Source organism: Marivita sp. S2033 (genome assembly GCF_046592965.1).
Lineage (GTDB): Bacteria > Pseudomonadota > Alphaproteobacteria > Rhodobacterales > Rhodobacteraceae > Marivita.
Genome location: NZ_JBISBV010000004.1, coordinates 223,020 through 273,458, shown reverse-complemented (window position 1 = coordinate 273,458; position 50,439 = coordinate 223,020). Strand labels below are relative to the sequence as shown.

Here is a 50,439-nt window from a genome sequence, read left to right as displayed (position 1 = left end):
CCAATGGTACTGCGTCTCAAGACGTGGGAGAGTAGGTCACCGCCAAACCTAGTAAGATGCAGATTTGATCTGGACACACCCAGCTTTCCACGGTGCCACCGCGCCAATGGTACTGCGTCTCAAGACGTGGGACAGTAGGTCACCGCCAAACCGAGCAAACATCTTGAATAACGTGTCTCTCTAATACGATGGTTACTGTCGCGGGGTGGAGCAGCCCGGTAGCTCGTCAGGCTCATAACCTGAAGGTCGTAGGTTCAAATCCTACCCCCGCAACCAACTTATGCTATGATGCCTCCGCTGGTGCGACCGCGGAGGTTTTTTGCTTTTGTGCCCTCCGTGTGCCGAGTTTATCTGCTGCGCCCTCCCGCGGCCAGCCCCGCCGATGGCGGCGCGATGTCCAAAGCCTCAGCACTAGCCGCCATTGCGCTGGTTGATGTCAAAGATGTACCCGGAGAGCCAGTCAGGCCAGTCACGTTCGAAGAACGAACGGGCGCGTTCGTCGAAGGCCCGGTTTTTCCGTACTCTGATTGTGAAACCGTCTTCGGACCTGCTGACCACGATCTGTTCGACTTTCTGGTCGACACTTTCCGTGCGGAAGCGGTAGTCGGGCAAGGGACCGTCGATTGTCCATGGTAATCCCTGTCCTTGCGCATCGCAAATCGCGCGGGCACCGCGGCTGCCGCCGCCGGATCTGATGAAATGATCGAGCGCCGTCAACACCGCCTCGGACGCGAGGGCCATGTGGCGCCATTGCAGGACGCGGGAAATTTCGGAAGGCCGGTCATAGGTTATGCCCTCAGACCGGATCGCGGCATTGAGAGCGCGCGCTTCAACTAGGGCTGTCGCGACATCTTCCGCGTTGCAGATGATCCCGGCCTTTTCACTCATGCGGGCCTGCACGCTGGCGCGGATGTTCTTGGCACTCAGTGAACTCCCCGGTCGCAGAATGTTAAGCGCGGTTTCAGCGCTCTTACGCGCTTGTGCGCTCACATCCGTCGCTTGCGGTTCATGCGCCCGGCGACTCGCGGCGATATGTTCGCCGACGCGCGTTCCGAACACCTGGCCTGCGTTCAATGCGGCGCCTCCGGGGCGGGTGACGCCATGCGTTCCGGCGGCCTCTCCCACAGCGTAACACCCGCGCACATTGCTTCGCCCCCAGGTATCGACCGAGATGCCGCCGTTCATATGTTGGTTGTTGACGGCAAATTCGAGGGGCGCTTCGGCGATGTCGATCTTGTAGCGTCGGTAGAGTTCGATCGCGAGTGGGTTCATATGGCGCAAGCGCTGGATCGGCAGGTCGTGACCGGCCCCGGCGGCGTCGAGATAGGCGCGCACGTCATCGTCGAGCCGGTCCAGGCTGAACGGCAGGTCGCCGGGAACGGGCAGCGGGTTGCGATTGAAATCGAGATGGACACTGCGCCCGCCTTCGCTCTCGCGGAACACCGCCAGGTCAAGCAGGCTCGACCCGAAATCCAGCATCCGTGTCGCGTGGAACGGCCATTGATACCCCTTGCGGAAGATATTCGACGCCATCTCCTGCGTGGTGCGGTAATAGCGGGCGAGGAAATGATGCTCCTCGCCCGATGCATCGACGGAATAGACATGCGGAATGCACTGGACATAGGTGCCGGACAGGTTCCAGGGGAAGCCCTCGCGCCTCGTGCCGATCCCGAACTGGCTTTCGGTGAGGTTGACGAGGTCCAGCCCGGCGTCAATCGCCAGGCCGAGCGACCCGAAACAGCCGTTGGGAAAGACGCTGTCGCGGTAGAGTTCTCCCGGTCCACCCGCGGCCAGGACGACGACCGGTGACTGAAACACGGCAAGACCCAGCGGATTGTCGTCGGTGCGATCCCGGGCGCGGACCGTCAGCAGTCCGCAGACCTGACGGTCGTCTCCCTCTTCCTGCAAGAGGATGTCGATGGCGGTGGTCTGATTGAAGAACGGGACACCGAGGCGAAACGCTTCCTCAGCCAGAACCTTGACCATCAGGCGGGAGGTGCGCGGGCCGCAGCTCGTGGCGCGGCCAACCTCGTCATGGTCGGTCTGATAACGCAGCGTCGCGCCATGCGCGTTCTGCGGCAAAGGCAATCCCATGAATTGCAGCGACGCCATCGCGCGGGAGGAGCCGACAGCTTCCACATAGGCGGTGTCTTCGTCCATGGCGCCGCCGGAGCGGATGTCGCGAGCCATCTCGGTGTAATCATCGCCCTGGTCAGCTGTGTTCGCGATGTGAAGGGTCTGCTTGTCAGAGCCAGAACAGGCCGAGGTGCCCCCCCAGGCGCTCTGGCTGACGATGCAAACCTCGCCGCCGCGCCGCTTCAGTTCGACGGCGGCGCGCAGACCTGCGGCACCGCTTCCAACCACGACGCACCCACTTCGGTAAAGCGGGACGTCATAACCTGCGATGTCGAGCGCGTCGGTCGCCGTTTCTTCGGCGGGAAGCCGTGGCATCTCGACATCGGTCAGTGCGTCGAGGATATTCTGCGGCACATCTATGGTCACCGGATCAACCCCTTTCCGAGAGTCCCTGTTCCGACATGACAGCCGATCGGGAAGGCACAATTGCGAATGCAGTTCATGGTCTAATCACCGGTTTACCTGTGCTCGATTGCCGGGCGACCAGTTGGACCGGGGATCGCTTTTCCTCGGGTGGCCGGATACCATCGACAATCCACGCGAGCATCGTTTCCGCCGCCTGCTCCCCGAATTCAGCGATATTGCATCGGACGGAACTGAGGGCGGGGTAGACGAGCGATGCCTCTTCGATGTCGTCGAACCCGACAAGGCGAAAATCCCTACCGAGCGTGACACCGGCTTCGGCAAAACCCGCGTGCATTCCGAGCGCCACGAGGTCGCTGAAACACACCGCCGCGTCGATGTCCGGGTGTCTGTCCGCGAACGCGAGGGCCATCTCCCGCCCGAACGCACGAGACGGACGGCCCGGAAAATGCAACGCCTGCCTGCTTGCATTGGCCAAGACGGCTTCGTAGCCTGTCATCCGCTCGAGCGTGATCTTGCGGTCCGCGAGCCCACCGACGAAGGCGATGTTTCGGGCCGAGAGGTCAATAAGATGCCGTGTCGCAAGAGTGCCGCCGGTTTCATAATCGAGCGAGGCAAAGGGAAAGAGGTCAGTCCGGAAATCGACTTTTCGCAAGACCTGAAGCGCCGGCACCCCGGCGCGCTCGATCTGGTGCAACGCGTCGCGTTCTCCGTAAGCCGGTGAAACCAGAATTGCCGACACGCCATGTTCGATCATGGATTCGATGACCTTGGCCTGAACCCCGCTATCTTCATCCGTGTTGGCGATGACGGTCGCAAAGCCCTTGCGGGCGAACGCCATCTGCGCGCTTGCTGCGAATTCCGTGAAAAACGGGTTTCTCAGGTCATTGATCACCAGGCCGACCAGTTCCGTGCCCGCGCTGCGCAACTTGGCGGCGGAGCGGTTGTAGACATAGTTCAGGGCCGCCATGGAGGCTTCGACATGGCGTTTCGTCGATGTCTTCACCAAGGGCGAGTTCTGCAAGACCAGAGACACCGTCGATTTCGAAACGCCGGCGTGCCGTGCGACATCTATGATGGTCGGTCTTTTCGTCAGCATCTCGCGGCGCTCTCGGTAACGGTCGAAATCGCGCGGGTTGTCTCCGCACGTTCGGGCGCGGCACGGAAACGGAGTGGGGCGCATCGGCAGATCACGAGGAAGCTCCTGACAGACCGTTATCGGCCTTGATCATGTCGGCCGCCTTTTCACCGATCATGATCGCCGCGGCATTGGTGTTGGACGAAATGACAGTCGGCATGATCGAATTGTCGACGATGCGCAGCCCGTCTATGCCGTTCAACCGCAACCTTACGTCGACGACCGCCTCCTCGCCCGGGCCCATGCGGCAGGTGCCCGTGCAATGGTGAGATGTCTTGGAATGTTCGCAAACGAAATCGAAATACTCCGCGTCCGTTCTTACACCGGGGCCGGGTAGCTGTTCGCGCCGGATGAAAGGTGCAAGCGCCTTTTCACCGAGGATTTCCTGCGTCAGCTTCAGACCCCGGATCGACATTTCCCGATCCCTGGGGTCTGAAAGGTAGTTCGGATCGATCAGCGGAGCCTCTCCCGGATCGCGGCTCCTCAGGCGCACGGTGCCACGGGATCGGGGCCGCAGATAGCAGGAATTCAGCGTGACACCGCCATCGGGCATCGTCTTCACGCCTTTCTCGATGCCGGTCCCGAGACCGAGGTGAAACTGAAGATCGGGTGATCGCGCGTCGGGATCCGCGTACCAGAATCCCCCGGTCTCGAAAAGACTCGATGCGACAGGGCCGCGGCGCGTCAGAAGGTACTGCAGACCGGCGAGTGCAGACAGATGCAGCTTGGCGAACCGGTCATATGTGTGCGGGCCCGACACCTCGCAGATGCAATAGAGATCGAGATGATCCTGGAGGTTTGCGCCGACCTGCGGCTGATCAAGAACGACCGGAACGCCAAGGCTGTGCAGGTGATCGGCGGGACCGATCCCGGACAACTGTAACACGCGCGGCGAGCCGATCGCGCCGGATGACAAGATGACCTCCCGTTCGGCGGTCAGGATCGTGCCATCGACCAGTTCCACGCCGGTCGCGCGGCCATTGCCGACCACGATACGTTTCACCTGCGCTCGCGTGCGCACCGACAGGTTCTTGCGGTGCCGGTTCGGAGCCAGATAGGCCATCGCGGCGGAAGACCGCCGCGCGTTTCGCTGCGTCAACTGGTAATAACAGACGCCGTCCTGGGTTTCGCCGTTGATGTCAGGATTTTTCGGGATGCCGAGGGCGGCGGCGGCCTCGAAATAGGCCTCGCAGATCGGCAGCGGCGCACGCGGTTGCGACACGCCCAAGGGCCCTCCCTTGCCGTGGAAGCGGTTTTCGAACGTGTCGTTGTCCTCGGACTTGCGGAAATACGGCAAGACATCGTCATAGCCCCAGCCAACACAACCGCGCTGGCGCCAATCGTCATAGTCGAGCGGGTTGCCGCGTGTATAGATCTGCGCATTTATCGCCGAGCCGCCGCCGATAACCTTGCCCTGGGTATAGTTGAAAACCCGGTCCTTCATGTGGCGCTGCGGAACCGTTTCCCATCCCCAGCTCGCCATCCCCTTGGTCATCTTCGCAAAGCCCGCCGGCACATGGAAGAACGGGTTCCAGTCACCGCCCCCTGCCTCGAGCAGAAGAACATTCGTGTCCGGATCTTCGGACAGGCGGGCGGCCACCACGCATCCGGCACTGCCACCGCCGATAATGATGAAATCAGGGCCTCGGGTCATTGGAACGGCCCCTGTCCCTCTTGCAGCGTCATGTTGCGACCTCGCGCTCGATGATCTTTGCGGTCCGCAGAGCCAGCGCCGCGACGGTCAGCGCGGGGTTTACCGCCGCAGAGGTGGCCAGGACGCCCGCATCGGCAATGAAGAGGTTCGGATGGTCCCAAGACCGGCAGTCCGGGTCCACGACAGAGAGTGCGGGATCGTCGCCAAGGCGCAGTGTGCCGCATTGATGGGAAGGCACGCGCCCGTCGAAAAGGCGCGATAATGTCAGCGGAAAGCCTGCGGAGCGGAGGGTCTCTTTCGTTTTGGCGACCAGTTTCCGGTGCGCTGTCATGTTGCTGCGCCGCCAGAGAAGCTGGACGCTGTTTCCGTCCAGGCAAACGCGGCTTTCGGGGTCGGGCAAATCCTCGGATATCACGTAGAGATCGACCGCGTGGTTCGACATCCAGCGTGCCGCCGGTCGCGGCAGGGTGGGCACCTGAATCTTGAGAATCTCAGGCGTTACCCGACCCAGCAATTGTATGTTTCCCAATGGTTTTCCGTCTTCGGAGGCGAGATACCAATCGTTGATGCCGAAGGTCTTTTGATAGACGGACGTGTTGCGGAAGCGCGGATCGATTGCAATCACCGCACTGGCATTGTGGTTCATGAAACAGCGCCCGACCTGGTCGTTGCTGTTGGCAACGCCGGAGCGCAGCAGCAGCGCCGCCGACTGCACCGCGCCCGCGCAGACGGCAACGATCTTCGGCGTCAGGCGCAGCTCTTCGCCGTTCTTGAGGTACACGACTTCGCCGATGCGGCGATTGTCCGGACCCACCTTCAGCGCCGTAACCTCCGCGCCCGTGACAAGGGTAACGTTGTCATGGGCCAGTGCTTCGGCCAATCCGCAGGTTTCTGCGTCCATCTTGCCGTGGCGTAGATCGGGATAGCCGTCCCAGCCGGTCGCGCCGTGGGACAGCCAACGGTCGATATCGACACCGAGGGGCAGGCTGAACGGCCGCACGCCCGCCTTCTCCAGTCTTGCCCGTACACTGGCGATCGACGGTTCGTCAGGGATTGGAGGGAACGGGTAGGGTGACGCGTGCGGCGGCTCGGTCGGGTCGGAGGTCGCATCACCGCGCACGTTGTAAAGGACCTCGGCCCGCTCATACCACGGGGCAAGCTCTTCATAGGGGAAAGGCCACGCGGGCGAGACGCCGTCGAAATGTTCCAGGGCGGCGAAATCTTCGGCGCGGTAACGCAACAGCACGGCGCCGTAGAGCTTAGAGTTTCCGCCGACATTGTAATAATTGCCCGGGGTGAACGGCTGGCCGGTCTCGTTCAGCCAGGTCTCGTCCGAGCGGAACGCGCTGTTGGCATAGACCCGGTATGGATCGCGTGACGGTGCATCGTCGGGAATCTGGTGCCCCCGTTCAAGAATGACGATGCGCGCGCCGGTCGGAGCGAGGCCCGCGGCAAGCGTGGCGCCACCCATCCCGCTGCCGATGATGACGATGTCGGGCGACGTGGTCATGGTGTCAGGCGATGCGTTCTTCGGTCTTCGGATCGAACACGACGGCCTTGTCCATGTTCAGTGCGAAGGGAAACCTGTCTCCGGCGGTCACCGAGACGTCGGCCCGGAAGCGGCCCGTCACGTCCTTGCCGCCCATGTTCGTGACGACAAAGGTGTCCGACCCGGCAGGTTCGGTGATCTCGACCGGAGCCTCGATCACATGGATCGCGTCCGAATTGCGATCCGCACCATCGCGGTCGGTGATCGCTTCGGGGCGGATACCCAGAACGATATCACGCCCGTCGCCCTGCGGCGCACGGCCAGGCGCGAAAGGCACCTGCACCGTGGTTCCGTCCGAAAGAGCGATATCGGCTGCGGGCACGCCGTTCGAGGTGGCCAGGCGGGCGGGAAAGAGGTTCATCGACGGCGATCCCATGAAACCCGCGACAAACATGTTCGCCGGGTTGTCATAGATTTCCTTGGGCGTCCCGAGTTGCTGGACGTAACCGCCATACATGACGGCGATCCGCGTCGACAGGGTCAGCGCTTCGATCTGGTCATGGGTGACGTAGACGATGGTCGTGCCGAGTTTCCGGTGCAGTTTCTTGATCTCGGTGCGCATGTCGACGCGCAGCTTGGCGTCGAGGTTCGAAAGGGGCTCATCAAACAGGAACACGTCCGGGTCGCGCGTCAGCGCCCGGCCCATGGCGACACGCTGGCGCTGACCACCGGACAACTGGCCGGGCTTGCGGTCGAGCAGCGGACGGATTTGCAGCAGGTCGGCGACAGCGTCGATCTTGCGCTCGCGTTCGGGTTTGGCGATGCCGTGCATCTCCATCCCGAAGCTGATGTTGCCGCGCACGGTCATGTTCGGGTAAAGCGCGTAGCTCTGGAACACCATCGCGATGTTGCGGTCTGCGGGCTTCACGCCGATCATGCTGCGGCCCTTGATCGCGATATCCCCCGAGGTGATGCCCTCCAGCCCCGCGATCATGTTCAGCAATGTCGACTTGCCGCAGCCGGACGGGCCGACGAGCACGAGGAACTCTCCCTCTTCAATCGAGATGTTGGTCTCGTGGAGAACCCTCACGGAGCCGTAGGACTTGGTCACGTTCTTGATTTCGAGAAAGCCCATTCGATCAACCTTTCACGGAGCCGGCCATCAGGCCGCGGACAAAGTAGCGCCCGGCGACGATGTAGACGAAGAGAGTGGGGAGCGCCGCCATGATGGCGCCAGCAAAGTGAACGTTGTATTCTTTTACACCGGTCGATGACTGCACGAGGTTGTTGAGCGCAACCGTCATCGGCTGGCTGTCGAAGTCCGAGAACGAGGCTCCGAACAGGAAATCGTTCCAGATGTTGGTGAACAGCCAGATGATGCAGACCACCGCGATTGGCCCAGACGACGGTACGAGGATGCGCCAGAAGATGGTGAAGAAGCCCGCACCGTCGATCTGCGCGGCCCGGACGAGTTCGGTTGGAAACGCGGCATAGTAATTGCGGAAATAGAGCGTCGAGAATCCGATGCCGTAGACCATGTGGACGAAGATCAGCCCCGGCACCGACCCCGCGAGACCCATCAGTCCAAGCATCCGCGCCATCGGGATGAGCACAATCTGGAACGGGATGAAACAGCCAAACAGCAGCAGGCCGAAGATGAGGGTCGAGCCGCGAAAGCTCCATTTGGTGAGGACATAGCCGTTCAGTGCGCCAAGAATTGTCGTGATCGCCACGGCGGGCACCACCATGATCAGCGAGTTCAGGAAATAGGGGCGCAGACCGGTTGCCTGGACGCCCACCTGCGCGGAGGACCAAGCACTCCGCCACGGCGCCGTCGTCCAATCGCCCGGCATTGCCATCATACCGCCCGAGGTGATCTCGGACAGGGGCTTCAGCGAGTTGATGACCATCACGTAGAGCGGCAGCAGGTAGTAGATGCAGAACAGTGCCAGAAGCAGGTAGAGGATGATGCGCGGCAGCTTTGTCAGCACCGAGGTACGCCCGGTCGGCACGGGCGACCCGGTATCGGCGGTGACCACATTGGATGTGGGTGCTGTCGCCATCACTTTTTCTCCCGCAGTTCGGACCAGAGATAGGGCACGATGATGGCGGCAATCGTCATCAGCATGATGACGGCCGAAGAGGCACCGATCCCCATCTGGTTGCGGGTGAACGTGTAGGAATACATGAAGGTCGCAGGCACCTCGGTCGCCGTGCCGGGGCCGCCGCCCGTCAAAGCGATGACGAGGTCATAGGACTTGATCGCCATATGGGCGAGGACGACGAAGGCGGACATGAAGGCCGGGCGCAGTTGCGGGATCACGATCCGGCGATAAAGCGCGACAGTGGACGCGCCGTCGATCTGGGCGGCTTTCAGCATCTCGCCATCTATGCCCCGCAATCCGGCGAGGAACATGGCCATGACGAACCCGCTCGTCTGCCAGACGGCGGCGATGACGATGGTGTAGATCGCCATGTCGCTGTCCTTGATCCAGTTGAATTCGAAGCTCGTCCAGCCCCAGCCGCGCATCACCGCCTCGAGGCCGATGCCGGGGTCCAGGAACCATTTCCAGGCGACGCCGGTGACGATGAACGACAACGCCATCGGGTAGAGATAGATGGTACGGATGAACCCTTCCGCCCGGATGCGCTGATCCAGCAGGATCGCCAGCAGCAGACCGAGGATGCAGCAGATCGAGATATAGAGCCCGCTGAAGATCACCAGGTTGGTTATCGCCGTATCCCAGGCGCGGATGCGGAACAGGTTTGTGTAGTTCTGCCAGCCGACCCACCCGAAAGAGGGCAGGATGCGGCTGTCCGTGAAGGACAGGTAGATCGTGAATGCAATGAAGCCGTAAACGAAGATCGCGACCAGCAGGATTGACGGCGCGAGCACCAGTTTCGGCAGTGTGTCGCGTAACCGGTCGAGCGGTCCGGAGTGCTGTGTCGTCACGGTATCGGGCATGTCTGATCTCCCGCAAAGTGTGCCGGGAGGCGGCTGAAATCACCGCCTCCCGGGGGAGTGCAGATTACTTGTTGATCTGCACGGCGGTGACAAGTTCCTGCACCGCGGTTTCGCTGTCGTATTCACCGTTGAAATGCGCGGTGACGACGTCATACATCGCGTTCTTCACGGATGCGGGGTTGGCGTGGCCATGCGCGAAAGACCCGATCAGGTTGCCGCTGCCAGCTGCCTCGATGAAGTCGGCATAAGCTTGCTGTCCGCAGGCATCGAGTTCGGAGGCATCCAGATCGGTCCGTGCAGGGACCGAGCCCTTTACCTTGTTGAAGGCGATCTGGAACGACGGGCTCAGGATCGCCGTGGCGAGCGCCGCCTGTTCAGACGACACCGCGTCGCCCTGGCGGAACATGGCGAACTGGTCAGTGTTGTAGATCACCTGGTCCTCGGTTCCGGGGAAACGGAAGCAGACGAAATCTTCGTTCGGGGTTTCTCCGGCGTTCAGGAATTCGCCCTTGGCCCAGTCACCCATCACCTGAAAGGCAGCTTCGTCGTTGATCACCATCGCCGATGCGAGGTTCCAATCACGGCCCGAGAAATTGTCATCGACGAAGCCGCGCAGAACAGCCATCCGGTCGAAGGCTTCCTTCATCGTGTCCGAGCCGAGCGCCTCTTCGTCGAGGTCGATGAACGCGGAACGGTAGAAGTCGATACCGCCGGTCGCCATCACGACCGAGTCAAAGATCGTCGCGTCCTGCCAAGGCTGGCCGCCATGTGCGAGGGCGACGTAACCGGCATCCTTTGCAGCCTGCAATGCGGCGACGAACTCGTCCCAGTTCGTGGGCCGTTCAATCCCCAGCTCGTCCAGGATCGATTTGTCGCCCCAGAGCCAGTTGGTCGAGTGGACGTTGACGGGCACGGCGACCCATTCGCCGTCATAGACCGAGAAGTCCTGGATTGCGGCGGGGACCACTTCGTTCCAGCCCTCGTCCTCGGCAAGGCTGTTGAGGTTGGCGAGCGCCCCTTCCTTTGCCCAGTCGGTGATGTCAAAGCCAAGCATCTGCACGGCAGTGGGCGCGTTGCCCGAGGTGACGCGGGCACGCAGCACGGTCATCGCCTGGGTGCCGCCTCCACCAGCCACGGGCATGTCCTCCCAGCCGATGCCGCCGGCGCCGAGGTCTTCCTTGAGAACGTTGAGCGCCGCCGCCTCGCCACCGGATGTCCACCAGTGCAGGACCTCGACGTCCTCGGCATATGCAGTTCCAGCGATGGCCAATACGCCCACCGCAGTCAGGGTTCCGGCTAAATAACGCATGGTATCCTCCCGTTTGCGTTTCTGGTTCGGTTTGCGGCCGCCTATCAGGGCGACCGCTTTTTGACCCAAGGTTCCCGCGTCCGCCCAATCCGCATGACGAGCGATTTCACCTCGAGGAATTCTTCAAATCCGTAGCTGCCGATTTCACGGCCCTGGCCGGATTGCTTGACGCCGCCGAATGCAAGCTCCGGGAAACCATCCATCCAGGTGTTGGTCCAGACGGTGCCCGCCTGCGCGCGCCGAGCGAATTCGAGACAAGTGTGAACATTATCGCTCCAAACGCCAGCAGATAGTCCGTAGCTCGCATCATTGGTAAGCGCGATTGCCTCCTCGAGCGTGCGGAACGTCAGCACCGAAAGGACCGGGCCGAACACTTCCTCACGGGCGATCGCCATGTCCGGCGTGACGCCGCGTATGATCGTGGGCTGGTAGAACTGGTCGCCCAGGCCCGGCACCGTCAGTGACGCGCCGCCAAGGCAGACCTCGGCTCCGGCCGCGACGGCAGCGCGCACGTGGGAGTCGATCTTGTCGTTGTGCTCCGGTGTCACGATGGCGCCGACCTGGGTGTCGGGGTTCAGCGGGTTGCCGAACGCGACATTCCGCGACAGTTCGACCACGCGGGAGACAAAGTCATCGGCAATGTCCTGATGTACGATGATCCGGCTGGACGAGTTGCAGCACTGGCCGACGTTGAAATGGACGCCAAAGGTCACCGCATCGGCCGCACCCTCGAGATCGGCATCGGGAAAGATGACCTGCGGGTTCTTGCCGCCCAGTTCCAGCGCGACTTTCTTGAGGCTGTCGCCTGCCGCCTTGGTGATCGTCTTTCCCACCGCCGTCGAACCGGTAAATGTGACCATATCGACATCCTCTTGGGTCGACATGAGGCTTCCCACCGGATCGCCATGTCCCAGCACGATGTTGCAGACCCCCGGCGGCAGCCCGGCCTCGGCCAGGAGTTCGGCCAGCATCGCGGTGGTCGAAGGTGTCATCTCGGACGGCTTGACCACCGCCGTGCAACCGGCGGCGAGTGCGAAGGGCAGTTTCTGGCTGAGGATCCAGAACGGGAAGTTCCACGGCGTGATGATCGACACCACACCGATCGGCTCCTTCAGCACGATGCCGAGAATATCCTCCCCCAGCGTGTTGTGGCTTTCGCCATGAACGCTGCGCGCCAAGGATGCGGCATAGCGCCATAGATCGCCCGCGCCGCCGCATTCACCGCGCGACTGACTGATCGGTTTGCCGCTCTCCAACGTTTCGATTATCGCAAGACGTTCCTCGTTCGCCTCGATCAGGTCGGCGACCCGGTTGAGAACCTTCGCGCGGTCCTTGCCCGACAGACGGCTCCAGCGGCCGTCGTCGAAGGCACGGCGCGCGGCTTTGATGGCGCGGATCGTTTCGGCTTCGCCGCCTCTGGCGGCGCGGCTGACAACGATGCCGTGGGAGGGCGATACACGCTCAGTAGTTGCACCGTCGGCACTGTCCACCAGCTTGCCATCGATGAAATGGCGTGCATGGTAGGGCTCGGCAGGGAGCGGCGTATTGGTGTCGGAGATAACATGCATGTCGAGCATTATTCAGACTCCCGTGAAATTCGGTGTGCGCTTGTCGCGAAAAGCCGCGACGCCCTCGGTGCGGTCGTCGGTGGCACCGGCCATACCGGCGCCGAGAGCCTCGATCATCGCCGCACTGTCCTCTCCAGCGGCGGCATGGATCATATACTTGGCGATTTCGGTGGCGCGCGGAGAGGTGCCGGCCAGGCGTTCCGCCAGGGCAAGCGCGGCGGCGCGGGGATCGTCGCTGATCTCGGCCGCAAAGCCCAGAGCCAGCGCCCGCTCAGCCGCGATCCGGCGACCGAAAAGGGCCATTTCCTTGACCGCAGGCTCACCAATGAGACGGATCAGCCGCTGCGTTCCGGACCATCCGGGCACGATGCCGACCCCCGCTTCGGGCAGCGAAAGCGTGGCCCCCGGCGCCATGACCCGAATATCGGCGCAGGCGGCAAGTTCCAGCCCGCCGCCGACGGCATGGGCGCCAAGTGCCGCCACAGTGGGCTTGGACAAGCGGGCCAAGCGATCGAAAATGCGGTGCCCATCGCGCACCCAGTGGCGCGCGAAATCGCCGGGCGAAAGCTGTGACCAGGCCAGGATGTCAGCCCCGGCGCAGAACGCCTTGGCGTCTTCGGCGGTGATGATAACGGCGCGCACATCGCGGTCGCCTTCCAGCGTTGCGCAATGGGTTTCCAGCGCTTTAAGCATGTCGACGGTTAGCGCGTTCAGCTTGGCCGGGTTGTCCAGCCGCAGTTCGGCCACCGGTCCGTGCGATATGAGGTGCAGCGCGCTCACAGGTCCAGTTCCATCGGCCCGGCCTTCAGAAGTGCAGTCGGCATCGCGGTGGCGTTTTCGGCCACGCGCACGCGCCCATTGGAGGCCTCAACGATATCGCGAACAGGGTCGATACCGGGCATGATCTCGGTCGCGACCAGTCCGTCGCCGGTCAGACGGATGACACATCGCTCGGTCACGTAGATGACGCTCTGTCCGGTGTCGCGCGCCCGTTTGCCCGAAAACGTAATGTGTTCGACCTTGTCCACCATCTTGGTGAATTTTCCGGGCTTGCGGACGGTCAAACCATCGTCGGTCAGCTGAATATCGGCGCCCGCCTCGAACAGGCCGGAGAACACGATCTTTTTCGCATGCGCCGTAATATCGACAAAACCGCCACAGCCGGCCGTCAGGTAGGGTTTCTTGCCTAGCTTCGAGACGTTGACGTTGCCCGCCGTGTCGACTTCAAGGAAGGACAGGAACGACACATCGAACCCGCCGCCCTGGAAATACATGAACTGTTGCGGCGACGGGATGAAGGCATCCGCATTCGAGGCGCAGCCGAAGGCGAAGTCCAGAAGCGGCATGCCGCCCGTCGCACCCTGTTCGATGGCCCAGGTCACAGCCCGCGGATGGCCCGCCTCCAGCAGTACGCGTGGCACCATCGCCGAAATGCCGAAGCCGAGGTTGGCGGTCATTCCGCGCTTCAACTCCATCGCCGCTCGGCGGGCAAGAACCTTCTCGATACCGTGTTCGGGCAGGGTAAAACTCGACCAGGGCCGCATGATTTCGCCCGAGATGGCGGGGTCGTAGTCGGTTTCCGTGGTTTGGCGCTGGTCGGGGTCCACGACGATCATATCCACAAGATGGCTCGGCACACGCACATCATGGGGGCGCAGCGATCCATCGGCGGTGACGCGCTTGACCTGCGCAATGACGATTCCGCCGTAGCTGCGCACTGCAATCGCCTGTTCCAGACCACCGAGATAGGCGCCCTCGTGTTCATATGTCAGATTGCCGCGCTCGTCGGCCGTTGTGGCCCGGATGATCGCCACGTCCGGCACGATATTGGGGAAATGAAGCCAGGTTTCACCGGACATCTCGATCCGGTTCACGATTGGCCGGGCTGCGGCCAATTTGTTCATCGCGCACCCCTGATGGTGCGGATCGACAAAAGTGTCGAGCCCGACCTTCGTCATCACGCCCGGACGCCGCGCGGCGACATCGGCATGCATGTCGAAGAGAATGCCCGAGGGCACGTTATAGGCAGCGATCCGGTTTTCGGTCAGCATCTTCCAGATTTCGGGCATGGGCAGCGATGACGGACCCGAGGGGTAGGAGCCTGCCACAATGGTGGAAAGCAAGCCGTCCTTCGCGATATGGTCGATGCCCTTGATCCCGTACATATCGCCAGCAGCAATGGGATGCAGCGTGGTCAGATCACGCGGATGGCCTTCTTCGTCGAAGCGCCGCCCGATGGCCTCGAGCACCTTGTCGGGGCAGCCTAGACCGGAGGAGGAGGACACGGTGACGACGGCACCGTCTTCGATCCGGCTGGCAGCATGCGCCGCAGAGACGATTTTCGACCTCATTTTGAAGGCTCGCCGTAGTTGACGCGTTGACAGGTGCCGGATCGGGCTGACTCGCGGACGGCCAAGGCAACGGCGAGTGACTTGACACCGTCGATCCCATCCGCCGACGGGCGACCGCTGCCGGCGGCCGCCTTGGAGAACAGACGGACGGCACGGTGATAGAGGTTATGCGTCTCGAAACCGATTTCGTGCCGCCCCTGCGCATCGACCAGGTGGATCGTGCCGACAGGCTCTTGCGACATGACGCCGTCCGCGTGGATCGACCCTTTAGTGCCGTGAATCTCGATCCCGGTGCGGGCGAACGGGTGGGTAAAGCTTTCATGGCTCTGGACCATCGCGCCGGACGGCATGGACCAGACCGACATGGCGCTGTCCTCGACCCCTTCGCCAAGGCCGGAGGTTGCGGATTTGGCGATCACGTCCACCGGATCCTCGCCGAGCAGGAAACGGACCGTATCTGCGTCGTGCACCGTGATGTCGGGAATGACACCGCCCCCGGCCGAGGCGTCGTTGATCCGCCAGCCGCGCAGTTGTTGCGGCAGGCTCACGGCGTGAAACACCCGGACGCTTTGGACGTCACCGATTCGGCCTTCGTCGATCAGGTCGCGGATCGCGAGATGCGATCCCGCATTGCGCAAATGATGGTTCGTTCCAAACGTGACGCCCTCCTCATCCGCCGCGGACACCATTTCGATGGCGTCCGCAAGAGATGTGGCCAGCGGCTTCTCGCACAGGACATGCTTACCCGCAGCAATCGCCATCAAGGCCTGTGCATGGTGCTTTTCGTTCGTCGTCGAAATATAGACGGCATCGATGGGTGGCCCGTCGAGAAGGGCGTCAAGATCGGTGAAGCTGTGCGGGATGGCGTGATCTTCGGCGTAGCGCGCGCCGCGCGTGGCATCGGAACTGAGGACCGAGACGATTTCGCTTTCGGGTTGCACCCGCAGCGCGTCGATCATGTAGCCGGACGCAATCCTGCTCGCGCCGATAAGAGCCCATCGCATATCAAAACCTATTCGATCTGAAATTTCCCCAAGCTTGTCAGTGTCAGTAATGGAACGTTCCAAAAAAGTCAAGGCGATTGCTTTGATGACGCGTTTGGGGGCTCTCGAACGCGCGGACAAATCGCGCCCATAAATCGCCGTGCGACCTAAAGCCATCCAATTTTCAGCGAAGCGGTTTCCATGTGCGAACTTCGGGTGATATGGGAGTGCCGAAACCTGAGCGAACCAATCGGGATTGACTCGACATGAGTATCAAAGAGAACCAATGACGGACATTGCGCATCACCTCAATAAGCGCGTGCGTTCGGTTTGGGGAGCCGTTCCTTGGATCTTGGCCGGCTTCGTCGCGGCAATTTGCATCCTGCCGCATTTCAGTGTCCTGATCGCGGCATTCCTCGGCTCGACAGATACGTTGGAGTCGTTGGCTGAAACCGTTCTTGGTCGCTATACGTGGACGACCATTGCCTTGCTTGTCCTCGTTGTTGTTCCGAGCACGATCATTGGAACGGCGACTGCGTGGCTTATCACGACAACGGAATTTCGCGGGCGTCGCGTCTTGGAAATTGCGCTGGTTCTGCCTTTGGCGTTTCCTGCGTATGTTCTGGCATACGCATACACACACGTTCTCGATCATCCCGGCATCGTGCAGTCGACGTTGCGCTCTGTCATGGGGTGGGGTCCGCGCGATTACTGGTTTCCCGAAATCAGATCCCTTGGCGGCGCCGCGGCGATGCTCACTCTGGTGCTTTACCCTTATGTTTATCTTCTGGCACGTGCCGCATTCGCGTCGCAAAGTGCGACGACGTTCTATGCCGCGCAATCGCTCGGACAGTCGCGAACGGGCGCGTTTTGGAGGGTGTCATTGCCGATGGCTCGTCCAGCGATCGCGTCGGGCGCAATGCTGATCGGCATGGAGACAATCGCGGATTTCGGCACGGTTTCCTATTTCGGCGTCCAGACGTTCGCTGTGGGCATTTATTCCAGTTGGTTCACCTTTGCTGACCGAGCCGCGGCTGCACAACTGTCGCTTGGATTGCTGGCATTTGCCCTATGCCTCGCGATCCTGGAGCGGATCAATCGCGGTGAGGCGCGCTATGCCTTCGGACGCAAGTTCGAGCGGATGCCGCGTGCAAGATTGGTGAAAGGAAAAGCACGACTGGCGTTTTTGGCCTGTTTCATACCCGCTTTCCTTGGAGGGTTGCTGCCCGTAGTCATGTTGGCCGAAATGGCGATGGGATCGGAGCAGAGCCTGTTCAGCCCACGCTATCTAAAATTCGCGCAGAACTCGGTAACACTGGGATTGGTGGCGGCGGTGGTAACCGTCGCGGTTGCATTGTTGTTCGGAAGCCTTGCGCGCACGCGCACGTCCTGGTTCGCAACTGTCGCGCTCTATATCGGGCGCCTTGGCTACGCTGTGCCAGGAGGGGTTATCGCCGTCGGTTTGCTGGTTCCATTTGCCTTCTTCGACAACGCGCTTGATGCCTACATGCGCGATACCTTTGGTATTTCAACCGGATTGCTGTTCACCGGCTCGATCTGGCTGCTGGTTTGCGCCTACATGATCCGCTTTCTCGCGGCGGCGATTGGGGCCTACGAAGGTGGAGTCGCAGTGATCAACCCGAATATGGACGCCGCCGCGCGGGTGTTGGGGCAAAGTGAATGGGGCTTGTTGCGCCGAATCCATTTCCCGCTGCTCAGGCCAAGCCTGTTCACCGCGTTGCTGATCGTGTTCGTCGACGTGATGAAAGAGTTGCCAGCCACGTTGATCATGCGCCCCTTCAACTTCGACACCTTGGCGGTGCAGGCACATCGGCTGGCTTCCGATGAAAGGCTGTCCGGTGCAGCGGTGCCGAGCCTCGTGATTGTCGCGATCGGAACGTTGCCGGTGATCCTCTTGTGCCGGCGGATTCTGAACGAGCAGGACAAGATGAAAAAGGGCGCCTAAGCGCCCTTTTCCGTCTGCGAAGTCGATCAGTTCACTTCCAACCGACTTCGTTGAAAATTTTCTGCGCAGTTGGGACGTTCTTGGCGACATCGGAAAGGTCGACATCGTCTGGCCGGAACAGACCAAGCTCGGCAACCGAGGGTGACAGGCCAACCCCGGGAACTGCCGGATACTCGTCATTGCCGCCCGAGAAATACTTCTGTGCCTGATCGGACGCGAGATATTCAAGGAACTTGATCGCGTTGTCCTTGTTCGGCGCATTGGCTGCAACGCCACCGCCAGACAGGTTCATATGGGCGCCCTCGGCATTCTGCGCCGGAAAAATCCATCCGATGTTCTCGCGTACATCTTCCGACAAGCCTTCGACTTCGGTGCGAATGGATCGTGCAAAGTAATACGTGTTGGCAACGGAAATGTCGCATTCACCCGATGCAATCGCGCGAAGCTGATCGGTGTCGCCGCCCTGCGGATCGCGCGCGAAATTGTCCACCATGCCTTGCGCCCATTCACGCGCGGCGTCTTCGCCGTGATTTTCGATGATCGCGCTCAGGAGGGTTTGCGCATAGACGTTGGTCGAGGAGCGGTGGCAGACCTGACCTTTGTACTGCGGATCGGCCAGCGAGATGTAGTCCATAGGGGGATTTGTCACATCGGCTTTATCGTAAAAGATGATCCGCGCGCGTTGGCTGAATCCGAACCACTGGTTGTCTTTGTCTTGCAGGGATTCAGGGATGCGCCGCTCCAGAATTTCGCTGTCGATTGACTGCAACACGCCTGCTGATTTCGCGCGTTCGAGACGCGACGTGTCGACCGTCAACAAGACATCCGCGGGGGAATTTGCGCCTTCCGCTTCCATACGCGCAATCATTTCATCACCGTTGCCTTCGATCCGGTTGATCGTGATGCCGGTGGCCTCGGTAAAGTCGGAATACAAGCGTTCGTCCGTGTCATAATGGCGCGAAGAGTAAAGGTTCACCTCTCCCTCGGCCAAAGCAACGGTGCCAAGTGCGGTGGTCGCGATCAGGGCGAGCGTCGATGTTTTTGTCAAAAAGGGCATGGCTTTCTCCGTGCTGCTAAATCTTACGGAAAAAGTCAGTTACATGATTCACGGGGCAGCACAAGTCTTTCTGACTAAAACACTAAGAATACTGAAATGCCCGGTTCGAGAAAGATTAAGGCCAGCCGACACGGCGTCGGCTGGCCTCTTCTGTCATGGTCTGCGTCTCGATGGGACGGACGGAAAAATCAGATCGTGAACGGATCGTCCAGAACGCCGACCAGCGGCATCAGGAAGTCCCCGTTGACCGGGTCCATCGCGGCAGTGTGCAGTGTTTCGATCGCTTCCACCGCGGTGGCAAGACTGTCGGCGCTGCCATCGAACAAGGCCAGGACCTGCGCCGCATCTTCGACATTCGACATTCCTTTATGCACTGCGAAGAACGCGCCAAGATCGGTTTTCTGTTCCAGGTAAAGCTGGTCGGCCGCCTGGCGATCGAGAAACGCTTGCGACGCCCCTTCGGGTGCCTCCGCGTCAACGCCACGCAGGACTTGCAGGATGAATTCACCACGGGTGACCTCGCCGCTGTCCAATGCTCCGGTCCAGAACCGCAATCCTTCGATGTCGGGCGAGCGGCCCAGCACGTTTTCGTAAACCTGTGCGGTAAACTTGATGTTGCTGGTGTCGTCCGGATACGTTGCCGCCGTTTCGTCCTGAAGCGCGAACTGCTCCGCGATTTCTTCCAGCGACGTACCGTTGGCATACGCGGTCCCCCAGAAGGACAAGCCGACGGCGTCGGGCGCACGGTTGAAGTAGGCGATATACATCTCGATGAAGTTCTCGAATGCCTCTTCTCCGAGGTCGGTGTGACCGCCGAACCGCTGTAGATCGACCGGGCCGTCAAAAGCGCCGATCTCGGTGCCAAAGTCGATCAGTTCGACCCCATCGAGACCAATTGTGCCCAAACCACCGTCGCTCCGGTCGGTGACCGTCACGCCATCGGGGCTGAGGCGCAGAACGTAATTGGATTGATCGCCGGCAAAGACCGCGGTGTCTTCACCGTCGAGCCCGTTGATCTGTTCAACGCCTGCCGTTGCAACCAAAGTGTCGGCGTCAGACGTGCCTTCGAGCACTCCATCGGTAACGCTGTCGTCAGACGTTTCGGAATCGTCTTCGACCAGAGGGCCCTCGCCATCGGGGAAGGGCACTGCGGGTTCTTCAGCGCTCAAGACGGTTTCGACGGTTCCGGCGCCGTCGGTAAAGGTAAGCTGAACGCTGAGCGCCGCGCCGCGATCGTCGGCGGTGATGGTGTACAGTTTCCCGGTTGCGCCGCTGATCGGCTCCCCATCGCGCAGCCATTGGAAACTGGATCCAGCCTCATCATAGCCATCGCGGTCGAAGACCGCGTCGGTTCTCGCAAGCAGATCGGCACCTTCGACCGGGAAGCCCAGGATCACCAGTTTGCCAATCGGAACCGAGTTCACATGTCCGGCGGGCGGTTCGGGAACCTCCGGCTCGGTCGGCCCCGTCGGCTCGGTCGGAGTGCCACCGTCTCCGCCGCCAGTGGTCGGTGGCGGTGTGGTCGTGCCGCCCGGCACCGTTGGCTCCGGCTTGCTGGTCACGGTTTCGCGAGTGCCGTTGCCATCAAGATAGGAGTACTGAACGCTGATTTGAGTTCCGCGATCTGCCAGGCCGACATCATAAGTCTGCGCGGTCGCGCCGGAAATCGGCTCACCGTCGCGCAGCCACTGAAATGTAGCCGAACCGTAATTTATGCCGTCAGGATCAGTAATACTGTTCGGGCGCGCGGTGAGCGTGTTGCCGACGAGAGCTTCGCCAAGAATGTTAAGCGGTCCGTTGGGGCTGTCGTTATCCGGATTATTCGTGCCTGGGTTTTGCGTACCACCGGTGCTGCCGCCGCCAGAGGGAGGTGCCACGCCCGAGGGTACCGCAGGCTCGGGCTTGCTGGTCACGGTTTCTCGGGTGCCACCGTTGTCCATGTAGATGTACTGCACGCTTATCTGCGTGCCGATATCGGTTGTAGTGACGTCATATGTTCCGCCAGTGGCGCCGTAAATCGGGCTACCGTCTCGGAGCCATTGAAAGCTCTCAGATCCCCAATTGATGCCATCGGGATCGCTGACACCGCCTTTGCGCGCTGTCAGTGTATTTCCGACAAGCGCTTCGCCGAGGATTATCATGGGTCCGACGGGTTCGTTGTTGTTGCCGTTGGCTCGCACCGTGGCAGTCGGGAAGTTTTGTGTGGTCACGTTTGTGCCTCCAATCTTAACTGTCGTGCCGTCGGAGAATGTGAGAACCACACCCCCGTCGGCTTGTGCGTTTTCCAACGCGTTTTCTACCTGGGATTGTTCAAAATCCAACAGGTCTAGGATGTCTTGAGAAAGGTCGAAATCTGTGATCGTGACCTTTTGATCGCCTGGATTTATGTCGAAAACATCGGCTCCGCTGCCTCCGGACAGAGTGTCATCGCCTCCACCTCCGGACAGGGTATCATCGCCGTCGTTCCCTGATATCTGCTCGTTGTTTTTGCCCCCTTGAAGCCGGTTCGGCCCGGCATTGCCGTTTATTATGCTTTTATCACCTGATGCGACCGCATCGATCAACTCGAAATTGTCTTCTCTGAGCGGAGTTCCGCTTTGAAAATCGTGAAAAACGTCAACATTTGTGCCGTCTTCCAGTGTCAGCCGTGACACATTGCCAGCAATCTTGGTGATCGCTGAAACGACCTCTGCCCTGGAGTTGAACCCGCTGTCGATCAGGCGAATGATTTCGGACCCGACGTCAAAATCCGAGATCGTGTTTTTTCCGTCGCCCTTGCCAATGACAAAAGTGTCGGTGCCGCCTTGTCCATAAAAAGTATCGTTGCCGCCCCCGCCACGCAGCTCGTCGTTGCCCGTCCCGCCGCCGAGATAATCGTCACCTGCGCCGCCCATGAGCGTGTCGTTCCCGGTTTGGCCAAACAGAACATCGTTGCCCATGTTGCCGAGCAACAGGTCGTTCCCATCCCCGCCCTGAAGGGAATCGTTGCCACCGAGGCCGTCGATTGTGTCAGCTACATCGCGGCCAAAAATTCGCTCGCCTGCCAATGTGGCAATTGCCGGTTTGATACCTTGTTTGGAGAAACCTGCGATGTCGTAGCCGATATCTGCGAGGATCGCTTTGTCGTATTGGCTGAGCAGAACGCGCGTTCCGTCGATCAAGGACGGATCAAGAGACACGCTGTCGCCTGCGAAACCGTTCTGCACATGGCCGCCATCCGGGGTGATGGGAATCGCCTGGCCGTTGTTGACGGATTTGGCGTTCGGACCGGTGAACGACGTATTTGACACCCATCTATCGAAAGCGCCCGAGGTTCCGACGCCGAGAATATGGCCAATCTCGTGTACCGCGACAGACAGGAAATCGCTTTGTCCTGCCGCCGGATTGCCGAGGCTGAACGACCAGTTGGCCGTCGTGTCAAAGGTGATCGACCCCGCCCAAGGCTCGAAATCGGTGACGGTGCCGGTGCCGCGGAAATCAGAGCTTACGCGTGCGGCATAGACATCACCCGCGGCATCTGTGCCGTCAGGGCCGGCGAGCGCCAGGGTCGATCCGGGAAGCGCGGTCGCGCCGACAAAGACGATGACGTCATCAACGGCGTTGGTCAGTGTTACGGTTTCGGTTGCATAGGACGTCGGATTGCGGATTTCGAACCGCGTCCCGACCGGAACCTCTTCAAAGTCATCGCGAATGATGCCTTCCCACTGCGCGGCGGCCAGTTCGAGCGCCGCGCGACGCGCCGGGCTGTCGAAAAAGCCCGTGCTATCGAAGCGGTAGTCGAATGTGATCGTGAATGCCACGTCGCAATTTCCTTGCTGGCGTTGCCAATGCCAGAAGGTGATTCCTCAAGGCTACAGCTACGTTTGCGTTAATTTAACAGCAAAGAAGTAAACAAGGAGTTCGGCAGCATCGTGATGCTATTGGGGCAAGACTTTAGCGAAATAGGATCAAATCTTGTTCTGTGACGCCCAACGCGCGGAAATCAGTCGCGCAAGACAAGCACCGATTTGGCGGAATGGCGTACCAGACGCGCGGCGTTCGACCCCAGGAGATAATCCTTGAGCTGCGGCTGGTGGGCACCGATCATGATGAGATCAACGTTCAGCGAGTTGGCCAGCGCGATCACCCGGTCATAAACCGTGCCTTTGAGCACATAGCTTTTGGCGGTGATTCCGGATGTTTCGATTTGCCGGCTCAGTTCGGATTCGGCCTCGGATTTGGCTTTCTCTTCGAACCCGTCCTCCATGTAAGAGCCGACAATCGGCATTCCGACATTGGGAATGACCGAAACGACGTGAACGTCGCTGTCCCATTTATCCGCAAAGACCTTGGCGTTCTTGAGCAGTTTTTGCGCCTCGTCGGGAAGGGAAATGTCAACGGGAACCAGGAGGATGTCGAACATGCAGAAATTCCTTAAAAGGCGGGTTGTGTCATGCGGCGACTTTGAAGGCCGATGATCATGAGAAGCAGCAGCAAGGCTGGAATGAAGAACAACTCCTTGGGAAGCCGCTCGTTCTCGATCTGAACCAACTCGATCTGTGCAGGTTCGTCGCCGTAGAAATCATATTCATTCGCAAGTTTCTCGAAGAACGGCGTGCCGGGGAACGGCTCTTCCAAAAGCAGCGTGTCGCCTTCTTCCATCACGCTCAGTCCGACAGCCTGAAGCCTCTCCATGCCAGACCCTTCGGCCTCGGGTTTGACGAGGATCGTCTTGGTGCCCACGATCCCGGTGTCGAAATCGGGCGCCGACACGGTGATCCGGGCCTCTTCCCCGACACCGATGTCACCAATGGCGGCGATGGCCGCCGGACCCGAATAATCGACATACCGGTCCTGAAACTGATCGAGGAAGAACCCCGGACGGAACAGCATGAAGACCACGACAAGCATCACCACGGCCTCCCACTTGCGGGTCTTGGCGATGAAATAGCCTTGGGTGACCGCAGCAAAGGTCAGCATGGCGATCAGCGAGATGAAAAAGACGAACACGGCCTTGAGCGGGCCGACGTCGATCAGCAGCAGATCGGTGTTGAAGATGAACATGAACGGCAAGAGCGCCGTGCGAATGTCATAGGCAAAGCCTTGCACGCCCGTTTTGATCGGGTCGCCGCGAGAGATCGCGGCGGCCGCATAGGCGGCAAGGCCCACAGGCGGCGTATCGTCGGCAAGGATGCCGAAATAGAACACGAACATATGCACCGCGATCAACGGCACGATCAGCCCCGCCTGCGCGCCCACCGACACGATCACCGGTGCCATGAGTGACGAGACCACGATGTAATTGGCAGTGGTCGGCAGGCCCATGCCAAGGATCAGCGACAGCACCGCCACCAGCACAAGCAGGATGATCAGATTGCCGCCCGAGATCACTTCGATCACCTGTCCGATGATCTGGTGCGCCCCGGTCAGGGAGATCGTGCCGACGATGATGCCCGCCGCGCCCGTCGCCACACCGATGCCGATCATGTTGCGCGCGCCGCTTTCGAGCCCGAGGACAAAGTCCTGAAAGCCGGCAATCGCCTGGTTAGCAAACTCGGATTCGCCCCGGAACATCGCTTTCAGCGGCCTGTGGGTCAAGGCGACGATTATCATCGTAATCGTGGCCCAGAACGCGGACAGCGCCGGTGAGAGACGGTCAAGATATTCTGTGCGCACCATCAGGTTCCAGACCAGCACAAAGATCGGCAGCGCAAAATAGGCTCCACCCAGGAACGTCGGCGTCAGACGCGGCGCAGAGACCGCCTTTTCGTCAGGATCATCGACCTTGAGATCGGGGTACTTCGACGACAGGTAAACAAGGGCGACATAGGCAATCGCCAACAGCACCAAGGACGGATACACGGTTGCCCCCGGCATGATCGGTTCGAGCATCGCCCGGAATGCGACAACGAGGAACGTCACCGCAGCCATGCCCAGAAACCCTGTCAGGAACAGGACCAGAATCAGGATGACCCCGATGTGCCGCCCGGGTTTTTTCAAACCCTGAAGACCCAGTTTCAGGCTTTCCAGATGCACGATATAAAGCAGCGCGATGTAGGAAATAACCGCAGGCAGAAAGGCGTGTTTGACAACATCGATATAGGGAATGTTGACATATTCGACCATCAGGAACGCTGCCGCTCCCATGACCGGTGGCGTCAACTGACCATTGGTCGAAGACGCCACTTCGACAGCGCCTGCTTTTTCCGAGGAAAATCCGATGCGCTTCATCAAGGGAATGGTGAAGGTACCCGTCGTGACGGTGTTGGCGATGGAGGATCCTGAAATCATGCCGGTCATCATCGACGACAGCACCGCTGCCTTGGCCGGTCCCCCGCGCAAAGATCCGAGCAGGGCAATGGCGACCTTGATGAACCAGTTGCCGCCGCCCGCTTTTTCGAGCAAGGCACCAAACAACACGAACAGGAAAATCATCGAGGTCGAGACCCCGAGAGCGACGCCAAAGACGCCTTCGGTCTGCATCCAGTAATGGCCCATCGCCTTGGAGAAGGACGAGCCGCCGTAATTGGTGATCCGCCCGATCCATTGCGAATACCCGCCGAAAAACGCCAGCGCGAGGAACAGCGACGCGATGATGACCAGCGGCAAACCCAACGATCGGTAGACCGCAACCATCAGAACCACCATGCCGATGGCGGACATGACGATATCGGTCGTGCTCCAAAGACCGGGGCGGTCGGCAATCTCGAAGCGAAAGACGATAAGATAGAGACAGGCGGCAACGCCAAGGATCACAAGCGCCCAATCATAGGCCGGTATCCGGTTGCGATGCCCGAAAATCGGAAAGGCCAGCGTCGCCAGGGCGATCGCAAAGGCAAGGTGAACATAGCGCGCCTGCGCAACGATATTGGCGAGGATGCTGACACCCGTGGCCTGCGCCAGGACACCCGGTAGCTTTGACGCGATATATAATTGAAAGAGGGACCACGCGATACACAGCCCGAAGATCAGGGTGTTTGCAAAGGCACCGGCCTGTCGTGCGCCGGTATCGGCCTCTGCCACCATGTCTTGGGCGGTTTTTGTCTCGGTCATCTTGATGTCCCCCCGAATGCGCGGTTCCCGCGTCGTTTTAAGGCAAAACACCGGCGCACCTTGAAAGATGCGCCGGCGCTGTGTGTCAGGTCGTCATAAAGCGGCCCTTATTCCATCAGGCCAAGTTCTTTATACGCGCGCTCTGCACCGGGGTGCAAAGGAGCCGACAGGCCGTCCTTGACCATCTCCTTGGCGTCGAGATTGGCGAAGGCAGGGTGCAGGCCACGAAAATCATCGAGGTTGGACATCACTGCCTTGGCCACGGTGTAGGCCACGTCATCGGAGACTTCGCTGCTTGTGACGAAAGTCGCGCCAACGCCGAAGGTGGTGGTGTCCTCATCGTTGCCGGCATACATGCCCGCCGGGATCGTCGCGACACGGTAGTACGGGTTGTCCGCGACCAGCTTGTCGATTTCCTCGCCCGTCACATCGACGAGTTTGACATCGCAAGTCGTCGTCGCTTCCTTGATCGCGGCGGCAGGGTGGCCAATGGTATAGATCATGGCGTCGATATTATCGTCGCAGATCTGCTTTGCCATTTCCGAGCCCTTGTACTCGGTAGCGAGTCCGAAATCGTCCATCGTGATGCCATATGCGTCCATCACGACTTCCATTGTGGCGCGCTGCCCGGAACCGGGATTGCCCACGTTCACGCGCTTGCCCTTGAGTTCTTCGAACGAGGTGATGCCGCTGTCACCGCGCACCAAGAGCGTAAACGGCTCGGGGTGGACAGAGAACATCGCACGGATTTCGGGAAACGGATTGTCGGCAAACGACGAGGTGCCGTTATAGGCATGATACTGCCAGTCCGACTGGGCAACGCCGAATTCAAGCTCTCCGGCCTTGATCGTGTTGATATTGTAGACCGAACCGCCTGTGGACTCCACGGCGCAACGGATGCCATGCTCCTTGCGGTCGCGGTTCACCAGACGGCAGATCGCGCCGCCGGTGGGATAATACACACCGGTCACGCCGCCAGTGCCGATCGAGATGAACTGCTGGTCTTGCGCCATTGCGGCTCCACCAAATGCGATGGAGGCGACGGCTGCGAGGCCTGCTGCGAAACTTTTATACATCATGTTTTTCTCCCAGTTAGCTTGCGGACACGCGGCGCGGCCCACAGGTTGAAACGTCAAATAAAATTGCCCATCCCAAGCGCGATTTTAAGCGCGCAGGAGATTTTCTTACGTTCCCAAAGACATAAAACGTGATTCGCTCCGAATGGGCCAGCTTAGTGATCGCGTAATCTGTAACTATCGTCCTTTGCGTCGCGTCAAACCGCTGACAGACAGGGACGAAACGGCGCATATGCCGCCTCCAGAGGTTCTATCGCTTGCGTTCCGGATGGTCTCTTGGTGGGATGCGCCCGTACGGTTGGGACGGCTCAACCGTACCGTGCCGTTGCAGCAAAGGTGATGTCCGATGAGCCACGTCTTTCCACGCCATAACCTCGCACCTCCGCCCAAAGCCGTGCGCGGTGAGGGCTGCTATCTCTATGACGATAGCGGCAAGCAGTATTTTGACGGCTCCGGCGGCGCGGCGGTGTCTTGTCTGGGTCACGGCGACGCCGAGATCGTGCAGGCGGTACAGGATCAGGCGGCGCGACTTGCCTATGCGCATACCGGTTTTTTCACCAGCGATCCGGCCGAGGAACTGGCCGATCTGCTGGTGCGCGACGCGCCCGGTGATCTGGATCGCGTCTATTTCGTGTCGGGTGGTTCCGAGGCTGTGGAATCCGCGCTGAAACTGGCACGCCAGTATTTTTTGGAAATCGGGGAACCGCAAAGGCGCCATATCATCGCCCGCAGGCAAAGCTATCACGGCAACACCCTTGGCGCGTTGGCAACGGGCGGAAATGCGTGGCGGCGGGCGCAGTTCGAGCCCATCCTGATGGATGTGTCCCATATCGCGCCGTGTTACGAATACGTCGATCGTGCGCCGGACGAGACATCGTTCGATTACGGCCAGCGCGTTGCGCAGGAGCTGGAGGACGAGATCCTGCGGCTTGGCCGCGACAGCGTGATCGCCTTTGTCGCCGAGCCTGTCGTGGGCGCCACGATGGGCGCGGTTCCGGCGGTCGAGGGCTATTTCAAACGCATCCGCGAGATTTGCGACACCTATGGCGTGCTGTTGATCCTGGATGAAGTCATGTGCGGCATGGGGCGTGTCGGCAGCCTGTTCGCCTGCGACATCGAAGGTGTTGTGCCCGATATCCTGTGTATCGCGAAAGGGTTGGGTGCGGGCTACCAGCCGATCGGCGCAATGATGTGTTCGGCAAAGATTTATCAGGCCATTTCGGACGGGTCGGGCTTTTTCCAACATGGGCACACCTATCTCGGTCATCCGGTCGCCTGCGCGACATCGCTTGCGGTGCTCAAGGCCATTCACGGGCGCGATCTGATTGCCAGGGTACAGACCCAGGGCGAAAAGCTGGCAGAGGCGCTTCATGACCGGTTCGGGCAACACGCACATGTTGGAGATATTCGTGGCCGAGGGTTGTTCCGCGGCATCGAGATCGTCGAGGATCGGGCCTCGAAACTGCCATTTGATCCGTCGCACAACATCGCCGCACGCTTCAAGAAGGTGGCTTTCGAGGCGGGGTTGATCTGCTATCCGATGCGCGGCACCCGCGACGGCAATCTTGGGGATCATGTGCTGCTCGCGCCACCCTATATCATTTCGGACGATCAGATCGGCGAAGTGGTCGACAAGCTCGACATAGCGATGAAGGCGGTCCTGCCCTGAGCCAAAGTCTCGCACGCGCCACACACGCGGGCGACAGGCGAAACCACCCTTGACGACCCGTGGCTTCAGGGTGCAGATGGCGGTGTTTACGGTCCGGGCGTTCACGCGTCTGGTGAAAAGGGAACGCGGTGCTTCTGCATGAATAATCCGCGACTGCCCCCGCAACTGTGAGCGGCGAGCGATGCTGATCGTGCCACTGGTTCCGGCAAGGAACTGGGAAGGCCAGCAAGGCGACGACCCGCAAGTCAGGAGACCTGCCGTAGGCCAACACCCAGTCCGAACGCGGGGCGCGTTGGGGCGGCGGCACGTCCGCAGTGGTGTCTATCACCGTCTGCGGATGCATCTGTGTCCCAGATCATCGTTACTCTACCGGCGCACAGCGCTGGACAAGGCCGGGATCATTTCTATGGCACGTCTCACCACCAAACTGCTTTTATGCACCACCCTCGTTGCGCCGTCTTTAGCGGCTGCGCAAACCCTGAGCGGTGATGTCATCGAACTTGAGGAAATCGTCGTGTTCGGCGGTCTTCTTCCCACCAACCTTGAAACGACGGGGGCAACCATCGACGTCGTTGATAGCGAAGAAATCAGCCTCAAGGGGCTTGCCGCGACGTCGGCGCTCAAAGCCCTGCCCGGAGTTTCGCTCAGTGCCAATGGCGGTCTGGGCAGCAGCGCTTCGTTGCGCATTCGGGGGCTTGGCGGATCCTATATCGGCGCGCGCGTTGACGGGATCGACGTCACCGATCCCTCCAGCACGCAGACCGCGTTCAACTTCGGCACGCTCACCAGCGGCGCGCTCAATCGCATCGCCGTCGTGAAAGGCACACAATCCGCGATCTACGGCTCTGACGCAATTGCCGGTGTTGTCGAGGTCGAGACATGGCGTCCGCTCGTCGATGGCATCTCGGGGCGGGCCCAGCTTGAGCTTGGCAGCTACGAGACCCGCGCCGGCAACCTCAGCGTCGGGTATCGCGATGATCGCGCCGAATTGGCGCTTAGCCTTGGCCGCATCACGTCCGAGGGGTTCTCGGCACGCGACACCGACAACGAGGATGACGGGTTCACGCAGAACAACGTCAACCTGTTCGCGGCCTATCAGGTGAGCGACATGATCCGCGTCGGCATGGCCGGGCTGTGGTCGGACGCGACGAGCGAATTCGACCGCTCGGCGAGCGACACTTCTGGCGAGTTGGATGAAACACGGCGCGGTGTGCGCGTATTCGGCGAATTCCAGACCGGCGCATGGGATCACGAAGTGAGCTTCAGCACGTTCGAAACCGAACGCTTTGACGAAGACGGCTTCACCCGCGAATTCATCGGCGAGCGCGACACCGTTGCCTATCTGGCGCAAGGCGAGGTTGCGACCGGCGTCGCGCTGGCGCTTGGTGCCGACTGGACCGAAGAGCGCGCATCGCTTGACGGCGATGATTACGACGCCTCGAACTCTGCCGTGTTCGCCGAGGTCAAGGCGACGCCGACTGATGCGGTCGAGCTGGCTTTGACGTTGCGCTATGATGATTATTCCGATTTCGACGGTCAGCTTTCGGGCCGCGCGGCGCTGTCGTATCGCTTGGCCGACGCCACCACCCTGCGCGCCTCCATCGGAACCGGATACCGCGCGCCGTCGCTCTATGAGCGCTTCGGGCCTTATGGCGGCTCCGGCGCGCTTGACCCCGAAGAAAGCCGGAGCTTCGATCTTGGCGTCACGCAAGAATTTGGTGAGCGCGGCTCTGTCAGTGCCACACTGTTCTGGTCCGAGATCGACAACCTGATCGGCTTTGGCGTGACGCCTGATTGCCTGCCGTCGCAGGCCTTTGGCTGTTACATCCAGACCGATGGCACAACGCACTCGCGCGGGCTCGAGTTGAGCGGCAGCTATGCCGTCACAGACCGGCTGCGCCTCTCCGGAGCCTACACCCTGACCGATGCCGAAAACGACGGCGACCGGTTGATCCTCGTGCCGCGTCACGATCTGGCGCTGGCGCTTGAGGCGGATGTGACAGACGAATTGCAGGTGGCCGTCAACATGACCCGAGTGGCCGACAAGCTGGACGGTTTCGGAACCCCGACGCGGTTGGATGACTACACCCTGTGGGATGTCTCGGCGCGCTATGCTGTCAGCGACAAGGCGTATTTGTACGGCGCGATCGAGAATATCGGCGACGTCGATTACCAGACTGTCCGCGGTTACAACGCGCCCGAGCGGACGGTCCGGTTCGGCGTCGAAACGTCGTTCTGACGATGCTGCGTCTGCTGACGCTTTTGATCCTGCTGCTGGCCCCGATGGGGGCCGGCGCATCCGGCCTGCCGCGTGTCGTGTCAGTCAACGTATGCACAGACCAATTGGTCATGCTGCTTGCCGAGCCTTCGCAGATCATTGCGCTGAGCCCGCTTGCGGATGATCCGCGTGCATCTGCCATGGCGGCTGAGGCTGCCGCTTTCGCCAAGACCAGCGCCAGCGCGGAAGCCATTGCCGTGCAAGCGCCCGATATCGTGGTCGCGGGCCAGTATAACGATCCGGCGCTGATGAACATGTTGCGCAGCATCGGCGTCGAGATCGTGGAGTTCCCCTTGGTGCAGGCGCTGGAAGACATTCCCGCGTCAATGCGCAAGATGGGTCGCGTGCTTGCACAAGAGGCTCGGGCCGAGACGATGGCAGCGGCCTTCGAGGCCGAACTCGCGCAGTTTTCAGAGCCGGACGACTCAGCGCCGCTGGCGGCTTTCTTCTTTCCAAACGGCTATGCGCTGGGCACGGGCACGCTGAGCCACGACATCCTGACAGCAGGTGGCGCGCGCAATCTGTCGGCGGCCCTTGGCATGACCGGAAACGGCCGTCTGTCGCTCGAGCAGTTGGTGCTGCACGCACCCGACCTGCTGATCGGCGCGCCGCACAATGACGGCTTTTCCAGATCGGAAGAAATGACGACACACCCGGCCATTGCCGGGATTGCAATGTATCACAGTTCCGCAGATTGGGTGTGCGAAACCCCGCACGTGCTCACAGCGATCAAACAGGTTGCCCAGGCAGTCGAGGCATTGCGCGCAGGGCAAACAGAGTGACGCCCTAGCCAAGCACCGCCTTCACGGCCCGCACCGTTCCGGCAACCACCTGATCCGCCTCTTCGCGCGTCAGGCAGAACGGGGGCGCGAACCCCAGGATGTCGCCTTGCGGCATGGCCCGTGCGATGATCCTGTCCTGCTCCAGCAGCTTGGCCGAGACTTGCGGCCCGATCTTGTCGCCTGCATCGAAGAACACGCGGTCGCTCTTGTCCCTGACGAATTCGACGGCACACAACATGCCTTCGCCTCGCACGTCACCGACATGAGGGTGATCGGCCAACGCCTCTGTCATTGCCGTGTTGAGATAAGTGCCCACGTCACCCGCGTCGTGCATGAGGTTCAGATTGTCGATCAGTGTGAGGTTCGCCACCCCCGCCGCGGCGCCGATCGGGTGCGCGGAATAAGTCCAGCCGTGGCCGATGGGACCATTCTCGTCGGTTCCCTGCTCCAGCACGTTCCAGACCTTTTCCGAAACGATGGACCCCGAAAGCGGCGCGTAGGCCGAGGTCAGTCCCTTGGCGATGGTGATGATGTCCGGCGTCATGCCATAATGGTCGGACCCGAACATCGTGCCGAGGCGGCCAAAGCCGGTCACGACTTCATCCGCGATCAGCAGGATGTCGTGCTTGTCGAGCACAGCCTCTATCGCCTGCCAATATCCCGCAGGCGGCGGGACGATACCGCCGGTTCCCAGTACCGGCTCGCCGATGAAGGCGGCGATGGTGTCGGCACCTTCACGTTCGATCAGCGCCTCGAGGTCGGCCACGCATTGCGCGACGAACTGCTCTTCGCTTTGCCCCAGATCGTCGCGGCGGAAATAGTAAGGCGCCGTAGTGTGGAACACCTGTTCGACCGGCAGATCGAATTTCTTGTGAAACAGCTCCAGCCCGGTCAGCGATCCGGTCATCAGGCCCGACCCGTGATAGCCACGCCAGCGCGAGATGATTTTCTTCTTTTCGGGACGGCCAAGGATGTTGTTGTAATACCAGATCAGCTTGATGTTGGTTTCGTTCGCATCCGACCCGCCAAGGCCGAAATAGACCTTTGACATGTTCTTGGGCGCGCGATCCAGAACCATCTTGGCAAGCGTGATCGACGCCTCGGTGCCGTGACCGACATAGGAATGATAATAGGCCAGTTCCCGCGCCTGATCCGCAATCGCCTCGGCGATCTCCTGACGGCCATAGCCGACGTTGACGCAATACAACCCGGCAAACGCGTCCAACAGCCTGGTTCCGTTGCGATCCTCGATAAAGACACCAGAGGCGGTTTTGATGACGCGCGACGGGCTTTCGCCACGGGCATGTTGCGCCAGATGTGTCGAGGGATGAAAGAAGTTGTCACGATCCCATTGGTCGAGTTGATCGTTTTTCAGCATATCGTCCCCCTGTCGGTCCTCTTTGTGCGTTCGGCCTCAACAGGCGGAAATTTCTTGATTTTGTCAAGAAATCCACTGATGAATTTTTGAGGCACCGGCGAAACGCACATTTGCGGTGCACATCCTAACCGGTCGAGTCTCTTATGGATTTCTCTAACGTCGCGTTCACACTTCCCGAATACAAGCGCCGCATAAGCCTGACGCGCGGCGCGATGGAGGCGGCGGGGCTTGATGCGATCTTTGTCACCGACCCCTCCAATCAGGCCTGGCTGACCGGCTATGACGGCTGGTCCTTCTACGTGCATCAGGGCGTGTTGCTGCGCCACGAGGGCGAGCCGATCTGGTGGGGCCGGGAGATGGACCTTCCGGGCGGGCAGCGCACGTGCTGGATGTCGCATGACAATATCCGTGGCTACGCCGATCACTATGTGCAGTCGATTGCCCGCCATCCGATGCTGGATCTGGCCGCGCTGATCAAGGATCTGGGGCTGGAGGAGGCGCAGATCGGTGTCGAGATGGACAATTACTATTATTCCGCCAAGGCTCATCAGGTTCTAACCGCCGCCTTGACCGAGGCGACGATTCACGACGCCACCGCATTGGTGAACTGGCAGCGTCTCATCAAATCCGAGGAAGAAATCGCTTTCATCCGCAAGGCCGCGCGCATTTCGGAAAAGGTGATCGAAACCGCCATCGCGCGCGCCGCGCCCGGTGTCCGCAAGAACGATCTGGTCGCCGACATCTATCACGCTGGCATCACCGGGGTTGATGACATCTGGGGCGACTATCCGGCAATTGTCCCGATCACGCCGTCCGGTCTGGATGCCACGGCGGCCCATCTGACATGGAATGGCGACCCGATGCGCGACGGCGAGGCCACGTTCTTTGAACTGTCTGGCTGTTACCGACGCTATCACGCACCGATCAGCCGCACCGTTTACCTTGGTACCCCGACGCAAGAGGTGCGCGATGCCGAAAAGGCGCAGATGGACGGCATAGAAGCGGGGCTTGATGCGGCACGCGCAGGCAATCGCTGCTGCGATATCGCCAATGGGTTTGTCGATACGCTGAAAAAGCACGGTATCCACCGCGAGGGACGGTGTGGCTATCCCGTTGGCCTCAGCTATCCGCCGGATTGGGGCGAGCGCACCGCGTCGATCCGCTGGGAGGACGAGACCGTTCTGGAGCCGGGAATGACCTTTCACTTCATGCCGGCGCTTTGGATGGACACTTGGGGGCTGGAAACCTCCGAAACGATCCTCATCACAGAAACGGGGCGGGCCGAAACGCTGTGCAATGTCGAGCGCAAGCTGTTTGTGAAGGAGTGACGCTGTGGACACCCTACAGCGCAGCAGGGCAATCCTGAAAGACCTGATTGCTTACCCCACGATCTCGGCGCTCAGCAATCTCGACATGATCGCGCATATGGCCGGATTGCTGGAGGACGCAGGCGCGCGCTGTGATCTGTACGCCTCGCCGTGCGGCACCAAGGCGAACCTTTTTGCCACGATCGGGCCAGAGCGGGACGGCGGGATCGTGTTGTCGGGTCACAGCGATGTCGTGCCTGTTGCCCAACAGCCGTGGTCTTCCGATCCGTTCGTGATGGAAGAGCGCGACGACCGGCTATACGGGCGCGGCACCTGCGACATGAAGGGCTTTATCGCAGCGACCCTGGCAATGGCGCCGGCTCTGGCAGAACAGGTCCGCGACCGGACTTTGCATTTTGCATTCACCTATGACGAGGAGGTCGGCTGTCTCGGTGCGCAGCATCTGGCCGATATCCTTAAAAATCGCGGCCTCACACCCGGCATTGCCATCATTGGCGAGCCGACCGAAATGCGGATTATCGACGGTCACAAGGGCTGCCATGAATACACCACGCGGTTTACCGGGCTGGCGGGTCACGGATCTTGCCCCGATCATGGCGTCAACGCGGTGGAATACGCGGTGCGCTATGTGCACCATCTTTTGGGACTGAAGGACCGCCTGCGCGCCAGAGCGCCTGCGCAATCACCCTTCGATCCGCCCTGGACGACGGTGAATGTCGGTGCGCTCGCCGGCGGTGTTGCGCATAACGTCATCGCGCCGACGGCGCAGGTCGATTGGGAAATGCGCCCCGTGCAGGCTGGGGATGCGCAACTGGTCCTGTCGAGCCTGCAAGAGTTTTGTGAGCGCGAATTGCTACCGCAGATGCGCGCTGTGCATCCGGATGCCAGCATTTTGCTCGACATCGTCGGAGAGGTGGCCGGGCTCACTCCGACAGACGAAAACGAAGCGCGGCGGATCGTCTCGCAGCTTACCGGCGCGACCAATTCGGATGTAGTGGCCTTTGGCACCGAAGCGGGGATTTTTCAGGCGCTGGGGATGGATGTCGTCGTCTGCGGCCCCGGCTCGATCGAGCAGGCGCACAAGGCGGACGAGTTTCTGGCAATCGAGCAGTTGGCGCAATGCCTGACGATGCTGGAGCGGTTGGGCGCAAAGCTGGCAGATCCGGCTGATACCTGACGCGCCGTCTGTGCTCAAACCGTGCATGACCTAGAATCCCCTGTCATTTATGGCTCACCCTTTTAAGGTGAGACGCAATCAGCCAGTCTCGAACAAAAGGGTGGGATTTTAGATGTTCTTGAAAAACGCGTGGTATGTGGCCGCTTGGAGCGACGAGATCGTCAAGGAGTTGCAGCAGGTCAAAGTGCTTGGCGAAAAGATCTGCATGTTTCGCAATCCGCAGGGCGAAGTCATCGCGTTGGAAGATGCCTGCCCGCACCGCAAACTGCCGCTATCCAAGGGGCGGATCAAGGGAGACACTGTTGAATGCGGCTATCACGGCCTGACCTTCGATTGTGCCGGGCAATGCGTTTGGGCGCCGGGCGGCGGGCGTATTCCCTCGGCGGCGCGGGTGCGGCCGTATCCGGTGCATGAAAAATACGGGTTGGTCTGGATCTGGATGGGCAATGCGGCCATCGCCGATCCCGAGGACATCATCGACATTCCCAATTTCGACAGCCCGGACTGGGGCATCAATCGCGGCGCGGCGATGGAGTTGAACTGCAACTACCTGCTGATGTGCGACAACCTTCTGGACCCGACGCATGTGGCATGGGTGCATGAATCTTCCTTTGCCTCGGCCGAGACGAAGGACGCGCCATTGCGGGTGTCGAAAACCCACAATGGCGTGATCGTCCACCGCTGGATGATGGATCACGAACCCGCGCCGTTTTATAAGAAGGTGATCGAGTTCGAGGGCAATTGCGACCGGCTCCAGCACTACGAAGTGCGCTATCCCAGCCACGCGCTGATCCGCGCGGTGTTCACCCCTGCGGGCACCGGGGGCAAAGACGGGCCGCTGCATGAAAAAACCTTTATCATGGACAGCTACAATTTCATGACTCCGACCACCGCGACCGAGACGCGCTATTACTGGTTCCAGCTTCGCAACATCCGTCCCGATGACGAAGAGCTGTCGAAGATGATGAGTGAGGACGTGCGCAACGCATTCGAAGAGGACCGTGCGGTTCTGAACGAGGTGCAGGTCGGGATGAGCGAAAAAACGTCGCCGCATATCGACCTTGGGATCGACGCGGGGCAATTGCGGTTCCGCCGCCAGCTTGAAGCGATGATTGCGGAAGAGGCGATGGTGGATGCCAAGATGAGCCAGTAACCGGACCACGCGCGGCAGGTGGCGCTCGGTTTTTATAAAGTGTAGGGTTAAGGCCAATAAATGCAGTCTTAATAAAGGCGCGCGTCATGACGGCCACCTACAAGGATGTGAAGTCGGACATCCTGTCGAAGATCACCCAAGGCGATTGGGCGCCCGGCAGCCTGATACCCAACGAAATCGAGCTGGCGGCGATGTATGGCTGCGCGCGCGCGACGGTGAACCGGGCGATGCGCGAACTTGCCGATGACGGCATCATCGAACGTCGTCGCAAGGCCGGCACGCGGGTGCGCAGCGCGCCCATCCGCCAAGCGCGGTTCGACATTCCGCTTGTGCGCAACGAGATTGCCGAGAAAGGCGCGGAGTATCGCTATTCCCTTGTGAGCTGCACCGTCGCGGATGCGCCGGACTGGCTTCGTGCGCGTCTGAAACTGGACGAAGGCAGCCGGGCGCTGCATCTGATCTGCATGCACTATGCCGACGGCGAGCCGTACCAACACGAAAACCGCTGGATCAATCTGACCGCACTGCCGCAAGCCGAGGACGCCGATTTCAACCGCTCAGGCCCGAACGAATGGCTCGTTGCACGCATTCCCTATTCCGATGCCGAGATCAGCTTCTCGGCCGCTTTGGCGGAAGATGCGTTGTCGGATCACCTGGCCTGCAAGGTCGGAGACCCGGTGTTTACCATCGACCGCTCGACATGGTGGCAGGGGCAGGCGATTACCTTTGTCACCCTGACCTATCGCCCCGGTCATCGCCTGACGACCCGCTATTGACCCGCAACCAAAGGACCGCACCCCATGAGTGATCCCCGCTTTGCCGACCTCCCGACGCCGTGCCTGTTGCTTGACGAGGCCAAGATGAAACGCAACATCGACCGTCTGGCGAAACATGCCGACGCGCTGGGCGTCGCGCTGCGGCCGCATCTGAAAACCACCAAATCGGTCGAGGCGGCGCGCTATGTTCTCAAGGATGGCAACGGTCCGGCAACCGTGTCCACGCTGGCCGAAGCCGAGGTGTTCGCGGCGGCGGGTATCACCGACATCGTCTATGCCGTGGGCATCGGGCTTAACAAGCTCGACCGCGTTCTGGATCTGCATCGCGCCGGGTGCCGACTGACGGTGTTGCTGGATTCCGTCGTGCAGGCGCGCGCTGTGGCCAAGGCCTCCAAGGACGCTGGCATCGCCATTCCCGCGATGATCGAGATCGACAGCGATGGCCATCGAAGCGGGCTCAGCCCGTCTGACCCGGATTTGATCGAAGTCGGGCGCATCCTGCACCAAGACGGCGCGGAACTCGCGGGCGTGCTATGCCACGCGGGGGAAAGTTATTCCGCCGTCGGCAAAGAGGCACAATCGGAGTATTCCGAAGCCGAGCGTCTGGCGGTCGTCAGCGCCGCCGAGGCTTTGCGCGAAGCGGGCCTGCCATGTCCCGTGGTCAGCGTCGGATCGACGCCAACCGCCCACGCCGCCAAGGATCTGACCGGCGTCACGGAAATGCGCGCGGGCGTGTACGTATTCTTTGATCTGGTCATGGCCGGGATCGACGCCTGCCGCATTGACGACATTGCCCTGTCGGTTTTGACCACGGTGATCGGCCACCAGCCCAAACACGGCTGGGTGATGATCGATGCCGGCTGGATGGCCATGTCGCGCGACCGCGGAACCGCCAATCAGGCGGTGGATCAGGGTTATGGGCTGGTCTGTGACGAGGATGGCAATGTGCTGCCGGACCAGATCGTCGCGCAGGCCAATCAGGAACATGGGATCATCGCTCTCCGTCACGGTTCGGACGGCACGATGCCTGATCTGCCGATCGGCACACGGCTGCGCATCCTGCCCAACCACGCCTGCGCTACCGCCGCACAGCATCAGCGTTATCATGTGATCCCCGAAACGCCGGGTGCACCGTTGATGACATGGGAGCGGTTTGGCGGTTGGTGAAGGACAAGAGAACCGCCGCCGCGTTGGTCAAGGCAGCGGCGGTCAAACGCATTGAATCAGTCGCAGGCCGCGTCGACGATGATGTCGACCTTCAGCTCGGCCCGCGCCAGTTTGGATTCACCGCAGGCGCGCGCAGGTGCGTGACCTTCGGGAACCCACGCGTTCCAGACCTCGTTCAACCCGTCGAAATCGCTCATGTCCGCCAGCCAGATGGTCGCGCGCAGCATCTTTTCGCGGGACGATCCCGCTTTGGTCAAAAGCGCGTCCACACGCGAGAGGCAGTCTTTCACCTGCTCCTGAATGGTCGCGCCTTCGCCGACCTGGCCGGTGATATAGGCAACACCATTGTATTTGACGATTTTCGAAGAGCGTGCGCCGGTTTCGATGCGTTCGATCATGGGTCGTATCCTTTTGAACGGGGTCGCCGCCCGGCACCGGGCGGCGTGTCGGTTCGTTTTACAGAATCCCCGGCAGGTTCAAACCGTTTTCGCGCGCGCATTCCTTGGCGTCCTCGTAGCCCGCATCGGCGTGGCGCATGACGCCTGTGGCCGGGTCGTTCCAGAGCACACGCTCGATCCGCCGGTCGGCGTCTTCGGTTCCGTCGCAGCAGATCACCATGCCGGAATGTTGTGAAAAGCCCATGCCGACCCCGCCGCCATGATGCAGCGACACCCACGTCGCCCCCGACGCGGTGTTGAGCAGCGCGTTCAACAAAGGCCAGTCCGACACCGCGTCCGAGCCGTCCTTCATCGCTTCGGTCTCGCGGTTGGGCGATGCAACCGAGCCGGAATCCAGATGATCCCGCCCGATCACGATCGGCGCACTGAGTTCGCCATTGCGCACCATCTCGTTGAACGCCAGCCCAAGCTTGTGACGCACACCCAGGCCGACCCAGCAGATCCGCGCGGGCAGACCCTGAAACGCGATCCGCTCGCGGGCCATGTCGAGCCAGTTGTGCAGATGGCTATCCTCGGACAGGATCTCCTTCACCTTGGCGTCGGTCTTGTAGATATCCTCGGGATCACCCGAGAGCGCCGCCCAGCGGAACGGGCCGATGCCGCGGCAGAACAACGGGCGGATATAGGCGGGCACGAAGCCGGGGAAGTCGAAAGCGTTGTCTAGCCCCTCCTCAAGCGCCATCTGGCGGATATTGTTGCCGTAATCGACGGTCGGGATGCCTTGCGCATGGAAATCAACCATCGCCTTGACCTGCACCTTCATCGATGCGCGGGCGGCCTTTTCGACGGCTTTGGGATCGCTTTCGCGCTTCTCGCGCCATTCGGCCATGCTCCAACCCTGCGGCAGGTAGCCGTTGATCGGATCATGCGCGCTGGTCTGGTCGGTCACGATATCGGGGTGGACGCCGCGTTTGATGAGTTCGGGATAGACATCGGCCGCGTTGCCGAGCAGCGCGACGGATTTCGCCTCACCCGCAGCGGTCCAGCGCTCGATCATCTCAAGCGCCTCGTCCAGACTGTCGGTCTTCTCGTCGACATATTTCGTGCGCAGGCGGAAATCGATGCTGTCGGGATTGCACTCGACCGCGAGGCAGCACGCCCCGGCCATCACCGCCGCCAGAGGCTGCGCGCCGCCCATTCCGCCCAGACCACCGGTCAGAATCCACTTGCCGGTCAGGTCGCCGTCGTAATGCTGGCGTCCCGCCTCGACAAAGGTTTCGTAGGTGCCCTGAACGATGCCCTGAGAGCCGATATAGATCCACGACCCGGCGGTCATCTGGCCGTACATCGCCAGACCCTTTTTATCGAGCTCGTTGAAGTGATCCCAGTTTGCCCAATGCGGCACGAGGTTGGAGTTGGCGATCAGCACACGCGGAGCATCCTTGTGGGTCTGGAACACGCCGACCGGCTTGCCCGACTGCACCAGCAATGTCTGATCCTCCTCAAGCTCCTTGAGGCTCGCGACGATGGTGTCGAAGTCTTTCCATGTCCGCGCGGCACGCCCGATGCCGCCATAGACGACCAGTTCATGCGGGTTTTCTGCGACGTCGGGGTGCAGGTTGTTCATCAGCATCCGCATCGGCGCTTCGGTCAGCCAGCTTTTGGCGGTGATTTCGCTGCCGGTGTCGGGATAGATGTCGCGGGTGTTCTTGCGCGGATCGCTCATTGAGTGCCTCCAAGGGTCGGGGCCAGTTCGGCCAGTTTGGTCAGAATGTCGGTCAGGTGCGGGCGCAGCCGGCTGGCCTTGGCGCTGTCATAGCTCCACGGCGCGGCTTCTTCTGTCAGGTAGGTGGATTGCGCCAGTTCCATCTGGATGGCGTGAATGCCGGTCGCGGGTTGGCCGTAATGGCGTGTTGTCCAACCACCTTTGAAGCGCCCGTTGGTGACGGTGCTGTAACCGTCGGCAGCCTCGCATGCCTCTTGGACAGTTGCTTCGATCCGGGGATGGCACGTCGTGCCGAGGTTGGTGCCGATGTTGAAGTCGGGCAATGTGCCCTCGAACAGGAACGGGATGTTGGAGCGGATCGAGTGGCAATCATAGAGGATCGCCACGCCATGCTTATCGCGCACCCGCTCAAGCTCTGCCTGCAACGCTGCGTGATAGGGTGCGTGAAACGCGATACGGCGCGCTTCGATCTCCGCCTCATCCGGCGCGTTTGTCCAGATGTCGTGACCATCGAAATCGGTCAGCGGCACCAGTCCGGTGGTGTTCTGCCCCGGATAGAGTGATACGCCCGACGGGTCGCGGTTGGCGTCGATCACATAACGATGGAACGTTGCCCGCACGGTCGAGACACCGTGCAGTACCCCGCCATAAAGCGTGTGAATGTCCCAATCGGTGTCGTCCAGACCGCGTCCTCGCGGGTTCAGGTCGGACAGGATATCATCCGGCACATGCGTTCCGGTATGGGGCAAGCCGAGGACGATGGGCAACTCGCCCTGATGAACGGTCACTGGGGTCATTGCGACAACTCCGGCATTTGCGTTTGCGTGACTTCGGCGATCTCGCCGCTGGCAATCAATGCGGCAGCGCGTTCCAGATCCGGCGCGAGGTAGCGGTCGTCCTTGAGTGTCTCCACGTCTTCGCGCAGCCTCGAGACCACGCGCTGCAAGAGTGCGCTGGTCGCCAATGGCGCGCGAAATTCGATCCCTTGCGCGCCGCAAAGCAACTCCACGCCAAGGATTCGGTTGAGGTTTTCCAGCATCTGCCCCAACCGCCGTGCGCCATGCGCGGCCATGCTGACGTGGTCTTCCTGATTGGCAGAGGTCGGTGTGCTGTCGGTGACACACGGGTTCGCCAGATGCTTGTTCTCGCTCATCAGCGCGGCGGTGGTGACCTCGGCAATCATGTAGCCGGAATTCAGCCCCGGATTGGGTGTCAGGAACGGCGGCAGGTTGAAGCTCAGCACCGGATCGACAATCAGCGCCACGCGGCGCTGGGCAATCGCCCCGATCTCGGCAATCGCCAGCGCGATCATGTCGGCGGCAAAGCCGACCGGTTCGGCGTGAAAGTTGCCGCCGGACACAATGAGGTCGGCCCCGACCAGAACCAGCGGGTTGTCCGTGGCGGCGTTGGCCTCGATCTGAAGCGTCTGAGCGGCCATGCGCAGAACGTCCATTGCCGCGCCGGTGACCTGCGGCTGACAGCGGATGCAATACGGGTCTTGCACGCGCGCGTCGTCAACAACATGACTGTCGCGGATCTCTGATCCGGCCAACAGTGCGCGCATGGTTTCACCTGCCTCGATCTGACCGCGATGCCCGCGCAGGGTGTGGATTTCGGGCTGCAAGGGCGCGGTCGATCCCATGATCGCATCGGTCGAAAGCGCCGATGTCACCAACGCCGCATGCGCCGCCCGCCACGCTCCGAACAGGCCCGCCAGCGCGAATGCGGTCGAAAACTGCGTGCCGTTGATGAGCGCCAACCCCTCCTTGGGGCCAAGCTCGATCGGTGTCAGGCCCGCGGCGGAGAGCGCCTTGTCGGCGGGCATGACGTCGCCCTCATACTCCGCCTCGCCGTGCCCCATCATCGCGGCGGCCATATGCGCGAGCGGCGCCAGATCGCCGGACGCGCCGACCGAGCCTTGCGCCGGGATTACCGGTGTGACGCCGGTGTCGAGCATGGCTTCGATCAGATCGACCACATCAAGGCGCACACCCGATGCGCCACGGCCGAGGCTGAGCAGCTTCAGCGCCATCAACAGGCGCGCGTGGCCGCGCGGGATCGCGGGGCCGACGCCGCAGCAATGCGACAGGATCAGGTTGCGCTGAAGCGTTGCGGTATCCTCGGATGCAATCTTGACGCTGGCCAGTTTCCCGAACCCTGTGTTCACGCCATAGACCGCGTCGGACCCGGCCACCGCCTTGGCGATGCGCGCGTGGGCGCGTTCGATATCCGTACGGCACGCGGGGTCGAGCCGTACGGAGGCTTGCGTCCAGTACACCGTTTCCAGATCGCTGAGCGTCACCGCGCCGGGCGTCAGGGTCAAAGTGGTCATGACTGGCCTCCGAAGATGCGGGCGTGAAGCGGGTTGAACCCGATGCGATAGGCCAGTTCCGCCGGATGCGTGATGTCCCACACTGCCAGATCGGCGCGCTTGCCAGAAGCCACTTCGCCGCTTTCCGTCAGCCCAAGCGCTTTTGCGGCGTTGCGGGTCACGCCTTGCAGCGCCTCTTCGGGAGTCATGCGGAACAAAGTGCAGGCCATGTTCATCGTCAGCAGTAGCGACGTCATCGGAGATGATCCGGGGTTGCAATCGGTCGCCAGCGCCATCGGCACGCCGTGCTTGCGAAGTGCATCAATTGGCGGTTTTTGGGTTTCGCGCAGCGTGTAGAACGCGCCGGGCAGGACAACGCCCACCGTTCCGGCCTCTGCCATCGCGATCACGCCGTCTTCGTCGAGATATTCGATATGATCCGCCGACAACGCGCCATAGCTGGCGGCCAGTTTCGCGCCGCCGAGATTGGACAGTTGTTCGGCATGGAGTTTGACCGGAAGGCCCAACTCTGTGGCCGCATCGAACACGCGTGCGATCTGATCGGGCAGGAAGGCGATACCTTCGCAGAACCCGTCCACAGCATCGACCAGCCCTTCAGCATGGGCCGCGCGCAGGGTCGGGATGCAGATCTCGTCGATATAGGCATCGGGTCGGTCCTTGAACTCGCCCGGCACCGCATGTGCGCCAAGAAAGCTCGTGACCACGCGCACCGGACGGTGTTGCGCAATGGCACGCGCGGCGCGGAGCATGCGCAGTTCGGTCTCAAGGTCGAGCCCGTAGCCCGATTTGATTTCCAGGACCGAAACCCCTTCGGCCAACAGCGCATCGACGCGGGGCAGGGCGCTGGCAATCAGCGCGTCGACGCTGGCGTCACGGGTGGCGCTGACCGTAGAGACGATCCCGCCACCTGCACGCGCCACCTCTTCGTAGCTGGCGCCCTTCAGGCGCATCTCGAATTCGACGGCGCGATCGCCACCGTGAACGATGTGGGTATGACAGTCGATCAGGCCGGGTGTGACGAGCTGCCCGCCGAGGGATTCGCGAGGCATGTCTTCGTATTGCGAAGGCAACTCCGCGGCTGGCCCGACCCATTCAATCATCTCGCCCTTGGTGACGATGGCGGCGTCTTCTATCAAACCATAGGGCGTCGGTGAGTCGCTCATCGTTGCGACAGTGAGATCAACATACAGGGTGTTGTTTTCAGTCATTTCCGCCCACCGATAGATCAGGTTTCACTTTTCTAGCGCGTATGAATACGCTATATGTCTATACATAAAAACACGAAAGGCCGTCAAATGATTTTCGCGAAACATGCCAAGCTGCCGGATGGATGGGCGCGTGACGTTCGTATCACGGTGTCCTCCGGTGCAATTTCGGAAATCGAGCGCAATCACACGGCGCAAACAGGTGACGTTGTGGTGGATACGCTGCTGCCCGCGCTGGGCAATCTGCACTGCCACAGCTTTCAGCGCGCGATGGCGGGGATGACGGAATATCGGAAAGCCGGAAAAGACAGTTTCTGGACATGGCGCGATCTGATGTATCGCTTCACGGCGCACCTCACGCCTGAGCAGATCGAAGCGATTGCGGCGTTCGTGTTTCTTGAAATGCAGGAGGCCGGCTATGCCAGCGTCGGCGAGTTTCACTATATCCACCACCAACCCGGTGGCACACCCTATGACGATCTGAGCGAATTGTCCTCGCGCATTGCCTCGGCAGCGGCGACGACCGGCATCGGTCTGACGCATTTGCCGGTGCTCTACACCTATGGTGGCGCGGGGCAGGTTGCTCTTGAGCCGGGGCAGGCGCGGTTCGGCAATGACGTTTCGCGGTTCAACCGGCTTGTCGAAGGCGCCCGCAAGGCAGTTGCGGCGCTGCCCGAGGATTGCCGTGTCGGAATCGCGCCGCATTCCCTGCGCGCCACGTCGCCGGAGGATCTGGCAGAGGTTTTGGGGGCACACCCATCCGGTCCAAAGCACATCCATATCGCCGAACAGCCCAAAGAGGTCGCCGATATCTCGTCCTGGCTTGGGGCGCGGCCGGTGGAATGGCTGCTGGAGAATGTCGATGTCACCAAGGACTGGTGCCTCATTCACGCCACTCACATGACGGACACCGAGACGCGCGATATGGCGATGTCCGGCGCGGTCGCCGGGCTGTGCCCGATCACCGAGGCCAATCTGGGTGATGGTCCGTTCAATGGCCCCGTCTATCTTGAAGCCGGTGGCGCGTTTGGGGTCGGGTCTGATTCCAACGTTCTCATTTCACTCACCGAGGAATTGCGCACCCTGGAATATTCGCAACGGCTGCGCGACTTGGCGCGCAACGTGATGGTTGTTGCAGAAGGGTCGGTTGGTGAGGCGCTTTATTGCGGCGCGGCGCGTGGCGGGGCGCAGGCTTTGGGGCGCGGGCGTGGCGAGATCGCAGTGGGCGAGCTTGCCGATCTGGTGGCCATCGACAGCACCGATCCCGCACTGTGCGCCCTGCCGACGCATCAAGTTCTGGATGGACTGGTCTTTGCCGCCAAGGACAAGGTTGTGACCGACCTTTGGTCGGCAGGCCGCCATGCCGTCAGATCCGGCCGCCATGTGCGCCGCGATGACATCGTAGCAGGCTATCGTTCGGCAATGGATACGCTGATGGCAGCACTCTGATCGCGGTAGCTCAGCGCGATCTCCAGAAGGGCATCCCCCTCGCTCAGGTTTACTGAAACGGCGGCGTTCGGGAACGCGGTATCTCCGACGCGCAGAGGCGCGCCGTCGATCTCTGGCGCTCCGGACAGGCCGTGAAACACCGTGATCCCGGCATCGGGCGGGGACACCGAGAGTGACATCGGCCCGATGTGCGGCGTGACCATCCCGTCGCATAAATCTGGATCGAACATCAGGTTGAGATCGGTCAACGGCCCATCCTCCAAGCGCGACGTTACCTCCAGACCGCCATCGAAACGCACCGGCTCCCAAAGCCGCGCGTGCAAAGCGCCGTTTGCATGCTCCAGCGTCATCGCGCCGCCACTGACGATTGTCAGGATGCGCTCAAGACCGGCAAAATTCGAGAATGGGCCGTCCTGCGCGACATCAGCGCGGCTCAAGCGCCACACGGTCTTTGTGTCGGCCAGGGCCATCGCGATGTTGCGCGTCGTGCCACCGCCATTTTTCCAGGGAACGTCGACCAGATCGGCGCGGCGCAGAATTTTCATCGGCTGTTCCTTCGCGGTTTTGAGATCCGGTTGCTTGACCGAACTCCGACAGACCCATACAAATCGCAAAGACAGACGATATGTCTATACAATATTCCAATTTGTGAGGTCTGCCATGCGAACCCGTGCCGCCGTTGCTGTCGCTGCTGGAAAGCCGCTTGAAATCATGGACGTGAATCTCGAAGGTCCGCGAAAGGGTGAGGTTCTGGTCGAGATCAAGGCGACCGGACTTTGCCACACCGATGAATTCACCCGCTCGGGCGATGATCCCGAAGGCATCTTCCCCGCGATACTTGGCCATGAGGGCGCTGGCGTCGTGATCGAGGTGGGCGAAGGCGTGACTTCGCTGGAGGTGGGCGACCATGTCATCCCGCTTTACACGCCGGAATGTCGTGAATGCGAATACTGCCTGAACCCCAAGACAAACCTCTGCCAGTCGATCCGCACGACACAGGGTGCCGGGCTTTTGCCGGATGGCTCGACCCGGTTTTCCATGCTCGATGGTACGCCGATCCATCACTACATGGGCTGCTCGACCTTTGCCAATCACACGGTTGTTCCGGAAATCGCGCTTGCCAAGGTGCGCAAGGACGCGCCGTTTGACAAGATTTGCTATATCGGCTGCGGCGTCACCACCGGAATCGGCGCGGTCATCAACACCGCCAAGGTCGAGATTGGCAGCACCGCCATCGTGTTCGGGCTTGGCGGTATTGGGCTCAACGTCATTCAGGGTCTGCGACTTGCCGGTGCGGACCAGATCGTCGGCGTCGATCTGAACGACTCCAAGATCGAGATGGCGACGCGGTTTGGTATGACCGATTTCGTGAACCCCTCCAAGGTCGAGGGCGATCTTGTCGCCCATCTGGTCGAATTGACCGGCGGCGGCGCCGATTACACGTTCGATGCGACCGGCAACGTCAATGTCATGCGGACCGCGTTGGAAGCAGCGCACAAGGGGTGGGGCGAAAGCATCATCATCGGTGTCGCGCCTGCCGGTGCCGAGATCAGCACCCGGCCGTTCCAGTTGGTCACCGGACGAAGCTGGCGCGGCACGGCATTCGGCGGGGCGCGGGGCCGGACCGATGTGCCGAAGATCGTCGACTGGTACATGGACGGCAAGATCGAGATCGATCCGATGATCACTCACAAGCTGACGCTGGACGAAATCAACCACGGATTCGAGTTGATGCACGAGGGCAAATCCATCCGCGCGGTTGTGGAGTACTGACTCGCTCAAGCGCAGACCGAAACGGGCACCGGCGGTCGGACGCCGGTGCGTCTAGCCGACAATCCGCTTGATTGCGCCGATCAACTGCCGGACCCGTTTCGAATAGGGCGGAAAGATCATTGGCAGGGGCGAAAAGCGGTTGGTCAGAATCGCGCGCTCATGGCTGAAGGCGCGAAAGCCGTGATGCCCGTGCGCCGCGCCGATTCCGGATGTGTTCACCCCGCCAAAGGGCAATTTTGAGTGGCTGAACTGGATCAGTGTAAGGTTCACCCCGACACTGCCGGAACTGGTGCTGGAGATGACCCGGTCAACGCGTCCGCGGTCGCCGTCAAAGACGTATAATGCCAGCGGTTTGGGCCGTGAATTGATCCGCGCGATAACGTCGTCGAGATCGTCATAGGGGATGATCGGCAGAACGGGGCCAAAGATCTCCTCGCCGTCGATCGCCATCTCGGGCGTGATCGATTCGATCAGTGTCGGACCCATTCTTGTACCGTCGCGTCCGCCGTCGCGGATCAGGTGGGCACCTTTTGCCAGTGCGTCGTCGATCAGGCCGGACAGGCGGGATGCGTGCCTGGCGTTCACGATCCGCGCAAGATCGCCACTGCCCGATCCGTCCCCGTAGGCCTTTGCGATCCGGTCGCGCAGCTTGCCCAGAAACCGCTCTTTGACCGTGTCGTGAACGAACAGGTGATCCGGTGCGATGCAGGTCTGCCCCGCGTTGGAGAACTTGCCGAACATCACCCAATCGGCGGCTCTCTCCAGATCGGCTTGTGGCCCGATGATCGTCGGGGACTTGCCGCCCAATTCAAGTGTGACCGACGCCAGAACCTTTGCGGCAGCGCGCATCACGATTTTGCCGACAGCGGGGCTTCCGGTGAAGAAAATATGGTCGAACGGCAGTTCCAGCAAGGCTTCTGATGCATCGACGCCGCCTTCGATCACAGTGACCAGATCGGGCGAAAACGTCTCTTCCAATATGCGTGCGATCAGGCTGGATGTGGCGGGCGTCATTTCGGATGGTTTGACGATGGCGCTGTTGCCTGCCGCAAGACACGACACGAGCGGGCCAAGCGCGAGGATAAACGGGTAATTCCACGGCGCGATGATCAGGCACACGCCGCGCGCCTCGGATCGGATGCGAGCGGACGTTCCGAACGTGGCCAATGTCGGCGTCACGTGTTTCGCCCGCATCCAGCGCCCCAGATTGCGTGATGTGTGTTTGATTTCCTGTAGGAGCGGCAGGATTTCAGTCAGAATGACTTCGGTTTCGGGCTTGCCGAAATCCTCGGCCAGCGCCGCCACGATGGCCGCCTCGTTCTGCCGAACCGCGTCTGCCAGTTTGGACAACGCATGGCGACGCTCGGTCAGTCCAAAGCGCTGCCTGCGATCCGCAACACCCGATTTCTGCCCCTCGAACGCAGCGGCAATCGCAGACGAAGAAGAATGTGGATCTGACATTGAATTCCTTGAAAAGCTGTCACTGGTTCGTCGTATCGTTGACGCCAGAGCGGACCAGCGCAAGACCTGACGTGGCCGCCGGTTCGTGACATTTCACCGAACCGCGCCATCGAATTCAGCATGGGTTTGCATCTGTTCTATATGAATTCACCGGAACCTCTACAGGCGTGATGCGTTTGGTTGTCATTGACACGCTACCCAAGCACACTCGTTTTCTTGCGCTCACCGGAGGTTCGCATGTCTCGATCCAGCTTGCGCCTCTCATTGGCCGCCATGCTTGCAGCAACGTTAACTCCAGCGGTCGATGCACAGACGCCGAGTGAGCAACTGGTTGAAACCGGCGCCTATGTCGCCCGCGCCGCGGATTGCATGTCGTGCCATATCGCGCCTGACGGAACGCCTTATGCCGGTGGCAAATTCATCGAAACGCCGCTTGGCGACATCATGGCGACCAATATCACACCGTCCGACACCCACGGGATCGGACGCTATTCCGAAGCCGACTTCACAGCAGTGCTGCGGGAGGGCAAGGCACCTGACAGGATGCTTTATCCGGCGATGCCCTATCCATCCTATCACGGCGTGTCGGACGACGACATTCAAGCTCTCTTTGCCTACATGCAAACCGTAGACCCGGTTGATCGCGCACCGGACGGGGAAACAAATCTCGACTTCCCGTTCAACATGCGGTTTCTGATGCGCGTCTGGAATGCGATCGCCATCGAAGACGATGGCCGGGGCGAAACGGCCGATGCAGAGATCGAACGCGGGGCGTATCTTGTCGATCATCTGGGCCACTGCGGCACCTGTCACACACCGCGCAATGCGATGATGATGTCCGATGACAGCCGTTATCTGGGCGGCACGATGGTGCAGGGCTGGGAAGCGCCGAACATTACCTCCGACCCGGTGTCCGGACTTGGCAACTGGAGCGATGAAGACATCGTCCAGTACCTCAAGACGGGTCGCGCAATGGGGACCACGCAGGCCGCCGGGCCGATGGCCGAAGTGGTCCATTTTTCCACCAGATATATGCAGAACGATGATTTGATGGCGATGGCACGGTATCTGAAAACCGTCCCGGCTTTGACAAGCGAGAACCAAAGCAGGCCGGTGACGTTGCCCATCGCCGAGCGGCCGGAACTTCCGCCGCATCAGTATAATTCGATCCGCGAGGAGCTTGCGGCGGCATTGGTCAAGGCCGATCTGACCAGCGGGCAGTCGCTTTACCTCACGCAATGTGCGGCTTGTCATGGCGTGAACGGCGAGGGCCAGTCGGCGGCGTACTATCCGGCGCTCA

General features: G+C 60.9%; 37 protein-coding genes, 1 tRNA gene and 1 riboswitch (1 of these 39 cut by a window edge). Of the genes, 13 read left to right on the top strand and 25 right to left on the bottom strand.

Features of this window, described 5'->3' with window-relative positions; translation table 11 throughout:
• Nucleotides 1-199: 199 nt before the first annotated feature.
• Nucleotides 200-276 (top strand) — tRNA-Met (locus ACGKZZ_RS10040).
• A 135-nt stretch (nucleotides 277-411) separates the two neighbouring features.
• On the opposite strand, the gene ACGKZZ_RS10035 is transcribed toward ACGKZZ_RS10040, so the two are convergent.
• The 12 genes from ACGKZZ_RS10035 to ACGKZZ_RS09980 form a co-directional block, all read right to left on the bottom strand.
• Nucleotides 412-2,502, bottom strand: a complete 2,091-nt coding sequence (locus tag ACGKZZ_RS10035) for an FAD-binding protein (protein ID WP_411223413.1) — start codon at nucleotides 2,500-2,502, stop codon at nucleotides 412-414.
• Nucleotides 2,503-2,575: 73 nt separating this feature from the next.
• A complete protein-coding gene (locus ACGKZZ_RS10030) occupies nucleotides 2,576-3,598 on the bottom strand; it encodes a LacI family DNA-binding transcriptional regulator (protein ID WP_411223412.1) in 1,023 nt (340 codons plus the stop codon).
• 91 nt (nucleotides 3,599-3,689) lie between these two features.
• Nucleotides 3,690-5,291: a GMC family oxidoreductase gene (locus tag ACGKZZ_RS10025; RefSeq protein ID WP_411223411.1), complete on the bottom strand. Its 1,602-nt coding sequence runs from the start codon at nucleotides 5,289-5,291 to the stop codon at nucleotides 3,690-3,692.
• Nucleotides 5,292-5,319: 28 nt separating this feature from the next.
• Nucleotides 5,320-6,801: a GMC oxidoreductase gene (locus ACGKZZ_RS10020; protein WP_411223410.1), complete on the bottom strand. Its 1,482-nt coding sequence runs from the start codon at nucleotides 6,799-6,801 to the stop codon at nucleotides 5,320-5,322.
• A 4-nt stretch (nucleotides 6,802-6,805) separates the two neighbouring features.
• Entirely contained in the window at nucleotides 6,806-7,915 is a 1,110-nt protein-coding gene (locus tag ACGKZZ_RS10015; protein WP_411223409.1) for an ABC transporter ATP-binding protein, read from the bottom strand.
• A gap of 4 nt (nucleotides 7,916-7,919) precedes the next feature.
• A complete protein-coding gene (locus ACGKZZ_RS10010) occupies nucleotides 7,920-8,843 on the bottom strand; it encodes a carbohydrate ABC transporter permease (RefSeq protein ID WP_411223408.1) in 924 nt (307 codons plus the stop codon).
• Complete coding sequence (locus ACGKZZ_RS10005) at nucleotides 8,843-9,745, bottom strand: carbohydrate ABC transporter permease (RefSeq protein WP_411223407.1); 903 nt, start codon at nucleotides 9,743-9,745, stop codon at nucleotides 8,843-8,845. Before ACGKZZ_RS10005 ends, ACGKZZ_RS10010 begins: the two co-directional genes overlap by 1 nt.
• Nucleotides 9,746-9,809: 64 nt before the next feature.
• Nucleotides 9,810-11,054 carry an ABC transporter substrate-binding protein gene (locus ACGKZZ_RS10000; RefSeq protein WP_411223406.1) on the bottom strand — a complete coding sequence of 415 codons (1,245 nt, stop codon included), beginning with the start codon at nucleotides 11,052-11,054 and terminating at the stop codon, nucleotides 9,810-9,812.
• Between the two features lie 44 nt (nucleotides 11,055-11,098).
• Entirely contained in the window at nucleotides 11,099-12,631 is a 1,533-nt protein-coding gene (locus ACGKZZ_RS09995) for an aldehyde dehydrogenase family protein (protein ID WP_411223405.1), read from the bottom strand.
• Between the two features lie 3 nt (nucleotides 12,632-12,634).
• The gene (locus tag ACGKZZ_RS09990; protein WP_411223404.1) at nucleotides 12,635-13,402 is read right to left on the bottom strand and encodes an enoyl-CoA hydratase/isomerase family protein; all 768 of its coding nucleotides are present in this window, start codon (nucleotides 13,400-13,402) and stop codon (nucleotides 12,635-12,637) included.
• On the bottom strand, nucleotides 13,399-14,973 hold the full coding sequence (locus ACGKZZ_RS09985) for an acyl CoA:acetate/3-ketoacid CoA transferase (RefSeq protein WP_411223403.1): 1,575 nt from the start codon (nucleotides 14,971-14,973) through the stop codon (nucleotides 13,399-13,401). Before ACGKZZ_RS09985 ends, ACGKZZ_RS09990 begins: the two co-directional genes overlap by 4 nt.
• Nucleotides 14,970-15,977: a Gfo/Idh/MocA family protein gene (locus ACGKZZ_RS09980; protein WP_411223402.1), complete on the bottom strand. Its 1,008-nt coding sequence runs from the start codon at nucleotides 15,975-15,977 to the stop codon at nucleotides 14,970-14,972. Before ACGKZZ_RS09980 ends, ACGKZZ_RS09985 begins: the two co-directional genes overlap by 4 nt.
• A 265-nt stretch (nucleotides 15,978-16,242) precedes the next feature.
• On the opposite strand from ACGKZZ_RS09980, the gene ACGKZZ_RS09975 reads away from it, so the two are divergent.
• Entirely contained in the window at nucleotides 16,243-17,922 is a 1,680-nt protein-coding gene (locus ACGKZZ_RS09975) for an ABC transporter permease (RefSeq protein ID WP_411223401.1), read from the top strand.
• Nucleotides 17,923-17,953: 31 nt separating this feature from the next.
• Here the strand turns inward: ACGKZZ_RS09975 and ACGKZZ_RS09970 are convergent, their stop codons facing one another.
• The 5 genes from ACGKZZ_RS09970 to ACGKZZ_RS09950 all read right to left on the bottom strand — a co-directional run bounded on the left by ACGKZZ_RS09970 (nucleotide 17,954) and on the right by ACGKZZ_RS09950 (nucleotide 27,090).
• Nucleotides 17,954-18,979 (bottom strand): Fe(3+) ABC transporter substrate-binding protein, encoded by a 1,026-nt coding sequence (locus ACGKZZ_RS09970; RefSeq protein ID WP_411223400.1) that lies wholly within the window; start codon nucleotides 18,977-18,979, stop codon nucleotides 17,954-17,956.
• 188 nt (nucleotides 18,980-19,167) lie between these two features.
• Nucleotides 19,168-22,779 carry a DUF4214 domain-containing protein gene (locus tag ACGKZZ_RS09965; RefSeq protein ID WP_411223399.1) on the bottom strand — a complete coding sequence of 1,204 codons (3,612 nt, stop codon included), beginning with the start codon at nucleotides 22,777-22,779 and terminating at the stop codon, nucleotides 19,168-19,170.
• 182 nt (nucleotides 22,780-22,961) lie between these two features.
• Nucleotides 22,962-23,381, bottom strand: coding sequence for a universal stress protein (locus ACGKZZ_RS09960; RefSeq protein WP_411223398.1), 420 nt, complete (start codon nucleotides 23,379-23,381; stop codon nucleotides 22,962-22,964).
• A gap of 11 nt (nucleotides 23,382-23,392) precedes the next feature.
• Entirely contained in the window at nucleotides 23,393-26,011 is a 2,619-nt protein-coding gene (locus ACGKZZ_RS09955) for a TRAP transporter permease (protein WP_411223397.1), read from the bottom strand.
• Between the two features lie 107 nt (nucleotides 26,012-26,118).
• Nucleotides 26,119-27,090 (bottom strand): TAXI family TRAP transporter solute-binding subunit, encoded by a 972-nt coding sequence (locus tag ACGKZZ_RS09950; protein ID WP_411223396.1) that lies wholly within the window; start codon nucleotides 27,088-27,090, stop codon nucleotides 26,119-26,121.
• Nucleotides 27,091-27,433: 343 nt separating this feature from the next.
• On the opposite strand from ACGKZZ_RS09950, the gene ACGKZZ_RS09945 reads away from it, so the two are divergent.
• From ACGKZZ_RS09945 to ACGKZZ_RS09935, 3 genes are all read left to right on the top strand, one after another.
• The gene (locus ACGKZZ_RS09945; RefSeq protein WP_411223395.1) at nucleotides 27,434-28,756 is read left to right on the top strand and encodes an aspartate aminotransferase family protein; all 1,323 of its coding nucleotides are present in this window, start codon (nucleotides 27,434-27,436) and stop codon (nucleotides 28,754-28,756) included.
• Between the two features lie 72 nt (nucleotides 28,757-28,828).
• A riboswitch (cobalamin riboswitch) is annotated at nucleotides 28,829-29,033 on the top strand.
• A 129-nt stretch (nucleotides 29,034-29,162) separates the two neighbouring features.
• Entirely contained in the window at nucleotides 29,163-30,995 is a 1,833-nt protein-coding gene (locus tag ACGKZZ_RS09940; protein WP_411223394.1) for a TonB-dependent receptor plug domain-containing protein, read from the top strand.
• Between the two features lie 2 nt (nucleotides 30,996-30,997).
• Nucleotides 30,998-31,816: an ABC transporter substrate-binding protein gene (locus ACGKZZ_RS09935; protein WP_411223393.1), complete on the top strand. Its 819-nt coding sequence runs from the start codon at nucleotides 30,998-31,000 to the stop codon at nucleotides 31,814-31,816.
• Nucleotides 31,817-31,820: 4 nt separating this feature from the next.
• Here ACGKZZ_RS09935 and ACGKZZ_RS09930 read toward each other — a convergent pair whose 3' ends face one another.
• Nucleotides 31,821-33,194: an aspartate aminotransferase family protein gene (locus tag ACGKZZ_RS09930; RefSeq protein WP_411223392.1), complete on the bottom strand. Its 1,374-nt coding sequence runs from the start codon at nucleotides 33,192-33,194 to the stop codon at nucleotides 31,821-31,823.
• A gap of 143 nt (nucleotides 33,195-33,337) precedes the next feature.
• On the opposite strand from ACGKZZ_RS09930, the gene ACGKZZ_RS09925 reads away from it, so the two are divergent.
• From ACGKZZ_RS09925 to ACGKZZ_RS09905, 5 genes are all read left to right on the top strand, one after another.
• On the top strand, nucleotides 33,338-34,522 hold the full coding sequence (locus ACGKZZ_RS09925) for a M24 family metallopeptidase (protein ID WP_411223391.1): 1,185 nt from the start codon (nucleotides 33,338-33,340) through the stop codon (nucleotides 34,520-34,522).
• A 4-nt stretch (nucleotides 34,523-34,526) separates the two neighbouring features.
• Nucleotides 34,527-35,699: an acetylornithine deacetylase gene (gene argE, locus ACGKZZ_RS09920; protein ID WP_411223390.1), complete on the top strand. Its 1,173-nt coding sequence runs from the start codon at nucleotides 34,527-34,529 to the stop codon at nucleotides 35,697-35,699.
• A gap of 112 nt (nucleotides 35,700-35,811) precedes the next feature.
• A complete protein-coding gene (locus ACGKZZ_RS09915) occupies nucleotides 35,812-36,852 on the top strand; it encodes a Rieske 2Fe-2S domain-containing protein (RefSeq protein ID WP_411223389.1) in 1,041 nt (346 codons plus the stop codon).
• An 86-nt stretch (nucleotides 36,853-36,938) separates the two neighbouring features.
• On the top strand, nucleotides 36,939-37,628 hold the full coding sequence (locus tag ACGKZZ_RS09910; protein WP_411223388.1) for a UTRA domain-containing protein: 690 nt from the start codon (nucleotides 36,939-36,941) through the stop codon (nucleotides 37,626-37,628).
• A 24-nt stretch (nucleotides 37,629-37,652) separates the two neighbouring features.
• Nucleotides 37,653-38,795: a DSD1 family PLP-dependent enzyme gene (locus ACGKZZ_RS09905; RefSeq protein WP_411223387.1), complete on the top strand. Its 1,143-nt coding sequence runs from the start codon at nucleotides 37,653-37,655 to the stop codon at nucleotides 38,793-38,795.
• A gap of 56 nt (nucleotides 38,796-38,851) precedes the next feature.
• Here ACGKZZ_RS09905 and ACGKZZ_RS09900 read toward each other — a convergent pair whose 3' ends face one another.
• From ACGKZZ_RS09900 to hutI, 5 genes are read right to left on the bottom strand one after another with little or no spacing between them, the layout of a single operon-like run.
• Nucleotides 38,852-39,193, bottom strand: coding sequence for a RidA family protein (locus ACGKZZ_RS09900; protein ID WP_411223386.1), 342 nt, complete (start codon nucleotides 39,191-39,193; stop codon nucleotides 38,852-38,854).
• A gap of 58 nt (nucleotides 39,194-39,251) precedes the next feature.
• Entirely contained in the window at nucleotides 39,252-40,919 is a 1,668-nt protein-coding gene (hutU, locus tag ACGKZZ_RS09895; RefSeq protein WP_411223385.1) for a urocanate hydratase, read from the bottom strand.
• Nucleotides 40,916-41,716 carry an N-formylglutamate deformylase gene (gene hutG, locus ACGKZZ_RS09890; RefSeq protein WP_411223384.1) on the bottom strand — a complete coding sequence of 267 codons (801 nt, stop codon included), beginning with the start codon at nucleotides 41,714-41,716 and terminating at the stop codon, nucleotides 40,916-40,918. Before hutG ends, hutU begins: the two co-directional genes overlap by 4 nt.
• The gene (gene hutH / locus ACGKZZ_RS09885; RefSeq protein ID WP_411223383.1) at nucleotides 41,713-43,251 is read right to left on the bottom strand and encodes a histidine ammonia-lyase; all 1,539 of its coding nucleotides are present in this window, start codon (nucleotides 43,249-43,251) and stop codon (nucleotides 41,713-41,715) included. Before hutH ends, hutG begins: the two co-directional genes overlap by 4 nt.
• A complete protein-coding gene (gene hutI, locus ACGKZZ_RS09880; protein WP_411223382.1) occupies nucleotides 43,248-44,414 on the bottom strand; it encodes an imidazolonepropionase in 1,167 nt (388 codons plus the stop codon). Before hutI ends, hutH begins: the two co-directional genes overlap by 4 nt.
• A 132-nt stretch (nucleotides 44,415-44,546) precedes the next feature.
• Between hutI and ACGKZZ_RS09875 the strand changes: the two genes are divergently transcribed.
• Entirely contained in the window at nucleotides 44,547-45,905 is a 1,359-nt protein-coding gene (locus ACGKZZ_RS09875; RefSeq protein WP_411223381.1) for a formimidoylglutamate deiminase, read from the top strand.
• On the opposite strand, the gene ACGKZZ_RS09870 is transcribed toward ACGKZZ_RS09875, so the two are convergent.
• The gene (locus ACGKZZ_RS09870; protein WP_411223380.1) at nucleotides 45,866-46,450 is read right to left on the bottom strand and encodes a HutD family protein; all 585 of its coding nucleotides are present in this window, start codon (nucleotides 46,448-46,450) and stop codon (nucleotides 45,866-45,868) included. The genes ACGKZZ_RS09875 and ACGKZZ_RS09870 overlap by 40 nt on opposite strands.
• Before the next feature lie 115 nt (nucleotides 46,451-46,565).
• On the opposite strand from ACGKZZ_RS09870, the gene ACGKZZ_RS09865 reads away from it, so the two are divergent.
• Nucleotides 46,566-47,678 (top strand): S-(hydroxymethyl)glutathione dehydrogenase/class III alcohol dehydrogenase, encoded by a 1,113-nt coding sequence (locus tag ACGKZZ_RS09865; protein ID WP_411223379.1) that lies wholly within the window; start codon nucleotides 46,566-46,568, stop codon nucleotides 47,676-47,678.
• Nucleotides 47,679-47,729: 51 nt separating this feature from the next.
• Here ACGKZZ_RS09865 and ACGKZZ_RS09860 read toward each other — a convergent pair whose 3' ends face one another.
• The gene (locus ACGKZZ_RS09860) at nucleotides 47,730-49,139 is read right to left on the bottom strand and encodes an aldehyde dehydrogenase family protein (protein WP_411223378.1); all 1,410 of its coding nucleotides are present in this window, start codon (nucleotides 49,137-49,139) and stop codon (nucleotides 47,730-47,732) included.
• A gap of 237 nt (nucleotides 49,140-49,376) precedes the next feature.
• Between ACGKZZ_RS09860 and ACGKZZ_RS09855 the strand changes: the two genes are divergently transcribed.
• Nucleotides 49,377-50,439 carry the 5' portion of a c-type cytochrome gene (locus ACGKZZ_RS09855; protein ID WP_411223377.1) on the top strand. It continues 362 nt past the right edge of the window, so only the first 1,063 of its 1,425 coding nucleotides appear in the window; its start codon is at nucleotides 49,377-49,379; its stop codon lies off the right edge, out of view.

Coding starts and splice junctions, on each gene's coding strand:
- ACGKZZ_RS09860 (WP_411223378.1), bottom strand. CDS start 49,139: ATGTCAGATCCACATTCTTCTTCGTCTGCGATTGCCGCTGCGTTCGAG.
- ACGKZZ_RS10000 (WP_411223406.1), bottom strand. CDS start 11,054: ATGCGTTATTTAGCCGGAACCCTGACTGCGGTGGGCGTATTGGCCATC.
- ACGKZZ_RS09985 (WP_411223403.1), bottom strand. CDS start 14,973: ATGAGGTCGAAAATCGTCTCTGCGGCGCATGCTGCCAGCCGGATCGAA.
- ACGKZZ_RS09915 (WP_411223389.1), top strand. CDS start 35,812: ATGTTCTTGAAAAACGCGTGGTATGTGGCCGCTTGGAGCGACGAGATC.
- ACGKZZ_RS09945 (WP_411223395.1), top strand. CDS start 27,434: ATGAGCCACGTCTTTCCACGCCATAACCTCGCACCTCCGCCCAAAGCC.
- ACGKZZ_RS09900 (WP_411223386.1), bottom strand. CDS start 39,193: ATGATCGAACGCATCGAAACCGGCGCACGCTCTTCGAAAATCGTCAAA.
- ACGKZZ_RS09910 (WP_411223388.1), top strand. CDS start 36,939: ATGACGGCCACCTACAAGGATGTGAAGTCGGACATCCTGTCGAAGATC.
- ACGKZZ_RS09960 (WP_411223398.1), bottom strand. CDS start 23,381: ATGTTCGACATCCTCCTGGTTCCCGTTGACATTTCCCTTCCCGACGAG.
- ACGKZZ_RS10010 (WP_411223408.1), bottom strand. CDS start 8,843: ATGGCGACAGCACCCACATCCAATGTGGTCACCGCCGATACCGGGTCG.
- hutH (WP_411223383.1), bottom strand. CDS start 43,251: ATGACCACTTTGACCCTGACGCCCGGCGCGGTGACGCTCAGCGATCTG.
- ACGKZZ_RS10030 (WP_411223412.1), bottom strand. CDS start 3,598: ATGCTGACGAAAAGACCGACCATCATAGATGTCGCACGGCACGCCGGC.
- ACGKZZ_RS09905 (WP_411223387.1), top strand. CDS start 37,653: ATGAGTGATCCCCGCTTTGCCGACCTCCCGACGCCGTGCCTGTTGCTT.
- ACGKZZ_RS09940 (WP_411223394.1), top strand. CDS start 29,163: ATGGCACGTCTCACCACCAAACTGCTTTTATGCACCACCCTCGTTGCG.
- ACGKZZ_RS10015 (WP_411223409.1), bottom strand. CDS start 7,915: ATGGGCTTTCTCGAAATCAAGAACGTGACCAAGTCCTACGGCTCCGTG.
- ACGKZZ_RS09950 (WP_411223396.1), bottom strand. CDS start 27,090: ATGATGTATAAAAGTTTCGCAGCAGGCCTCGCAGCCGTCGCCTCCATC.
- ACGKZZ_RS10005 (WP_411223407.1), bottom strand. CDS start 9,745: ATGCCCGATACCGTGACGACACAGCACTCCGGACCGCTCGACCGGTTA.
- hutU (WP_411223385.1), bottom strand. CDS start 40,919: ATGAGCGATCCGCGCAAGAACACCCGCGACATCTATCCCGACACCGGC.
- hutG (WP_411223384.1), bottom strand. CDS start 41,716: ATGACCCCAGTGACCGTTCATCAGGGCGAGTTGCCCATCGTCCTCGGC.
- ACGKZZ_RS09970 (WP_411223400.1), bottom strand. CDS start 18,979: ATGCCCTTTTTGACAAAAACATCGACGCTCGCCCTGATCGCGACCACC.
- ACGKZZ_RS10020 (WP_411223410.1), bottom strand. CDS start 6,801: ATGACCACGTCGCCCGACATCGTCATCATCGGCAGCGGGATGGGTGGC.
- ACGKZZ_RS10025 (WP_411223411.1), bottom strand. CDS start 5,291: ATGACCCGAGGCCCTGATTTCATCATTATCGGCGGTGGCAGTGCCGGA.
- ACGKZZ_RS09975 (WP_411223401.1), top strand. CDS start 16,243: ATGACGGACATTGCGCATCACCTCAATAAGCGCGTGCGTTCGGTTTGG.
- ACGKZZ_RS09935 (WP_411223393.1), top strand. CDS start 30,998: ATGCTGCGTCTGCTGACGCTTTTGATCCTGCTGCTGGCCCCGATGGGG.
- ACGKZZ_RS09865 (WP_411223379.1), top strand. CDS start 46,566: ATGCGAACCCGTGCCGCCGTTGCTGTCGCTGCTGGAAAGCCGCTTGAA.
- ACGKZZ_RS09930 (WP_411223392.1), bottom strand. CDS start 33,194: ATGCTGAAAAACGATCAACTCGACCAATGGGATCGTGACAACTTCTTT.
- ACGKZZ_RS09870 (WP_411223380.1), bottom strand. CDS start 46,450: ATGAAAATTCTGCGCCGCGCCGATCTGGTCGACGTTCCCTGGAAAAAT.
- ACGKZZ_RS09955 (WP_411223397.1), bottom strand. CDS start 26,011: ATGACCGAGACAAAAACCGCCCAAGACATGGTGGCAGAGGCCGATACC.
- ACGKZZ_RS09875 (WP_411223381.1), top strand. CDS start 44,547: ATGATTTTCGCGAAACATGCCAAGCTGCCGGATGGATGGGCGCGTGAC.
- ACGKZZ_RS09980 (WP_411223402.1), bottom strand. CDS start 15,977: ATGCGATGGGCTCTTATCGGCGCGAGCAGGATTGCGTCCGGCTACATG.
- ACGKZZ_RS09925 (WP_411223391.1), top strand. CDS start 33,338: ATGGATTTCTCTAACGTCGCGTTCACACTTCCCGAATACAAGCGCCGC.
- hutI (WP_411223382.1), bottom strand. CDS start 44,414: ATGAGCGACTCACCGACGCCCTATGGTTTGATAGAAGACGCCGCCATC.
- ACGKZZ_RS09995 (WP_411223405.1), bottom strand. CDS start 12,631: ATGCTCGACATGCATGTTATCTCCGACACCAATACGCCGCTCCCTGCC.